General features: G+C 69.3%; 51 protein-coding genes and 3 pseudogenes (2 of these 54 running past the window's edge). 24 read left to right on the forward strand and 30 right to left on the reverse strand.

Annotated features, from left to right (window positions below):
* The 4 genes from AB0300_RS13035 to AB0300_RS13050 all read left to right on the forward strand — a co-directional run.
* Positions 1-393, forward strand: the 3' portion of a protein-coding gene (locus tag AB0300_RS13035; RefSeq protein WP_036331304.1) for a DUF3515 family protein. Its footprint begins 111 nt before the window's first position; only the last 393 of its 504 coding nucleotides appear in the window; the start codon falls outside the window, past its left edge; its stop codon occupies positions 391-393.
* Positions 390-2,294: a cytochrome c oxidase assembly protein gene (locus tag AB0300_RS13040; protein ID WP_062635481.1), complete on the forward strand. Its 1,905-nt coding sequence runs from the start codon at positions 390-392 to the stop codon at positions 2,292-2,294. The genes AB0300_RS13035 and AB0300_RS13040 overlap by 4 nt, the downstream gene beginning before the upstream one ends.
* Entirely contained in the window at positions 2,291-2,953 is a 663-nt protein-coding gene (locus tag AB0300_RS13045; RefSeq protein ID WP_051667920.1) for a copper resistance CopC family protein, read from the forward strand. Before AB0300_RS13040 ends, AB0300_RS13045 begins: the two co-directional genes overlap by 4 nt.
* Before the next feature lie 162 nt (positions 2,954-3,115).
* The gene (locus tag AB0300_RS13050; RefSeq protein ID WP_183152932.1) at positions 3,116-3,481 is read left to right on the forward strand and encodes a hypothetical protein; all 366 of its coding nucleotides are present in this window, start codon (positions 3,116-3,118) and stop codon (positions 3,479-3,481) included.
* Here the strand turns inward: AB0300_RS13050 and AB0300_RS13055 are convergent.
* From AB0300_RS13055 to AB0300_RS13080, 6 genes and pseudogenes are all read right to left on the reverse strand, one after another.
* Positions 3,455-3,922: a signal peptidase II gene (locus AB0300_RS13055; RefSeq protein ID WP_231868230.1), complete on the reverse strand. Its 468-nt coding sequence runs from the start codon at positions 3,920-3,922 to the stop codon at positions 3,455-3,457. The two genes, AB0300_RS13050 and AB0300_RS13055, sit on opposite strands and share 27 nt — an antisense overlap.
* Positions 3,919-4,527 (reverse strand): cadmium resistance transporter, encoded by a 609-nt coding sequence (locus AB0300_RS13060; protein WP_029266243.1) that lies wholly within the window; start codon positions 4,525-4,527, stop codon positions 3,919-3,921. Before AB0300_RS13060 ends, AB0300_RS13055 begins: the two co-directional genes overlap by 4 nt.
* A complete protein-coding gene (locus tag AB0300_RS13065; RefSeq protein WP_062635479.1) occupies positions 4,527-6,443 on the reverse strand; it encodes a cation-translocating P-type ATPase in 1,917 nt (638 codons plus the stop codon). The genes AB0300_RS13060 and AB0300_RS13065 overlap by 1 nt, the downstream gene beginning before the upstream one ends.
* Positions 6,440-6,633, reverse strand: a pseudogene (locus AB0300_RS13070) (transcriptional regulator); the annotation flags it as partial. The gene AB0300_RS13065 and the pseudogene AB0300_RS13070, both read right to left, overlap by 4 nt.
* A 138-nt stretch (positions 6,634-6,771) precedes the next feature.
* Positions 6,772-7,239 (reverse strand): annotated as a pseudogene (locus AB0300_RS13075) (alpha/beta fold hydrolase); the annotation flags it as partial.
* A gap of 35 nt (positions 7,240-7,274) precedes the next feature.
* Positions 7,275-8,018: a phosphotransferase gene (locus AB0300_RS13080; RefSeq protein WP_366216140.1), complete on the reverse strand. Its 744-nt coding sequence runs from the start codon at positions 8,016-8,018 to the stop codon at positions 7,275-7,277.
* 107 nt (positions 8,019-8,125) lie between these two features.
* Here AB0300_RS13080 and AB0300_RS13085 point away from each other — a divergent pair, with 107 nt between their 5' ends.
* Positions 8,126-8,563, forward strand: a complete 438-nt coding sequence (locus tag AB0300_RS13085) for a hypothetical protein (protein ID WP_366216141.1) — start codon at positions 8,126-8,128, stop codon at positions 8,561-8,563.
* A gap of 7 nt (positions 8,564-8,570) precedes the next feature.
* Here AB0300_RS13085 and AB0300_RS13090 read toward each other — a convergent pair whose 3' ends face one another.
* Both AB0300_RS13090 and AB0300_RS13095 read right to left on the reverse strand, forming a co-directional pair.
* Positions 8,571-9,416 carry a transposase gene (locus AB0300_RS13090; protein WP_366216142.1) on the reverse strand — a complete coding sequence of 282 codons (846 nt, stop codon included), beginning with the start codon at positions 9,414-9,416 and terminating at the stop codon, positions 8,571-8,573.
* Between the two features lie 41 nt (positions 9,417-9,457).
* A complete protein-coding gene (locus tag AB0300_RS13095) occupies positions 9,458-10,783 on the reverse strand; it encodes a VCBS repeat domain-containing M23 family metallopeptidase (RefSeq protein WP_366216143.1) in 1,326 nt (441 codons plus the stop codon).
* Between the two features lie 178 nt (positions 10,784-10,961).
* Here AB0300_RS13095 and AB0300_RS13100 point away from each other — a divergent pair, with 178 nt between their 5' ends.
* The 3 genes from AB0300_RS13100 to AB0300_RS13110 all read left to right on the forward strand — a co-directional run bounded on the left by AB0300_RS13100 (position 10,962) and on the right by AB0300_RS13110 (position 13,420).
* Positions 10,962-11,267 (forward strand): hypothetical protein, encoded by a 306-nt coding sequence (locus AB0300_RS13100; protein ID WP_025104600.1) that lies wholly within the window; start codon positions 10,962-10,964, stop codon positions 11,265-11,267.
* Between the two features lie 23 nt (positions 11,268-11,290).
* Positions 11,291-11,815 (forward strand): hypothetical protein, encoded by a 525-nt coding sequence (locus tag AB0300_RS13105; protein ID WP_366216144.1) that lies wholly within the window; start codon positions 11,291-11,293, stop codon positions 11,813-11,815.
* A gap of 201 nt (positions 11,816-12,016) precedes the next feature.
* Positions 12,017-13,420 (forward strand): cell division initiation protein, encoded by a 1,404-nt coding sequence (locus tag AB0300_RS13110; protein ID WP_366216145.1) that lies wholly within the window; start codon positions 12,017-12,019, stop codon positions 13,418-13,420.
* A gap of 64 nt (positions 13,421-13,484) precedes the next feature.
* Here AB0300_RS13110 and AB0300_RS13115 read toward each other — a convergent pair whose 3' ends face one another.
* From AB0300_RS13115 to AB0300_RS13125, 3 genes are all read right to left on the reverse strand, one after another.
* Positions 13,485-14,600, reverse strand: a complete 1,116-nt coding sequence (locus tag AB0300_RS13115; protein ID WP_366216237.1) for an acyl-CoA desaturase — start codon at positions 14,598-14,600, stop codon at positions 13,485-13,487.
* Positions 14,601-14,703: 103 nt separating this feature from the next.
* Positions 14,704-14,982: a hypothetical protein gene (locus tag AB0300_RS13120; RefSeq protein WP_126893555.1), complete on the reverse strand. Its 279-nt coding sequence runs from the start codon at positions 14,980-14,982 to the stop codon at positions 14,704-14,706.
* Between the two features lie 194 nt (positions 14,983-15,176).
* Complete coding sequence (locus tag AB0300_RS13125; RefSeq protein ID WP_366216146.1) at positions 15,177-16,127, reverse strand: intradiol ring-cleavage dioxygenase; 951 nt, start codon at positions 16,125-16,127, stop codon at positions 15,177-15,179.
* A gap of 367 nt (positions 16,128-16,494) precedes the next feature.
* Between AB0300_RS13125 and AB0300_RS13130 the strand changes: the two genes are divergently transcribed.
* Positions 16,495-17,109 (forward strand): TetR/AcrR family transcriptional regulator, encoded by a 615-nt coding sequence (locus AB0300_RS13130; protein WP_025104606.1) that lies wholly within the window; start codon positions 16,495-16,497, stop codon positions 17,107-17,109.
* 69 nt (positions 17,110-17,178) lie between these two features.
* On the opposite strand, the pseudogene AB0300_RS13135 reads toward AB0300_RS13130, so the two are convergent.
* Positions 17,179-18,264, reverse strand: a pseudogene (locus tag AB0300_RS13135) (low temperature requirement protein A); the annotation flags it as partial.
* 354 nt (positions 18,265-18,618) lie between these two features.
* On the opposite strand from AB0300_RS13135, the gene AB0300_RS13140 reads away from it, so the two are divergent.
* Positions 18,619-20,145: a sugar transferase gene (locus AB0300_RS13140; protein WP_025104608.1), complete on the forward strand. Its 1,527-nt coding sequence runs from the start codon at positions 18,619-18,621 to the stop codon at positions 20,143-20,145.
* A gap of 4 nt (positions 20,146-20,149) precedes the next feature.
* Positions 20,150-21,085, forward strand: a complete 936-nt coding sequence (locus tag AB0300_RS13145) for a glycosyltransferase (RefSeq protein ID WP_025104609.1) — start codon at positions 20,150-20,152, stop codon at positions 21,083-21,085.
* Between the two features lie 56 nt (positions 21,086-21,141).
* Here the strand turns inward: AB0300_RS13145 and AB0300_RS13150 are convergent, their stop codons facing one another.
* Positions 21,142-26,517, reverse strand: a complete 5,376-nt coding sequence (locus tag AB0300_RS13150; RefSeq protein ID WP_025104610.1) for a PKD domain-containing protein — start codon at positions 26,515-26,517, stop codon at positions 21,142-21,144.
* 187 nt (positions 26,518-26,704) lie between these two features.
* Positions 26,705-27,745, reverse strand: coding sequence for a glycosyltransferase family 4 protein (locus AB0300_RS13155; protein ID WP_029989670.1), 1,041 nt, complete (start codon positions 27,743-27,745; stop codon positions 26,705-26,707).
* Positions 27,746-27,798: 53 nt separating this feature from the next.
* Between AB0300_RS13155 and AB0300_RS13160 the strand changes: the two genes are divergently transcribed.
* Positions 27,799-28,986 carry a DUF1972 domain-containing protein gene (locus tag AB0300_RS13160; RefSeq protein ID WP_025104612.1) on the forward strand — a complete coding sequence of 396 codons (1,188 nt, stop codon included), beginning with the start codon at positions 27,799-27,801 and terminating at the stop codon, positions 28,984-28,986.
* On the opposite strand, the gene AB0300_RS13165 is transcribed toward AB0300_RS13160, so the two are convergent.
* Both AB0300_RS13165 and AB0300_RS13170 read right to left on the reverse strand, forming a co-directional pair.
* Positions 28,983-30,335, reverse strand: coding sequence for a lipopolysaccharide biosynthesis protein (locus tag AB0300_RS13165; protein ID WP_025104613.1), 1,353 nt, complete (start codon positions 30,333-30,335; stop codon positions 28,983-28,985). The two genes, AB0300_RS13160 and AB0300_RS13165, sit on opposite strands and share 4 nt — an antisense overlap.
* A 6-nt stretch (positions 30,336-30,341) precedes the next feature.
* Positions 30,342-31,727, reverse strand: coding sequence for a polysaccharide biosynthesis tyrosine autokinase (locus AB0300_RS13170; protein ID WP_025104614.1), 1,386 nt, complete (start codon positions 31,725-31,727; stop codon positions 30,342-30,344).
* A 69-nt stretch (positions 31,728-31,796) separates the two neighbouring features.
* On the opposite strand from AB0300_RS13170, the gene AB0300_RS13175 reads away from it, so the two are divergent.
* Entirely contained in the window at positions 31,797-32,492 is a 696-nt protein-coding gene (locus AB0300_RS13175; protein ID WP_102208732.1) for a hypothetical protein, read from the forward strand.
* Positions 32,493-32,502: 10 nt separating this feature from the next.
* On the opposite strand, the gene AB0300_RS13180 is transcribed toward AB0300_RS13175, so the two are convergent.
* The 5 genes from AB0300_RS13180 to AB0300_RS13200 all read right to left on the reverse strand — a co-directional run bounded on the left by AB0300_RS13180 (position 32,503) and on the right by AB0300_RS13200 (position 39,513).
* Positions 32,503-33,651, reverse strand: coding sequence for a glycosyltransferase (locus tag AB0300_RS13180; protein ID WP_025104616.1), 1,149 nt, complete (start codon positions 33,649-33,651; stop codon positions 32,503-32,505).
* Positions 33,652-33,719: 68 nt separating this feature from the next.
* Complete coding sequence (locus AB0300_RS13185; RefSeq protein WP_153244996.1) at positions 33,720-36,212, reverse strand: right-handed parallel beta-helix repeat-containing protein; 2,493 nt, start codon at positions 36,210-36,212, stop codon at positions 33,720-33,722.
* A gap of 163 nt (positions 36,213-36,375) precedes the next feature.
* Complete coding sequence (locus AB0300_RS13190; protein WP_366216147.1) at positions 36,376-37,722, reverse strand: hypothetical protein; 1,347 nt, start codon at positions 37,720-37,722, stop codon at positions 36,376-36,378.
* Complete coding sequence (locus AB0300_RS13195) at positions 37,719-38,777, reverse strand: glycosyl transferase (RefSeq protein ID WP_366216148.1); 1,059 nt, start codon at positions 38,775-38,777, stop codon at positions 37,719-37,721. Before AB0300_RS13195 ends, AB0300_RS13190 begins: the two co-directional genes overlap by 4 nt.
* The gene (locus tag AB0300_RS13200) at positions 38,770-39,513 is read right to left on the reverse strand and encodes a CDP-alcohol phosphatidyltransferase family protein (RefSeq protein ID WP_029989676.1); all 744 of its coding nucleotides are present in this window, start codon (positions 39,511-39,513) and stop codon (positions 38,770-38,772) included. Before AB0300_RS13200 ends, AB0300_RS13195 begins: the two co-directional genes overlap by 8 nt.
* Positions 39,514-39,605: 92 nt before the next feature.
* On the opposite strand from AB0300_RS13200, the gene AB0300_RS13205 reads away from it, so the two are divergent.
* The 3 genes from AB0300_RS13205 to AB0300_RS13215 are packed head-to-tail and all read left to right on the forward strand — an operon-like array spanning position 39,606 to position 42,526.
* Positions 39,606-40,532, forward strand: a complete 927-nt coding sequence (locus AB0300_RS13205; RefSeq protein ID WP_025104621.1) for a glycosyltransferase family 2 protein — start codon at positions 39,606-39,608, stop codon at positions 40,530-40,532.
* A gap of 51 nt (positions 40,533-40,583) precedes the next feature.
* Positions 40,584-41,225 (forward strand): hypothetical protein, encoded by a 642-nt coding sequence (locus AB0300_RS13210; protein WP_025104622.1) that lies wholly within the window; start codon positions 40,584-40,586, stop codon positions 41,223-41,225.
* 14 nt (positions 41,226-41,239) lie between these two features.
* On the forward strand, positions 41,240-42,526 hold the full coding sequence (locus AB0300_RS13215; RefSeq protein ID WP_366216149.1) for a hypothetical protein: 1,287 nt from the start codon (positions 41,240-41,242) through the stop codon (positions 42,524-42,526).
* Here the strand turns inward: AB0300_RS13215 and AB0300_RS13220 are convergent.
* On the reverse strand, positions 42,523-43,701 hold the full coding sequence (locus AB0300_RS13220) for a glycosyltransferase (protein ID WP_303708550.1): 1,179 nt from the start codon (positions 43,699-43,701) through the stop codon (positions 42,523-42,525). The genes AB0300_RS13215 and AB0300_RS13220 overlap by 4 nt on opposite strands.
* Positions 43,702-43,870: 169 nt before the next feature.
* On the opposite strand from AB0300_RS13220, the gene AB0300_RS13225 reads away from it, so the two are divergent.
* Entirely contained in the window at positions 43,871-44,326 is a 456-nt protein-coding gene (locus AB0300_RS13225) for an adenylyltransferase/cytidyltransferase family protein (RefSeq protein WP_060922253.1), read from the forward strand.
* A gap of 8 nt (positions 44,327-44,334) precedes the next feature.
* Here the strand turns inward: AB0300_RS13225 and AB0300_RS13230 are convergent, their stop codons facing one another.
* The gene (locus AB0300_RS13230) at positions 44,335-44,727 is read right to left on the reverse strand and encodes an SIP domain-containing protein (protein WP_060922252.1); all 393 of its coding nucleotides are present in this window, start codon (positions 44,725-44,727) and stop codon (positions 44,335-44,337) included.
* A gap of 107 nt (positions 44,728-44,834) precedes the next feature.
* On the opposite strand from AB0300_RS13230, the gene AB0300_RS13235 reads away from it, so the two are divergent.
* From AB0300_RS13235 to AB0300_RS13255, 5 genes are all read left to right on the forward strand, one after another.
* Positions 44,835-45,335, forward strand: a complete 501-nt coding sequence (locus AB0300_RS13235; RefSeq protein WP_231919569.1) for a hypothetical protein — start codon at positions 44,835-44,837, stop codon at positions 45,333-45,335.
* Complete coding sequence (locus AB0300_RS13240) at positions 45,332-46,309, forward strand: cation transporter (protein WP_366216150.1); 978 nt, start codon at positions 45,332-45,334, stop codon at positions 46,307-46,309. Before AB0300_RS13235 ends, AB0300_RS13240 begins: the two co-directional genes overlap by 4 nt.
* Positions 46,306-47,211 (forward strand): alpha/beta hydrolase, encoded by a 906-nt coding sequence (locus AB0300_RS13245; protein WP_366216151.1) that lies wholly within the window; start codon positions 46,306-46,308, stop codon positions 47,209-47,211. Before AB0300_RS13240 ends, AB0300_RS13245 begins: the two co-directional genes overlap by 4 nt.
* Positions 47,212-47,220: 9 nt before the next feature.
* The gene (locus AB0300_RS13250) at positions 47,221-47,484 is read left to right on the forward strand and encodes a glutaredoxin domain-containing protein (protein WP_025104627.1); all 264 of its coding nucleotides are present in this window, start codon (positions 47,221-47,223) and stop codon (positions 47,482-47,484) included.
* A 67-nt stretch (positions 47,485-47,551) separates the two neighbouring features.
* Positions 47,552-49,315 (forward strand): aldehyde dehydrogenase family protein, encoded by a 1,764-nt coding sequence (locus AB0300_RS13255; RefSeq protein WP_366216152.1) that lies wholly within the window; start codon positions 47,552-47,554, stop codon positions 49,313-49,315.
* A gap of 10 nt (positions 49,316-49,325) precedes the next feature.
* Here the strand turns inward: AB0300_RS13255 and pip are convergent, their stop codons facing one another.
* Both pip and AB0300_RS13265 read right to left on the reverse strand, forming a co-directional pair.
* Positions 49,326-50,297, reverse strand: coding sequence for a prolyl aminopeptidase (pip, locus tag AB0300_RS13260; RefSeq protein ID WP_085604949.1), 972 nt, complete (start codon positions 50,295-50,297; stop codon positions 49,326-49,328).
* 70 nt (positions 50,298-50,367) lie between these two features.
* A complete protein-coding gene (locus AB0300_RS13265) occupies positions 50,368-51,249 on the reverse strand; it encodes a neutral zinc metallopeptidase (protein ID WP_025104630.1) in 882 nt (293 codons plus the stop codon).
* Between the two features lie 51 nt (positions 51,250-51,300).
* Between AB0300_RS13265 and AB0300_RS13270 the strand changes: the two genes are divergently transcribed.
* Positions 51,301-52,290, forward strand: coding sequence for a malate dehydrogenase (locus AB0300_RS13270; protein WP_366216153.1), 990 nt, complete (start codon positions 51,301-51,303; stop codon positions 52,288-52,290).
* A gap of 53 nt (positions 52,291-52,343) precedes the next feature.
* Complete coding sequence (locus tag AB0300_RS13275; protein WP_366216154.1) at positions 52,344-52,820, forward strand: dehydrogenase; 477 nt, start codon at positions 52,344-52,346, stop codon at positions 52,818-52,820.
* A 9-nt stretch (positions 52,821-52,829) separates the two neighbouring features.
* Here the strand turns inward: AB0300_RS13275 and AB0300_RS13280 are convergent, their stop codons facing one another.
* The 5 genes in view from AB0300_RS13280 to AB0300_RS13300 are tightly spaced (at most 19 nt apart) and all read right to left on the reverse strand, a layout consistent with a single transcriptional unit that may run on beyond the window.
* Positions 52,830-53,591, reverse strand: a complete 762-nt coding sequence (locus AB0300_RS13280) for a hypothetical protein (protein WP_366216155.1) — start codon at positions 53,589-53,591, stop codon at positions 52,830-52,832.
* Positions 53,588-54,799 carry a hypothetical protein gene (locus AB0300_RS13285; protein WP_366216156.1) on the reverse strand — a complete coding sequence of 404 codons (1,212 nt, stop codon included), beginning with the start codon at positions 54,797-54,799 and terminating at the stop codon, positions 53,588-53,590. The genes AB0300_RS13280 and AB0300_RS13285 overlap by 4 nt, the downstream gene beginning before the upstream one ends.
* A complete protein-coding gene (locus tag AB0300_RS13290; protein ID WP_062635420.1) occupies positions 54,799-55,095 on the reverse strand; it encodes a hypothetical protein in 297 nt (98 codons plus the stop codon). The genes AB0300_RS13285 and AB0300_RS13290 overlap by 1 nt, the downstream gene beginning before the upstream one ends.
* Entirely contained in the window at positions 55,092-55,394 is a 303-nt protein-coding gene (locus AB0300_RS13295) for an SAV_915 family protein (RefSeq protein ID WP_085604937.1), read from the reverse strand. The genes AB0300_RS13290 and AB0300_RS13295 overlap by 4 nt, the downstream gene beginning before the upstream one ends.
* A 19-nt stretch (positions 55,395-55,413) precedes the next feature.
* A protein-coding gene (locus tag AB0300_RS13300) for a type VII secretion protein EccC (protein ID WP_025104637.1) crosses the window boundary here: on the reverse strand, positions 55,414-56,868 show its final stretch. Its footprint extends 2,520 nt past the window's final position; only the last 1,455 of its 3,975 coding nucleotides appear in the window; its start codon lies off the right edge, out of view; the stop codon is at positions 55,414-55,416.

Below are 56,868 nucleotides of genomic sequence, written 5' to 3' on the forward strand. Positions count from 1 at the left end.
TGCGCGGAGGTCACGGCCCGGCTACCCGACTCTATCGGTGATCAGGCGCGGGTGTGGACGGACGCGCAAGCCACTGGCGCATGGGGAAGTCCCACCAGCGTGCTGCTCACCTGCGGGCTGGACTCACCGGCTCCCACCACGCTGCAATGTGTGAGTTTGGGGGGCGTCGATTGGATCGTGGACGAAGCGGAGACACCAAATCTACGGTTGACGACCTACGGGCGGGAGCCCGCAGCGCAAGTGTATGTGGACACGACGACGTTGTCGGCCGACGCCGTTCTCCAAGCACTTGCCGGAGCGATTCAGCAGCTTCCGAAGAACGATGCGTGCACAGAACCGATCACGAAAGACCCTGACGAAGAAACCTCTTCGACGGAGGGAGCGACACCGTGACGCCTCCTATTCTCCGCGTCGCCGGGCTGACGATTTTCGTCGTCTCTGCAATCGTCGCCGTCGTCATCGGGCTGGTGATCGGCGGAGGAGCTGCACCGAGGCTGACCAGCGACCCCGGCGCGGTGGTTCGCTGGGGCCTCCCGGTCGCGAAACTACTCGTCAACCTCTCTGGCGCTGCAATGGTAGGACCACTCGTGTTCGCTCTGTTCGCTCTCGCATCCGGCACGAAGCCCTTCCTCACCGCGCTCAATCTTGCCTCGGCGGGTGCCGCAATTCTTACCGTCGCGAGCGGGACGGTCACCTTCCTCACCTTCCTGTCCTCGTTCAACCCGAAGGTGAGCCTGGAGGCAGAGTTCGGCGCACAACTGGGCCGTTTCCTCCTCGACACCGAGCTTGGAAGATCTTGGCTCATCACCGCCATCTTCGCGTCGGTCGTGACCGTGCTCGCATTCGCGGTGCGCGGCTACGGTGCCGTGCTCGTCACAACGATGCTCGCGATCATCAGCCTGATTCCGATGTCCACTCAGGGGCACTCCGGGGAACTGGCCAACCACGACGCGGCAGTCATGTCTCTCACCCTGCATATCGTTTCGGCGGCGGTGTGGCTCGGCGGGCTCACATTGCTCATCGTGATCCGTCCGGGCCTTCCATCGTCCACCCTCGAGGACATACTCCGACGGTACTCGACGTTGGCACTCATCGCCTTCGTCGTCGTCGCCGTATCGGGGTATGCCCGGGCGCTCACTGCCCTCGGACGATGGGACGACCTCGTCACGCCGTATGGGCTGATCCTGCTCGCAAAGATCCTCGCGCTGGTGGTGATGGGCATCCTCGGAGCCGCCTACCGCGGTCGACTCATCGCAAAAGCGGGCGAGGGCCGCAACACCTTCTGGATGTTCGTGTGCGTCGAGCTGGCATTCATGGGTATCGCAAGCGGCGCCGCCGCGGCCCTTGCCCGAACAGCCGCACCCGCGGACACGATCACGATTCCTCAGACCACGGCCGCGGAGATCCTCACCGACGCCCCAGTCCCGCCAGAATTCACGACGGAGCGATGGTTCACGGCGTGGAGCATTGATCTGCTGTGGGTGATTGTGGGAGGTTTCGCGGTGTTCTTCTACCTTGCCGGGGTGGAGCGCATGAGACGTCTCGGGCAGCCTTGGCCGATGCGGCGCACCATCGGCTGGGTGATCGGGATGGGCGCGCTCGTGTGGACCACCAGTGGCCCGCTCGCTGTGTACGACGAACCTCTGATCAGTATGCGTTTCCTCTCTTTCGCACTTCTCGGCCTCGTCATACCGGTACTTCTCGTTTCCGCTGCGCCCCTCGTGCTCGCACTCACCGTCATACATCCTCGGGACGACGACAGCCGCGGAGCTCTCGAATGGCTTCTGTGGGTTGCCGCCAGCCGAACAATTCGGCTGGCGCTCAACCCCATCATCACCGCCATACTGTTCACCGCCACGATGTGGCTGATCACATACTCGGACCTCTTCCGATGGTCGCTTTACGACCAACTCGGAAGCGAATGGATGATCACGCACCTCCTCGTTATCGGGTGCCTCTTCGTCAGTTCGCTCTTCCGGCGCAATGGCGCCGTGCCCGCTCCCGGGCGATCTCGGCGGTGGACCTTCACCGCACTCATCACTCTGACTCTGACGACGGTGTTCATCGGCATCGCCACCATCACCCGAACAGACCTCATCGTCGCCGAGTGGTTCGGCGCCATGGGACGGAGCTGGGGATCCACCCCGCTCCAGGACCAGCGCGTCGGAGGAATCATCATCGTCGGAATCGCGGCTTTGCTCGCGGCCCTGATCGCAGCCTCGGTGCTGCGCCCCCAGCGCACAAACTCAGTTACCCTCCCCACGCACACCTCCCGAAAGGACGCATCGCGGTGACCTCGACCCGACGCCCGACCTGGCTCGCCGGCAGCATCATGACCCTGATTGCCTTGAGCATCATCGTCGCCCCCGCACCCGCGGCCATGGCGCACGATAACCTCCTCGACGCGGTACCCGCGCCGGAAGAGACGGTGACACAGCTCGACGCCGTCGCCCTCACCTTCAGCGGAGAGCTCATCGACTTCAGCCAGGCCAGCTTCGCGCAGGTCCAAGGCCCCGATGGTCTGTACTACGAGAGCGCGTGCTCGACTATCGACCGCAACGTCCTCACCACTCCGGTGAGACTCGGAAAACCTGGTGTCTACACCGTCCTCTGGAACGCGGTCTCCAGCGATGGGCACCCCATCTCCGAGAGCTACACGTTCACCTACGCACCGACAGGCGTGGACCCCGAATTCGGGTGGGACAAACCAGCATGCGGAAATGAAGAGTCCCGCGCTCAACCCGGTAAGTCGACTCCGTCGCCTACCCCCACAACGAGCGGTGAAACGGAAAACTCAGAGCCGTCGTCGGCACCGACATCCCCACCCCAGGACGAAACCACAGCCATCGCGATTCCCCTCATCATCGCCGTAGGCGTGGTCGGAGTTGGCGTCATCGCCACAGCTCTCGTCGCACGACAGTTGCGCCGAAAGAAGGATCAGCGCCATGACTGATGTACGGACCCCGGCCATCGGGTCGCAGCGACGACGCAGTTACGCGCCGACCATACCCAGCGCGAATCAGTCACATGTGGCGAGGTGCCACGGAAGCGGCAGCCCCCCAGGAGACGATGGACGCGCGAACACGTTATCCATGCGACTGAAAGAAGGGAAAGCGTGAACGCCCACATCGCGAACGAAGCAGCTGCATCATCCGAGGACTGCGGGTGCGCGCCCACCCCCGCTGAACGCGACTCCTTCTGGAAGCTGCGCATCAGCCGGCGCGGGGCGCTCGGACATCGCGCCCTCAGCGCCGTTGCTCTCGCCAGCTTCGGCATCACCTCCGGCGTGTCCGCCCCGTACGCGGCGTCCTATCTCGGTTGGGACGATTTCCAACGAGTCAAAAGCAACGAAGCGGCCAAAGCCGCGGAGGTCACGCGCGTCGGAGGGCTGGTCCAGTCGCTGCCGCAGAAGGTCGCCGAGACTAGGAGTGCGCCGCGATCGCCGCTGCGAAGATCACGATGTCGGCGATGTTCCCGATGAACCAGTTCCCATAGGCGAGGAAGTCCACGACATGTCCGCGGGCGAATCCAGGCCCCGAAAGAGACGATCGCCTGCGTGTGATGCTGCAGCTCCGCCGAGCGCGCCGACGATGATCGCCCAACCTGGGCGCTGAACTCGGAGTGCGAATACGATCGCTGCGATGGTGGCGGCGACGGCGAGTAGCGCGAAGACCCAGGTGTAGCCCTCCCCGAAGGAGAATGCCGCTCCGGGGTTGTAAGCAAGTTGCAACCAGCCAGGCCGCCCGATCAGGGGGATGCGCTCGCGTTCGGTGAGGCTTGCTTCCGCCCACATTTTCGTTCCCTGATCGATCAGAACAACAACCGCGGCGATCAGCAGCGCTCCGCCAGTGAGTTGCCAGCGCTGTGCCGGCGACAATTTCCGCGGAGCGGACGGGCGAGCTTCTGCCTCGGGCGACGTCATGCGAGGACCTCAATCAGACGAACGATGACGCCGGATTCGATCAGGATGAACAGACCCAGACCGATGAACACGGCCGGGACGAGCCAGTGCTCGACGCGTTCCAGCCCCTCAGTGACAGCCTTGTTGGTGCCGATCAGCCGTCCAGCGGCGCACCAGACGGCGACGAGAACGAGGAACACGACGATCATGACGGCGACGTCGCCGGGTGCGGTGGTGCGGAAGATCGGCGTGTACAAAGAGATATTGTCCGCCCCATTGGCAATCGTGATCCCCGCAACACCCCACATTCCAACCGCGGTGATCTTGGCGTCGTCGTCATCGTCATCGCCGTTGCGGCGCAGGCCGGCGACAAGCGTCCAGATACCGATGCCGAGCGGGATCAGGCCGAGGAAACCGACCCATTCGTCCGGGACGATCGTGAGGCCGAGCGCGGCGATCACGCTGATCACGACGAGGGCGATGAACCCGAGGTACTGGCCAGCGACGATCTGCCAGGGCCGGGGCTTCCCCCGGCTTGAGGCGAGGAACAGCACGGTGAGCACGACGATGTCGTCGATGTTGGTCGCTGCGAACAAGCCGATCGCTGATCCGATGGTTGCGAGCATCAGCTTTCCAGCCGCGGAGTGTGTGCGCGGGCGGCTCGCAGCCCGTTGAGGATCACGATGACCTCCGCGACCTCGTGGACCAGGACGACGGCCGCGAGCCCCAGCACTCCGAAGAGTGCGAGCGGGAGCAGTGCCGTGATGATCAGCAGCGACAGGATGATGTTCTGGTTGATGATCCGTCGCCCTCGGCGGGCGTGATCGAACGCCCGTGGGATGAGGCGGAGATCATGGCCGGTGAACGCGACGTCCGCGGATTCGATCGCCGCGTCGGAGCCGGTCGCGCCCATCGCGATACCGATGTCCGCGCCAGCGAGGGCCGGAGCGTCGTTGATGCCGTCGCCGATCATCGCGACCGCCCCTGCCTTCGACAGCTCACCGATCGCGGCCGCCTTGTCTTCGGGGCGCATCTCGGCTCGCACGTCAGTGATGCCGGCCTGCGCAGCCAGTGCACGAGCGGTGCGGGTGTTGTCGCCGGTGAGCATCGTCACGCCGATGCCCTGTCTTGTCAGCGTCCGGACCACGTCGGGGACTTCGGGACGCAGCTCGTCGCGAACGCCGATCGCGGCGACCGGGGACCCGTCACGGTGCACGATCACGACGGTCATGCCCTGCTCCTCGAGCCCCGCCACCCGGTCCGTCAGGTCGTCGGCGTCCAGCCAGCGGGGGCTGCCGACGGTGATTCTCGATCCGTCAACGGTGCCGTCGATGCCGTGCCCGGGCTGCTCGGTCACATCGGCAGCCGCCAGAGTACCCGGGGCCGCTGCGGTGATCGCGGCAGCCAGAGGATGCGTGCTGTGCTGCTCTAACGCTGCCGCCCACGCCAGGGCCTGAGCCTCCGTCACGCCGTTCGCGGTGAGGACGGCGGTGACTGCCGGTTCGTTGCGGGTGAGTGTGCCGGTCTTGTCGACGGCAACGTGGCGGACCGTACCGAAGCGCTCGAAAACAGCACCGGACTTGATGATTACACCGAACTTGCTCGCCGCACCGATCGCGGCGACGACCGTCAGCGGTACCGAGATCGCGAGCGCACACGGAGACGCCGCAACGAGTACCACAAGCGCGCGGGTGATCCACACCTCAGGATCGCCCAGCACCGAACCGATGATCGCGACGAGCGCCGCGAGGATCAGAACGCCTGGCACCAGCGGTCGGGCGATCTTGTCGGCTAGACGAGCACGCTCACCCTTCTCCGTCTGCGCCTTCTCCACCAGCTCAACGATCGTGGTGAGCGAGTTGTCGCTGCCGGCCGCAGTTGTCTCGACCTCCAGTGCACCGACACTGTTGATCGCGCCGGCCGAGACCACATCGCCGGGCTCGACCTCGACCGGGATCGATTCGCCAGTGATAGCCGATGTGTCCAGGCTGGAGCGACCGGAGCGGACGATCCCGTCGGTCGCGATCCTCTCGCCCGGTCGGACAACCATGACCTGACCGACCATCAACTCTCTCGCCTGGACGTGCACGGCAGTGCCGCCCTGCAAGACGGTCGCTGTCTCCGGTACGAGCTTGAGCAGTGCACGCAGCCCGCCGCGGGCGCGGTCCATCGCCTTGTCCTCGAGTGCCTCAGCGATGGAGTACAAGAACGCCAGGGCCGCGGCCTCCTCCACGTAGCCGAGGACGACTGCTCCGATGGCGCTGATTGTCATCAGCAGCCCGATGCCGAGTTTGCCCTTGAAGAGCTTCCGAATCGCACCGGGCGTGAACGTCGACGCACCCAGCAGTAGGCCGATCCAGAACAGTACCAGCGCCGGGATCTCCTGACCCGACCACTCGAGAATCAGTCCGACCAGGAACGCTATGCCGGAGAAAACAGGCACCATGATCCCGCGGTCTCGCCACCAGGGCTGCTCGACCGCGTCGGATTCTTCGTCAGCAGTACTAGAGGGCTCGTGCTCGCAGCCGCACGCCGCGCTCACGCGTCCACTCCCGTCGCGCAGCAACCAACCACCATGCACGCTGAATCCACGCACGGCGCATGCGCGTCGACAGCCAGCGTCACATCGACGAGCGCGACGAGGGCCGCTGCAAGATGCGGGTCGGCGATCTCGTAGCGGGTCTGGCGACCTTCAGGCTCGGCGACCACTGCGCCCATCTCCGGCAGGTCACGATGCGTTCGACGGTCAGCGGCTCCTCGCCGGGATACTCCCCGAGCGCCCGCAGCTCGGAGATCGCCCGCTCGTTCCCGTCCGCGACAGCACTCCGCATCGCGTGGCGGAAGCTCTCCTCCTCGTTCTCGGGACCGGAGATGACCTGGCCGACGCCGACGTACGCCCACAGCAGGTCGGGACGCCGTCGGGCGAGGGTGAGCCCGAGGACCGTCCCCCAGCTGTGCCCGAGCACCCCGACCTTCTGCACGCCCAGCTCGCCCTGTAGCCACGCGATCAGGTCCACGAGATCGTCGACGTACCGGTCGACGCTGAGGTCCACGTCCTCGGACACGGACTCCGCGGACTTGCCGCTCGCGCGCTGGTCGTAGTTGACGACCGTGAAGTAGTCCTCCACGCCGCGTTGCCAGGCCCACGACGAGGGCAGCGACGGGAGGGCAGGACCGCCGTGACAGACGACGAGCACGGGGTTCCGTGTGCTGCGACCGCGGATGGAGACGAACTGGGAGACACCGCCGAGGTCGACGTACGTCGTCCTGTCGATCGACTCCGGGTTCGGGATCCGGCACAGATCTGCGATCACTGCGCGGCCGACGTCGTCACTCATGTCGATCACCCTAGGAGAAGCAGACCGGCGGAACCTCACCCCAGCGCGCGCTGCCACACACCCCGATGCGCGGTGACGTAGTCGAGCACCGCCGCCCAGTGCGCCCCGTGCCCGGTGCGGTACATGGTCCCCCACGGCTCGCGCCCCACCACCGCGGACGAGCGCAGCAGGTCGAGCATCGCCTGCGTGCGCCGGCGCATCATGTCCGGGAGCACCGCGCGCAGCTCCTCGTCGGCGCCGTATCCGTCGACGAACGCCGCGAGGTCGGCGGCGGAGCGCTGCGGGTCCCGAGTCGGATCCGGAAGCGCGAACGTCTGCGCGGAGAAGGCGAGGTCCCACGACCGGGTGCTCGGGGAGGCGCCGTCCCAGTCGATGAAGACCCAGCGGTCGCCGAGCATCAGGTTCCACGGCGCCAGATCGTTATGGCAGATGAGCTCCTGCGCGGGCGCCGAGAGGGGTGGCTCCCAGATCGCGTCGGCAGCAGGGACGTACCGCGCCGAGACGTCATGGATCCGGCGGACCATCCCGCCCACGCGGCCGAGCTCGGCGGCGGAGAGCGGTGCGGCGTCCATGGCGAGCGTCCCGGGGAGGAACTCGATGATCTGCCGCCCCTGCGCGTCTCTGCCGAGCGGTTCGGGCGCGTCGACGCCGCCATTCCGCAGCGCCCGCACATAGGCGATGACGTGCGGGGTCGCGGGTGTCCACGCCTTGCGGACGGTGTCCCCGACCCGCACGACGGGTCCGCTCGCATTGCCGCCCTCGAGGACTTCCTCCCGCATCCCCCGAGGCTATCGGAGGCGCCTTCGGCAGAGATCACTCCTCCGGGCGACGAGGGATACCTCCCCCGGCGGACGCCGCCCGCGAGCCGCGCCCGCAGAGTGGAGGTATGACACGACGACACCTCCTCCCCGCTGCCGCCCTGCTCCTCAGCGGCACCCTGCTGCTCGGCGGATGCGCCGCCGTGGAGGGTCTCGTGCACAAGCAGTCGACCACGACCTTCGACGACGCCGAGGCCTTCCGCGCGGACACGCCGGTCAACGCGGACTGGGTTCCGGACGACGCGACCGCTCTCACGCTCCGGACGTCGACCCTCGAGGATGCCGACGACGCCGTGCTCCTGCTGACGAGCACGACGGCGCTGCCGGACGAGTGCGTGGAGACGGAGCGGACCTCCGCCCCGACCTGGACTCTCGACGACGGCCCGTCCGCGTACAAGGCGAAGACCGTCTTCGTCTGCGGGGACTGGAGCGTCATCCCGTCCGACGACGGCTGGTTCGGTTGGACACCGAACTCCGACGAGGAGAAGGCCTCCGCCGGCAGCTGAGGCCCGCTCAGAGGTCGTCGAGGGCCTCGCGCGCCGACTCCACGGCCTCGGCAGCGGCGTCCTTCTTCTCCGCGGCCGCCGTGCGCCTCTGCTCCGCGGCAGGACGGTCGCGCTCGACGCGATCGGCCTCCTGACGCAGCTTCTCCAGCTGCGCCTCCACCTCGGCGATGCCGTCCGCAAGCTCCTCGGCGCGGTCGCTCAGTGCCCGCACCGCCTCGTCCTCCTTCGTGAGAGCCCGCTCCGCCTCGGCCAGGGCCTTCTCCGCCGCGGCCACCTGCCGCTCCGCGTCTCGCCGCTTCCGCCGCTCCTGCAGTTCGTCCCGCGGGCGCGGGGGTTGCGGCTGCAGGGTGGGGAGCGTGCCGGCCACCGCGTCGCGGATGTCGTCCGCGGTCCCCGACGGCTCCAGAGCCCTCACGAGTCGTCCGGATGCGACGGCCGCGGCGGCATCCTGATCGAAGAACGCCGCGGAGATCGTCTGCTCGACGGCGTCCCGCGTGGCCGCCGTGACGCGCTCGCCCCGCGACCCCGCGAGGTCCGCCGCACTCTCGGCGAGCCGTCGGGTCAGGGCACGGCGCTGCCTGCTGAGCGTGGACAGCGCGGCGGCATCCAGGTCTTCCTGCGCCTCGCGCAGCTCCCCGGCCAGCGCCAGGGCCTCCCCGAGCTGGGCGGCCCGCTCCTGCGCGAACACGTTGACCACCCAGGCCGCGACCGACGGCTTCCGCAACGCCTTCACCTCCGCGGCGAGCGCAGCGTCCTCGATCTCCTTCGCCCTGGCGTTCCGGCTGGCGGTGAACGCTTCCGGCGGCCCCGCGTACAGCGCCGCTGCGATGTCGTCGAACGTCCCCGCGGCCATGCGCCCACGATACGCGCCCCGGAGTGCTCGACTCCGGCCGGTCACTCGATCGCGAGGTAGTCCGCGGCGTCGGAGGCGACGAGCACTCGCGCGCCGAAGGCGCCGTTCCCGTTGCCCGGATAGAGGTAGAGCTGTCCGGCCGGGGTGCGCGCGAGCAGGTCGGCGCGCCCGTCGCCGTTGTAGTCCACGCCTCCGGTGACCTCGGTGAACTCCTGCCAGCCCACGCCCACCTGTCGCACCGTACGCAGGCCCGACGCCCCGGTGTAGAGGAGGAGCTGACCGTCGGCCGCGACTGCGACGATGTCGCCGCGTCCGTCCCCGTCGAAGTCGCCCGCGATGAGGTAGTGGACGCTCTCCCAGCCGCCGCCGATCATCGTCTGCGAGGAGGTCAGGCCGCCGCTGCCGTTGCCGTGGTAGACCCTCAGGTTGCCGGACCCGGAGACCCCGAGGATGTCCTGACGTCCGTCACCCGTGAAATCCGCACCCGAGGCGATGTGGCGCATGCTGTACCACCCCGAGCCCAGCCCGACCGCCGCGCGGAAGCCCCCGCGTCCGTTTCCGGCGTAGAACTCCAGGACCCCGTCGGAGCGTGCCACGAGGAGGTCGGCATTGCCGTCGCCGTTGAGATCGGTGTGCGTGATGTGTCGCCGCGAGTTCGCCCACCCGCTGCCGAACAGCGTGGTCGGGCCGGCGAGGCCGGCGCGCCCGTTGCCTGCGCGCAGCCGCAGGTCACCGTTCCCCGCGACCACGAGGAGGTCGACCTTGTCATCGCCGGTGAAGTCTCCGGCGCTGACGCCGGCGGGCGATCCGGCACCGAGACCGGGGAAGAACAGCGGGATGGTCCCCCCTCGTGTGACGTCGGAGAGACACGTGAAGCCCTGGTTGATCTGCGAGTAGACCTTGCCGTTCAGCCACACCTCGAAGTGCAGGTGGTACGCGGCCGAGTTGCCCGTATTGCCGACGACGCCGATCTGCTGCCCGCGGAGGACCTTGGTTCCCGGTGCGAACCACCCCGGAGCCGCCATGTGCGCATAGCGGGTCACGTATCCGCCCGCGTGCTGCACGTCCACGTAGTTGCCGTAGCCGCCGTTCGACGTACGACTCTTGATCACCCCGTCGTACGCGGCGAGGATGGGCGTGCCGCCGTTGCGGGAGATGTCGATGCCGTCGTGCGCGCGGTAATTGTTCCGGCAGCCGTCGCCGACCTTCGACTGGATGTTGCCGGACGCCGGGTAGACCATGTAGCCGTCGGACGCGGCGGTCGCGGTGCCAGCCGTGGAGACCGCGGGGACGAGCGCGCCGACCACGATCGCGAGCACGGCGACGATCCCGATCCGGCCCCGGCGCCAACGGGACGTGCGCGTCATCTCGAAGCTCTCTCTTGGTCTGCGGGCCCCAGGACAGGTTGTCTCCCGCGGTCACCGTACCAAGAGCGGGCCCTCCGCGACGCGAACGCCACTCCCCCGGTCCGCCGGGATGCCCTCCGCGACCGGCGCGGGCGCACAGGATCCGTACGCCCCCGCGCTCGGGTGTACCGTCAGCATCATGGGAAGACTCCGGTACGACGGGCACTCGGATCCGATCCTCATCGAGGACGAGACGCTCGCGCATCTGAAGATCGTCATCGGCACGAAGCTCCGCCGGCAGGAGAGCTTCATGATGACCTGGCGGCCCGTCGAGGGGGGCGTCGACCGGCGCGCGAGCGTGTGGATCCATCCCGCCATCCCGCTGCAGTTCGGGTTCGACGACGCCGAGCCGCCGACGGTGGACCCGCACCGCATCCAGGAGATCATGCAGGCCCTCAACGCCTCCGGCGAGCTGGTCCTCGATCACCTGTCCGGCCCGCGCTGACGCGCGGCCGGGAGGTCGCCTCCATGGACTCCGTCCTCACCGTCGTTCTCGTCGTCGTCATCATCGCTCTCCTCGTCGGCGCGGCCTTCCTCCCTCGATGGGTGCGACGCAGCTCCACCGCGGCCGGCGCCCGCGCGGGCGCGCGATTCACCGCCGAGCGGATGACGGAGCTCCTCACCGAGCTCGGCACGACGCTCCGGATCCAGGCGCCGCCGGAGGTCGCGGCCGCGCTCCTGCACGCGGCGGTCGCCGGGCATGAGAGGGCCTACGCCGTCCTCGACGACGGCACCGTCGGCATCCGCTTCGTCGCACCGGACGACACCGTCGTGCGGCTCGGTCCCGACGCCGAGGGGACTCTCCTGCGCGTGGAGACGTTCCGCGACTACCTCGGCTTCCCGCAGACCGCGCCGCTGTGGCGGGAGCTGCGGGAAAGGGTGACCGCAGAGGCGGCAGCGCGCCGGATCGAGGTGAGCGACGGACCCGTCTCCGTGTTCGAGCGCGGAGACCTGCTCGACGACCGCAACGCCCGCTGGTTCCGCCGCGCCTGATCGTGCCGCTGCCTGCCCGTGCAAATGGGGGTCACGATTCACAGGCGCCGCAATTAGGCTAGACGCGCGCCGCGCCCCGCAGGGACTCCGATGAGGACCCGGACGCGGTGCACGCCGGGGCCTCCTTCCCCGTGCTTGCGAACCCGTCCACGGAAACGAAGACCGCTTCGTGTCGCGGACACGCCAGAAAGGCTTGAACCCATGAGCGATTCCTCGGGCACCCCCCGCGACGACGACCGGTCGCCGGACTTCTTCGATCAGCTGATCGAGACCACTCCTCGCGAGTCGTCCTCCTCGTCCACCTCGGCGTTCACGATCGGCTTCCGGGGCTACGACAAGAACGAGGTCGACGCCGCGCTGGCGTCGATGCGCACGCAGCTCCAGCAGGCGGCCGACGAGCTGGCCGAGGCGAAGGCGCGCGAGGCCGAGTCCGTCGAGGCCATCAAGGCCGAAGAGCGCGAAGCCCGCGAAGCCCTGGAGGCGGAGCTCGCGGCCGCGAACGCCAAGGCCTCCGACGCCGAGCAGCAGGTGGCGACCCTGACCTCCGAGCTCGTCGACATGCCGCAGGCCGATGGCGAGGAGGCACCGTCGCGTCAGCAGTTCGAGGCGATCCTGCGCGTGGCCGAGGAGCAGGCGAACGTGCTCATCCAGAACGCCGCCGTGCAGGCCGACCGCCTGATGACCTCTGCCCGCGAGGAAGTGGCCGCGCAGCGTGCCGAAGCGGAGGCCGACGCCGAGCGCATCATCTCGCAGGCGCAGCGCGACGCCGACCAGGTGCGGCTGAAGATGGAGACCGAGTACACGGCCCACGAGGCGCGCATCGAGCGCGAGGCGGCGCACGCCGCGGAGAAGGTCAGCCAGGCCTCCCAGGAGGCCACCGCCATCCGCACCGAGGCCGAGAAGGGCGCCGCCGCGCTCCGCTCGCTGGTCACGCGCGAGACCACGCAGCTGCGTGCGGACGCCGAGCGCGAGGTCCGTGAGATGAACGCCCGCGTGCTGGAGTTCGAGGAGACCCTCACCCGTCGTCAGGACGACGCGCAGCAGGAGTTCCTCGTGCTGCACAACCAGGCCGTCGCCCACGCCGAGCGCATCACGACCGATGCGAACGAGCAGGTCACGGCCTCGCTGGAGCACGCGCAGCGCATCTCCGCGAAGGCGGACGGCTACGAGAAGCTCATGCGCTCGCAGGCGCAGGCGATCGAGGCCGACGCCCAGGTGCGCGCCAGGGAGATCCTCGAGCGTGCCCGCGTGAAGTCGCAGAAGATCGTCGACGCGGTCACCGGACACACCTCCACCGTCCTCCGCGACGCCGAGGACCGCGCCCGTCAGCTGCGGTGGCAGCAGCAGCAGCTCACGAGCTTCATGGCCGAAGTGCGCGAGCTCATCCGCCCCGACGGCATCTTCAGCGACGACGGCCTTCCCACCGAGATCGCGGTGACCGAGGCCACGATCGACGAGGACGACGACGACATCGAGGACGACGTCGTCGAGGCGTCGGTCGAGACCTTCCGCGGCGATGAGGTGCTCGACGACGAGTTCGACGACGACCGCCCCCTGGAGAAGATCACGATCGACGTGATCGAGACGGACGACTCGAAGCGCTGATCCCGCGCAGAGACGACGAAGGGGCGAGCAGGCGTCTGCTCGCCCCTTCGTCGTATCCGTGTGCTCAGGCGCGGCGGAGCTGTGCCGCCGCCGGGCAGTCGAACGGGTCGCGCGCCGCCAGGCCCACGCGGTTGAGGTAGGCGATGACGATCGCGTACGACTGCCCGAGGCTCGTCTCCGTGTACGGGATGCCGTTGGCGGCGCAGTAGTCGCGCACGATGCCGCGTGCCTTCGACAGGTGCAGCCGCGACATGTTCGGGAACAGGTGGTGCTCGACCTGGTGGTTGAGGCCGCCCATCAGCCCCGTCACCCACCATCCGCCGCGGATGTTGCGCGACGTGCGCACCTGCTTCGAGAAGAAGTCGAGCTTGGCGTCGGGGGCGATGACCGGCATGCCCTTGTGGTTGGGGGCGAAGGACGCGCCCATGTAGACGCCGAAGACCGCGAGCTGCACGCCCAGGAACGCGAACGCCATGCCGACGGGGAGCAGGAGGAACAGCGGCACGAGGAGGACGGCGAACCGGAGGACGATGAGACCGAGTTCGGTCCAGCGTCCCTTCACGTTCTTCCGCGTCATCAGGTGCTTCAGGCCGAGGTAGTGCAGGTTGAGCCCCTCGAGCGTCAGGAGGGGGAAGAAGAGCCACCCCTGCTTGCGCGTGATGAGCCGGACGATGCCACGCGACTGCGCCGCATCCTCCTCCAGGAAGGAGATGGTGTCGACCTGGATGTCGGGGTCCTTGCCGACCTGGTTCGGGTTGCCGTGGTGCCGGGTGTGCTTGGAGTCCCACCAGTGGTAGCTCATGCCGATGATGCCGGCGAGCACGCGGGCCAGGCGGAAGTTCGCCGGTCCCGTGGAGAGGATCTGACGGTGCGCCGCCTCATGGGCGAGGAAGGCGACCTGCGTGAAGACGATCCCGAGGGCGGCGGCGATGAGGAGCTGGAACCAGCTGTCCCCGAGGAGGAGGAAGCCCGCGACGCAGCCGGCGAACGCGACGACCAGCGCCGCGCCGACCAGCGTGTAGAACACGGGCGTGCGCTGCAGGAGCCCGGTTTCCTTCACGACCTGCTGCACGTCCCGGTACGCCTGGGTGAGAGGCGGGAACTCGGCGTTCCCGGCGTAGGTCTGACGCACCGGGCCGAGGGTGGCGGTGACGGACGGGGAGGATGTGCGGGAGATGATGCTCTCCTGTCGATCGGGAGCCCTTGAGCTGAAGAAGCCAAGGGCGGTTGCCGATCGCTGTGGCCACACTAACCGCGCTCGCATACGCGAGGCGGCATACGACTCAGGCCCGTGCTCGACGCGGCCGCCGACCGCGCGTCCGAGGGAGGGCCGGCGATGCCGCCGGTCGCGCGGGCTGCTGCGCGGCGGCGAGCGCACGGAAGGCGTCGTCGAGCGACGGGAACGACCCGAGGTCGGTGCCGCGCTCGTCGCGCAGCCGGTGCGCGGATCCGTCGAACTCGACGAATCCGGCGAACTCACCGTTGCGGGTGGCGACGTGCACGTCGACGTCGGCCTGTTTCCAGGTGAGAGGGATGGAGGAAGGGACGGTGGTGGTACTCATGCTCATGCTCATTGCTGTGGGGCGGGCGCGCTGTGGCGCTCCGCGCGTGAAGAGACCGAGGGCGGATTCCGCGCGCGTCGATGTGCGTGGTCCGTGGATGGCCCTGATCAGTGGCGACGAGGCGGCCGAGAGGGGGCGAAACGCACACGTTGCACGATCAGCTTAGCAGATCCACGAACCACGCGCCGAGAACCTCAGCTTCCGGGGGGACGACCACCGCCACCCGTCGGCGCGGCGCCGGCGCTCGGCGTGGTCGTCGTGTCGACGCCGACCACGAGGGTCGCGGTGTATCCGCCGGTGACGCTCCCCGTCGTCGTGGCGAGCTGCGACACCCCGCCGTCGTCGCCGAAGACGTTGTCGGAGGTCAGGGAGATCCGGGCGAGATTGTCCGCCGATCCGGAGTACGCCGTCTCCGCATAGACCGCACTGCAGGCGTCCTCGGGCAACGCGAGCTGGGACGTGGCGATCGCGTTCGATGCGTCGGTGATCGCGGTCGCATCCGGATAGACCTCAAAGTGGATGTGCGGCCAGCGCCCGGAGTAGCACCCGGGGAAGACGGAGGTGAAGGACACCTTGCCGTTGTCGTCGGCGACCTGCACCCCGCGCAGATAGGAGACGTCTTCGAGCCCGGACGAGTACAGCGAGTACTCCCCCTGCGCGTTGCAGTGCCATGCGTAGACCGCGACGCCGGCGAAGGGCACCCCGCCGTTCGCGAGGTCGAGGATCTGGAGCTCGAAGGAGAGCGGGACGCCGTCGGCCGTGGCCCCGCCGTCGATGGACGAGCGGATGTCCTGGCGGATGATCCCGGCCTCGTCGAGGACGTCCGGACCGTTCGAGCCGTCGCCCGGATAGGGGCCGGCGGTCTCGTCGGGGATCTCCGTGACCGTGTCCGACGCCGTGCCGGTGGCGCTGGGCGTGGGGGTGGCGGTCGTCGACGACGATCCGGTGGCGCCGGGAGCGCAGGCGGCGAGGACGACGGCACCGAGGCCGAGGCCGCCGCCGATCAGCAGCCCGCGACGGCTCATCAGCGTCCGGAGGTCGAAGGCGACGCCCTGGTCGACGACCTCTTCGTCCGCGCGGTCCAGCAGTCGTCCTTCGTACATGGGTCCCTGCGGCGTGGGGGTCGGTTCGGGGATGCGGCTCATGATGTGCTCCTCTCGAGCGTCGGCGGCGTTGCCCCCATGCTCGACGGGTGAACAATCAAGAAGCTATGCGTGATCCCTGGGGCTCCTGTGGAGTCAGGAGCAGAGCGGAGGATGCGGGGACATCGCTCCGCTCTGCAGCGCTGGCGCTCGAAGAACTCGGCGGACAACGCAGGGCCGGGGCGATGGGGGAATCGCGCGCGCGGCCACGAAGACGGCCGTCATGCAGGGGACATGCGCGGCCGTGGCGCATCCAGTGGAACATGCCACTTGGCACCTGTCAAGTTTTTCCCGGACACCTGTCCAGATCGGGCGAGATGCCATAGCATTGCCCGCACCGATTCCGAAGGGGACGAGACCGGGGGACAGCATGACGACAGCGGACAAGCGCGCGGAACGCGCAGGGGTGGACAAGTTCGCGCTGCGCCGGCGGGCGCTGGCCGAAGCGGCCTTGGAGGCGATCGCCGAGCGGGGGTTCGCGCGGACGGGACTCCGCGAGATCGCGCAGCACTCGGAGCTCTCCCACGGGTCGCTGCACTACTACTTCACCGACAAGAACGACCTCATCGCGGAGGCCGTGCGGATATCCAAGGGCGGGCTCGGCGACCGCTACCTCGCCGTGCTGGAGAGGGCCGAGACCGCGGAGGAGCTGGCGGCCGGGGCCGCCGAGGAGCTCGCCAGGAGCGTGCACGACGACGCCCGCCTGCACCGGCTCTGGTACGACCTCCGCAACCAGTCCCTGTTCGAGTCGGGCTTCGGCGACACGATCGCCGAAGTCGAGGCCGACCTGCAGGATGCCATCTGGCGCGTGGTCGAGCGCTACTCCGAGCTCTGCGGACGCCCGTGCCGCTTCACGCCGCTCTTCGCGTACGCGCTCACGGACGGCATGCTCCAGCACGCCCTCATCCGCCACCTGCGCGGCGACGGCGAGGCGATCGCGCGCCTGCGCCGCGAGTGCCGGGAGCTCTTCGCCGCCAGCGTGTGACGCCGCGGATCCCTCGTCCGTGACGACGGTTCCCCGAGCAACGGGCGGCCGGATCACCAGCACGATCACGATCGCCACCATGACCGTCGCCGTCAGCGCCACGGGCACCGGCACGAACGGATCGAGCAGGACGAGCAGCGCGCCGACGGGGATGACCGAGTTGACGACGCGGTCGGCGTTGTCGCGGATCGCGATCCACCAGATCCCCAGCAGGAAGACGGCGATCGGCACCGAGACGGTGAACGTGGCGATCACCGGGGCGAGGTGGCTCTCCCCCGTCATCACATCCAGCTCGACCTCGACACCGGCCGAGAACGCCGCCGCCGCGGCGAACACGAAGTAGTGCGTGTAGCCGTAGCGCAGGGAACGCCCCAGGGTCGTGATGGCCCGGTGGTGGGGCGGCCAGAAGTAGATCCACCACAGCGCGGCCGTGACGATGAAGGCCAGCGCCGAGATGGCGAGGAGCGGACCGAGCGCCTCCACCTCGTCGAGCGCGTCGATGATCGCATTCGCGGAGGCGAGGAGGCTCTCGCCCAGCACGATGAGGGTGAGGAGACCGTAGCGCTCGGTGATGTGGTGCGGGTGCCACGGCGTCTGTCCTCGGCGCTCCGCGAACACCGGGACGCCGACCTCGATGAGCGCGAACACGACGAACGCGACGAGCTGGACCGGCCCGGACGGGATGAGCAGGAACAGGATCCACAGCACCTGCACGACCGCGATCCCGAGCGCGTAGCGGAGCGCGACGCCCCGGAGCGGTTCCTCGGTCCGCGAGGCGCGCAGCCATTGGGCCACCATCGCGACGCGCATCACCACGTAGCCGACGACGGGGAGCGTGAAGTTCCCCTCGTCGAACGCCTGCGGGACTCCGGCGGCGAGGATGAGGACGCCCGCCATCTGGACGAACGTGGCGATCCGGTACGGCCAGTCGTCGGTGTCGAACGACGTCGCGAACCACGTGAAGTTCATCCACGCCCACCAGATCGCGAAGAAGAGCATGGCGTAGGAGGTGATGCCGTGGAGGAAGTCCCCGTGGCTCAGCGCGTGGTGCAGCTGGGCCGAGGCGATGCTCACGGCCACGACGAAGACGAGATCGAAGAAGAGCTCCAACGGGCTCGCTGTGCGGTGGGGCTGCCCCGGGTCCCGCGGTGCCATGGGACGCAGGTGGAAGCGCGCGCTCGGTGTCTGGTGCGTGGTCACCGCGAAAGAGAAGCCCCGCCCGCCCGGCGCTGTGCGGTATTCCGGAACGGATTTCACCGAGTCGGCGGAACGGCTTCCCTCCGACGAGCGGATCCGCTACAGTGTTGGACGTCTGCAGTGCCTGCTGCACGCCTCGTCGGTTGGGACGACGAGGACCTTCACGATGTGGGATCGCGAAGCATCAGCAGGACCCGAGGGGTCGGGACGCAGACGTGTCCGTGAACGTGGGGTTCACGGTCTGGGGAAAACTGGGGAAACGATGGCGCACTGGGGTTATCTGCGTACATTCACGGCTCAAGGGGCCTCGGCATGACTTCCGTCGAGGATGCTCTGAGCATCGCTCGTACGGGTTTCACGCCGATCACGGCACCGCGAGCGACCGCGTCGGTGACGCCTGCGGCGAGCACGCCGCGTGTGTCGGCGACGCTCGAACGACGCCGCCAGTGGGAGCGTCGCTATCGGATGCGGCTGCGGATCACGGATGCGGCTGTCATCCTGATCGCGGTCGCACTGACGGCGATGGTCCAGCTGGTCTCCGGCGTCGCGGTGATCGAGGCCGTGCGCAACGCCGCATTGCTGGGTCTCGCCTGGTACCTGATGCTGTCGGCGCTCAACAGCCGAGCCGCCGCCATCTTCGGGTCCGGGGCCACGGAGTACCGTCGCGTCGCGCACGCGGCGGGACTCGCCTTCGGCATCACCGCCATCGCGGGCGTGCTCCTGGAGTGGGAAGGACTGCAGCCGCTGTTCTTCATCGCCCTCCCGGTCGGCATGCTCGGTCTCCTCTTCGCCCGCTGGACCTGGCGCCGCTGGCTGCAGCGGCAGCGTCTGTCCGGTCGGTTCGCGTCGAGGACACTGGTGGTCGGCGCCACCGAGGACGTCGAGTATGTGATCGACTCCCTGCAGAAGGGCGGGGAGAACGGCTATCACGTCGTGGGGACGACGCTGCTGGATCGCAATGCCGGCGCGCTCAGGATCGGGGAGAGCATCTACCCGGTCGTGGGCGATCTGGACACCGTCGCCGCGGCGGCGGCACAGCTCGGGGCGGACACCATCATCGTGGCGAGCCGCCCCGAGGGGTCCCCCGACTTCGTCAAGCAGCTCAGCTGGCAGCTCGAGGGCACCGCCGCCGAGCTCGTGCTCTCCAGCCGTCTGACGGACGTCGCGGGGCCGCGCATCTCGCTGCGCCAGGTCGACGGCCTGCCGCTGATCCAGGTGAAGATCCCGACCTACGAGGGCGGGGTCCACCTTCTCAAGCGCGCGCTCGACATCGTCGTGGCCACCGTCGCGCTCATCCCGATCGCGCTGCTCACCCCCGTGCTCAGCGCGCTCATCAAGCTCGACTCGCCTGGCCCGGTGTTCTTCTTCCAGGAGCGCGTGGGACGGGACGGCCGCCGATTCAAGATGGTGAAGTTCCGCTCGATGCGCACCGACGCCGAGAAGCAGCTCGCGGCGCTCAAGGAGCAGAACGAGGGCGCCGGCCTGCTCTTCAAGATGAAGGACGACCCGCGCGTGACCCGCGTCGGGAAGGTGCTGCGCAAGCTGTCGCTGGACGAGCTCCCGCAGTTCTGGAACGTGCTCGTCGGCGACATGAGCGTCGTCGGCCCTCGTCCGCCGCTGCCCAGCGAGGTCACGGCCTATGACGGCACCGTGTTCCGCCGCCTCTACATCAAGCCGGGCATCACGGGTCTGTGGCAGGTCTCCGGACGCAGCGACCTCTCGTGGGACGAGAGCGTGCGGCTCGACCTGCGGTACGTGGAGAACTGGTCGGTCATGAACGATCTGCAGATCATGTGGCGCACCGCGAAGGTCATGGCGCAGCCGAGCGGGGCATACTGAGTCCATGAACCCCGCGCGACCCGAGGCCGAAGAACGACCTCTCCTCGTCGCCGTGACGACCTTTCGTCGCACCGAGCTCCTCGCTCCGCTCGTCATGGCGATCCGGGCGGGGGCCGGCGCCTCGGCGGAGCGCATGCGCATCGCGTTCGTGGACAACGATCCCGCCCGCTCGGCGGAGGAGGTCGCCGCAGAACTCGACGTCACCTACCTCCCTGAACCCACCCCGGGGATCGCGGCGGCGCGACAGGCCGCGCTCGACGCGGCGCGCCCGGGCGAGCTGGTCGCGATGGTCGACGATGACGTCGTACCGCTGGAGGGGTGGCTCGACGCCCTCGTGGAGACATGGTCGAGAAACGGGCGTCCCGCCGTCGTGATGGGGTACGTGGACTACGTCTGGCCCGAGGGCACCGACCCCTGGATCGTCGCCGGTGGGTTCATGCGGCGACGACGCCGACGGAACGGGCAGCGACTGGACGCCTTGGCGACCGGGAATGTCCTGATCGACGCTTCGCAGGTCGCGTCACTCGGAGTGCACTTCGACACAAGCCTCGGCCTGGCCGGCGGAGAGGACATGCTCTTCGGGCGATCGCTGCTCGCCGCCGGCGGGGCGATCATCGCATCCGCGGACTCGATCGTCCGCGACGAGGTCCCCGCGGAGCGCACGACCCGCGAGTTCGTGCGACGGCGGACCATCTCACAGGGTCAGATGCGTACCGAACTCCTCACCCGAGACGGCTCCCTCGCGCGGCGCATCATCCTTCGCGGCGCCCACCTCGTGGGCGGCGTGGCCCGCCTTGTGATCTTCTCCCTGCGAGAAGTCCTCGCCCGCGCGCGCGGCGACCGTGCCGCACAGGCCGTGCTGCGGCGGCGCATCTGGTTCGCCCAGGGGCGCACTCTCGGCGCCCTCGGCCGGATCACCCCGGCGTACGCCCGGAGCTGACGGGAACGGATGAGGGGCGGGGCCATCCGGCCTCGCCCCTCATCCGTTGTCCGATGCTACTGCGGGACGACCACGGCGAACCGCTCGAAGGAGAGCCGCGTGGTGGTGTTCGTCGAGGCCGAGCTGACAGACGTCTTTATCCCGATGCCACCGGCGACCTGCATCGCCGCCACCGCGTCCGTGCCCGTGAGCTGCCAATCCGCAGGCTCGGTCTGCCCCTCGACCCAGACCTTGGCCGCCAGGCTGGTCGGGGCGGTACCACTGACCGCGAGGCGGGCGTGGAGCACCTGTCCGGGCGCATAGGAGCCCGGCAGAACGTAGCTGTTCCCGATCGCCGTCTCATTCCGGAGGAGGTACAGCCGGATGACGCCGGCGGGCTCCAGTCGCACGCGCGCCGAGTATGTCGATGCCCCAACGGTCCGGCCGAGCAGCGTGATGCTCGCGGTGCCGCCGGTCGAGGCGACATCCGACGAGAAGAGGGCATCGAGCACCGTGCTCGTACCGGTCACCGCCAGTCGCGCCTCCCGCGTCTGCGACGGCGCGAGGGACACGACGCCCTTTCCGCCTGCCGTGCTGAATGCGGCGTTTCCTCCCGACAGCGTCCACGCGCCACCGAGGTCGGCGCTGCCCCAGCCTCCCGTCGTCGCCCGGTCGAACTCATCCGTCGCGAGGGGAGTCGGCCCTGTGGGGTCCGGCGGCGTGACCGGCGCGGTCACAGTGACCGGCTTCGTGACTGAGTGCGTTCCGCCGTCGTCGTCGGTCACCGTCAGGGTGACGTCGTACGTCCCCGATGCCGCATACGTGTGCGATGCCGTGACTCCCGTCGCGGTACCGCCATCCCCGAACGTCCACGCGTAGGACGCGATCGTCCCATCCGCGTCGCTCGATCCGCCAGCGTCGACAGCTGCACTGAGTGCGGAGGTCGAGGAGACGAAGGATGCTGTCGGGATCTGGTTGGGCGCAGCGACCACGGCCCCGGTGACGACCTTGTAGTCGTCCACCGAGAAGACCGAGGAGACGGAGGAGACCGAGCTGATCGCCATCTTCACGCCGACCGCACCCGCTGTCTGCAGAGCGGCAGTGGAGTCCGTCCCCTGCAGCTGCGGGTTCGCCGGCTCCGTCGTCCCCGTTCGCCAGACCTTCAGCGCGAGCGTGGTCGGCGACGTTCCGCGTACCGTGAGCACAGCCGACAACTTCTCGCCCGCCACGTACGTACCGGGGATCACGACGCTGTTGCCGATCGCCGTCTCGTTGCGCAGCAGGTAGAGACGGATCGCGCCACTCGCCTCGATCTTCACGCGTCCCGAGTAGACGTCGTTGCCGACCTGACGACCGTTCACCGTGAGGTTGAAGGCTCCGCCGTTGGTCGCGTTGCTCGAGGCGATGGTCAACGAGGTAATCGTCGACGTGCTCGAGACCCCGGCGAGGCGAGCCTCTCGCGTGGCGGCAGGAGACAGGGAGATCCGTCCCACGCCATCCCCCGCCGAGAACGCCGCCGCCCCTCCGGACACCGTCCAGGCGCCGCCGACGTCGGCGGAGCCCCACGAGGACGACGCCGTGCGCTCGAACGCGTCTCGGGCGATGACCTCTTCCGTGGCCGCCGGCGCGACGGCGACGGATGCGGTCGCCTGATGCGTTGCGCCGTCGTCGTCCGTGACCGTCAGCGTGACCGTGTAGGTTCCCGCTGTCGTGTAGGTGTGCGTCGCCGTCGCTCCCGTCGCGGTGGTGCTGTCACCGAAATCCCACGCGTGCGACACGATGCTGCCGTCGGTGTCGGTGGAGCCGCTTCCGTCGGCGGAGATCGACATACCATCCGCGGCGCGCACCACGTTGGCCACAGCCTTGGGCGGCACGTTCTGAGCTTCGACAGCGATCGTCTTCGTCTCGGTCGATGAGGCACCGCGGTCATCGGTCACGGTGAGCGACACCGTGTAGGTTCCGGAAGCCGCATAGTCATGCGTCGCCGTGGCCCCTGTCGCCGAGGCACCGTCGCCGAAATTCCACGCGTACGCCGTGATCGTGCCGTCCGTATCCGCGCTCGCGGATGCGTCGACCGCCACGGAGAGGAATTCCACCTTCTCGGTGAACGCGGCGGTGGGAGGCACGTTCGGGTTCCGCGTCGTCACGTCATGAGCGACGGTGGACGCGAGCCCGCCGGCATCGGTCACCGTGAGGGTGACCGTGTAGGTGCCGGCCGTGTCGTACTCGTGCGTAGGCGCGACACCGGTTCCGGTGTGGCCGTCGCCGAAGTCCCACGCATAGCCGGCGATCGGACCCTCAGGGTCGCTCGAGGCGGAGGCGTCGAAAGCCACCGACCGGTCCGAGGTCGCCGCGGTGAACTGCGCCGTCGGCAGCTGGTTCAGCTCCCCGGTGTCGCCGAGCTGATAGTGCTGCAACACCTGGCTGACCGTCAGGGGCGCTGAGTAGACCGCCGCCTCATCGATCGTGCCGACCCAGAAGGGATCCCCTTCCCAGGTGGTGTCGCCGCCCACGCGCCAGTAGCCGTTGTAGTTGTCGGCACCCGCTTGCGCGTTCGAAGCGACCTCCACGCCATCCACGAACAACTGCATCCCTGCCGCCGACTGCTGCGCGACGACATGGTGCCACTGCCCGTCACGGTAGGTGCCCGGCGCCGTGAGGACGTATGACCCCCCGTTGTAGACGCCGAACTTCAGCTGTCCCGATCCGTTCATGTAGATGTGCCGGTCGTAGTTCGAACTGGGATTGGCATTGTTGGAGTTGCTGTTCCCGAAGCCGATCAGCTTGCCGCCGCCCGTCGAGGTGGTCTTGAACCAGGTCTCGATCGAATAGGTGTTCGGCGACGGGTACTGCCGCGCGCTCACCACCGTCTGGCGGTTGTTCCAGCTGGAGAACAGCTTCGAGGACGTGAACCGGATGGCCTGGTCCGCGACGCCGGACAGCGCTCCGGTCTGGCCTCGTTGGATCGTGGCCGACCCACTGGTCTGGTACGTCCCGGTGCTTCCGTCGCGGCCCGAGTCTTTCGCGACCGTCCCGCTGGTCTCGCCGAGGCGCCAGTACAGTGTCGGGTCGAGGTCGTACACGGCTTTGCCGTAGGCGTCTGCGGGCGCAGCGGGGAGCGACGACGTGCGCCCAGAAGCCACCCAGTGCGCATCCACCGCGTCACGGGTCAACGCACTGCCGTACACGGCCACGTCCGCGATGCGGGCGTTGAGGTAGTTCGACGACCCCGCGGACGGCCAGCCGCTCTGGGAGTCCCCGCCGATGCGCCAGTAGCCTGAATAGCTCTGACCGGTCGTCGTGTCGGAGCGCGAGCTCACCCGCACGCCGTCGACGTACAGCACCATGCCCGAGCTGTTCATCGTGCCGACCACGTGGTGCCACTTGCCGTCGTTGAGACCGGCCCCGCTGGTGAGCGTCCGCGCAGTCCCGGGGTACACGCCGAACGTGACCTGCCCCGAATTGCTCAGGTAGAGGTGCCGGTCGTAGCTTCCGGACAGCCCCTTGGCGTTGTTGCCGAAGCCGACGATCTTCCCGCCGCTCGTGCTGGTCGTCTGGAACCATGCCTCGATCGAGAACTCGTCAGGACCGACCTCGGAGACCGAACTGGCAGAGGTGCCGTCGGTGCCGTTGAAGGCCGTGGAGGCCGAGGTCTCACCGACGACCTGGCCCGCCTGGCCACGGGTCGTCCCTCCGGACAGCGTGAGGTCGTTCCCGGAGATCCAGTCGGTCGCGGACGAACCGGACGCCTCGTTCATGGGCCAGTAATACCTCGGCGAGGACGAGAGCACGGCTTCGTTGTACGTGTTCGAGGTCCCGGCGGCCGCGATCGTCACCGGCGTCCAGTCGGACGTCGTGGTGTTCCCGTTGGGGTCGGTCACCTTGACCCGGTACTCGTATGTCTGGCCGGCGGTCACCGCCGTGTCGGAGTACGTGAGCCGCGGTCGCACCCAGTAGGTGGAGTCGGCAGTGGTCGTGTGGATCGGCTGCGCGAGGTCACGACGGAAGACCTCGTAGGTCAAGCGGGCGTTGTCGGCGTCGTAGTTCGCGGACCAGGCGACGCGTGCCTGCCCCGCGCGGAAAGACTGAGCGCTGATCTGGTAGGCGCCGCCCTTGATGGTCGGACCGATCTTGTTCGGCGCCGTCCCGGGCTTCGCGAAGCGCACGAGTCCCTGTTGTGCGCTACCGCTCACGGCCGTGAACTCACCGCCGTAGACGAGGTAGTCGCCACCGCCCGTGACCGACCATGCGGCCTGATTCATGCCGGACACCGTGCCGGGCTGCCACGTCGGGTACCAGTGCAGCAGACGGGCCGCCGGGTTGCCGGTGAAGCTGCGGTACCCGTAGATGTCAGGAGTGATGGTGCGGTCCGACGGGTTCTTGTCGAACGCGAGCGAGAAGTTGAAGCTCCACGGGTCGAGCTGCGGGAACTCTCCGATGTTGCCGCAGTAATGCGAGTGCGCCGCCGTGTAGAGCACACCCCCGGTCGGGTACACCGAATAGGTGTCGCCGTGGCAATCCTCCATCCACACCATCGAGCCGTCGCTCCAGCGCGCGCGGAACGCGCCTTCGAAGTCGTCCTCCGTCTTCGATCCTCCGAAGTCGTACCCACTGCCGTAGACGCTGTCCCCGTCGGAGGCGAGCGAATAGATGGAGGCGCCGGTGCCGGCGTTGCGGATGACACTGTTGATCGCCCAGGGGAGGCTGGCTCCGCTGGAGGCGTCGAGCGCGGCCATGCCGCGACCCGGGTTGGTCGACCCGTTGGTGGACGTGAACGAGCCGGCGATGACCACCTTCGAGGCATCGGGGGACACCACGACGGAGCGGACGCCGTACCCGCCGGCGAGGACCGGGTTGAAGTCGAGCACGGCACCGGTCGACGCGCTCACGGCCGCGACGCCGGTACGTGCGGTGTTGTTGATGTTCGAGAACTCCCCCGTGACGTACACGGTCGTATCGGTGGCGACGATGCCCTGCACGATCGTGTTGGTACCGGGGGTCCAATTGCCGATCAGCTGGCCGGTGGCCGTGTCGAAGGCCGCCAGACGGTAGCGGTTCTGACCGTTGACGGCGGTGAAGCCGCCGCCGATGTACAGCCGCGAGCCGTCGGGCGACACCGCCGCGGCGAGGATGCGGCCGTTGACCTGGGGGGCGAAGGATGTGTCGAGCACACCGGTTGCGAGATCGTAGGCGAGGAGGTTGGATCGCGGCGTCTCGTTGGTGCCGGCCGGCGCTCCCGCCGGGCGCGCGCTCGTGAACTGCCCGCCCGCGTACACCTTGGTGCCGCCCACCGCCTGAGCCCAGACGATGCCGTTGATCTGCGTCGTCGGCAGCGGGTCAGCGCTCACCGTCGCCGGCAGAGCGGGATCGGTCGGCACTGTATCCGCCTGCGCGGCCGGTGCGGTGATGGTCGCGCCGAGGAGCGCGGTCACCACGACGGCGACGACTCCCATCGCGAGACGACGGAATGGACGTGCGCGCGATTCTTCGTCGCGTTCGATTGCCTCGAGTCGCTGGACTCGCATGGCGCCTCCCCACAGGCACATGCCGAAATATCGGCGGATGATGGATCCCCTCGCGTCCCCCAAAGACGCATCCGCCGTTAGAATAGCGCAGCACTCGCCGCAGCGCTACCCGACCTCAGGACCCGATGGCCGTGCGATCCGCGGTGGGCACCAGGATCTCCGCGAGATGGGCGCACATGATCGCCGTAGTGAACGACGACTCGACCGCCGCGCGGCCGGCGAGCCCCATCCGTGCCGCCTCCGCCGGGTTCGAGAGGAGGGACAGGAGCCGATCGGCCAGCGCCTCGGCGTCTCCCACCGGAGCGAGGTGGCCCGTCACTCCCTCCTCGACGTACTGCGACATCCCCGGCGTGTCCGTGTTCACGACCGGTCGTGCGGTCGCGAGTGCCTCCAGAGTCACCGTCATCCCCGACACGTGAAGATTCGGTCGGGTTGCCGTCGCCACCACTGTCGCTGTCGCGTACAGGTCCCGGAGATCGCGATGGCTCATGCGCTCGACGACACGGACGCCGTCCGGCGCGCCGGTCGCCGATGTCTGCACGACGGCCTCCACGTCGGGCCGCTGCGCCCGGACGATCTCCAGCGCTCGGAAGAGCGTCTGCGGATCACGATCCCTGTCGTTGCCGATGCTCACGATGCGCGGCCGCTCCGGGTAGGGCCGCGGCGGGAAGAAGTCGGCGTCCACTCCGAACGGAACGGCGGTGATGCGTGGCCCTCCGGCCCCGATCACTGCCCGGAGCGGTTCGACCTGTCCCCGGCTCAGCACCCACAGATCGTCCGCGCTCTGCAGCACCTCGATCAGACGCTGCGGAACGTGGCCCCGCTCCACCATGTCGGTCAGCCAGATGACGCCTGACGCGAAGCTCCGCCGAGGACGCCGCACCTGCATCCGAAAGGCGGCGTTCTCGTCCCAGGTGAAGGCGCGGCCGTCGACCGGGCGCGGGCCGAGGCCGACGCGGCTCCGCATTCGCGCCACCCGTCCGGGCGCCGGCAGGTCGAGCACGTCGACGGGCGCGAACGCGCGCAGGCCGTCCAAGCCGTACTGCCAGGCGCTCGGCACCTCACCTGCCGCGTGACGGCGCTCCCACGCGCTCACCGACTGTTCGGCAGGAAAGCCCCAGGCGAGGGATGAGTCCGAGGAAGGTTCTGACGACACCGCCCCAGATTAGCCCCCGCACTCGGCGATCAAGGCTCGGGCATACTGTTCCGATGCACTCCGCCGCGACGTCCCCCTCTCCCTCGCTCCGCATCGCGCTGATCGGCACGCGCGGAATCCCCGCCGCATACGGAGGATTCGAGACGGCCGTCGAAGAGGTCGGGCGGCGGCTCGTCGCCCGGGGACACCGTGTGCTGGTGTACGGGCGGGATGCCGGCACCGCGGGCGACGTACACCTGGGCATGCGGAGGGTGACCCTGCCGGCGGTACGGCACAAAGCGCTCGAGACGCTCAGCCACACCGCGCTGTCGACCGCGCACGCGGTCACCAGGGCCCGTCCCGACGCAGCTTTCGTCTTCAACGCCGCCAACTCGCCGTTCCTCCCGTTGCTGCGCGCCCGGGGCATCCCCGTCGCGCTCCACATGGACGGACTCGAGTGGCGACGCTCGAAGTGGGGGCCCCGTGGAAAGGCCTACTATCGCTGGGCCGAGTCGTTCGGCGTGCGGACGGCCGATGCGATCATCGCCGACGCTCCCGGAATCGCCGAATACTACGATCACCAGTTCGGCGTGGCCAGCGAGATGATCCGCTACGGCGCCCCTCTCCTCGACGACGCACCGGTGGCCGGCATCCGCGCGCTCGGCCTCGAGCCCGGCGAGTACCACCTCGTGGTCGCGCGGTTCGAACCCGAGAACCATGTCCGTGAGATCGTCGAGGGGTACGCCGCGTCTGCGGCCGGGAAGCCCCTCGTGGTCGTGGGCTCCGCCCCCTATGCCGCCGACTACACCGCGGCCATCGACGACCTCGCGGCCGCGGACGACCGAATCCGCCTCCTCGGCGCGGTGTACGACCAAGACCTTCTCGACGCGCTCTACCACCACGCCTTCACCTACCTCCACGGTCATTCCGTCGGGGGGACGAACCCGTCGCTCCTGCGCGCCATGGGAGCCGGCACGGCCGTGATCGCGTACGACGTCGTCTTCAACCGTGAGGTCCTCGACGGCCATGGTTGGTACTTCTCGGACCCGGCCCAGGCGGCCACCGCGATCACCGCCGCCGAGGCCGACGCGGACGGCGTGGCCAGAGCCGGAGCTGCCGCCCGGACCCGCGCCGCCGATGATTTCACGTGGGACGCCGTCGCCGAAGACTACGAGGATCTGGCGCTGCGGATCGCGCGCGGGGAGTCGTTCCACGACTCGGCGAGGCGCGCGCATCGCCGAGCCGAGGAGTGGACCGGCTAACCCGGCTGGCCTGCGGAGGCCGGATCGTCTTCGGCCGCCGGATCGTGGGCGCGGTCGGAAGCGAGCAGGCGCCCACGGTGGCGGTGGATGTAGATGGCGTACGGGATGAGCTGGCAGACGGTCAGCGCGAACGCTACGCCGAGCAGCGGCCCGATGATGCCCAGCAGCGGTGTCAGCACGACCGACAGCACGATGCTCAGCGCCGCCATCGCCAACGTCGGAACGACCTGGAAGCGGATACCCGGTTTGTCCATGATGAACATGCCCAGGGGATAGACGGCGGCCGTCAGCATGATCATGGCGCCGAACGCGAGGATCGTCGAGGGGCGGACCTCCAATTCGCCGCGCGTGATGAAGTCGAACAGCCAGGGACCGATCACCCAGACGAGCGCCGTAGCCATGGCCACAGCACCGCCGAAGAGGAGGGACAGCAGATACGGCCCGCGCGTGAGCTCGCCGCGGTGCCGCCGCCGCGCGAACTGTGGCCAGAGCGCCACCCCTGCGGCCATGACCAACCCGTTGAGCGCGAAGAACACCTGGCCTGCGACACCGTACTCCGCGACGTCGGTCGGCGTGCCGTACTGGGCGAGCACGTACCGCTGCGAGCCGACGGCGATGGGATACGTGACCATCTGCGCCAGCATCGGCCACCCCACGTCCATCACCCGCACGCCGGGCACACGCCGCCATCGGAACAGGACGCGGAGGGCGTCGGGGATGAGAGGCGCGGTCGAACGCGTCACCAGGGTGAACCCGATGACGGCGGTGATCAGGGAGGCGCCGTACGAGGCGAGTGCGAGGAAGGAGTCGAAGGCCCGGCCTCCGACGGTGAGCAGGAGCCAGACGCCGCCGAGCGTGAGGGGGGAGATGAGGCCTTGCACGAGGATGACGAGGTGGTTGCGGCGCTGTCCCAGCAGGATCCGGAACCACACGCCGAGGGTCACCGTGAGGCTGAACAGCGTGATGCACAGGAAGGCGGCGAGGGGAGCCCCGGGGATGGCTCCCGCATCCCCGAACAGCACGCGCCATCCCCCGCTGACGAGCAGCACGGTGTTGATGATCATGAGGCCGGAGGCGAAGAGCAGCAGGATCCGTCCGACCGACGTCACCTGAAGGCGCAGCTTGCGGTCCGTGCGGACGTCTTCGCTGGTCGCCACCGCATTGACCAGCACCGCACCACTGCCGAGGTCCGTGAACGTCAGCAGCGATGGAATCGTGATGAGCAGTGTATAGAGCGCGTAGTGCTCGACGTCGGTCTCGCCCAGGATCATCCTGGTGGTGATCACACCGCAGACGAGGGAGACGACCATGGTGGCCGCGCGGGCGCCGAGCGCCAGGAGCGAGTTCACGGGGCCTCAGCCTCGGGCGCCGCGGCGGCTCAGCCGAGGACGCAGCCCGCGAGGGCGCTCGTCCGTATAGTACGGGCTCTTCGCCGCGCCGCGGATGCCGTTGAGGACGATGCCGAGGACCGGCGTCCGCGTGGACTCGAGCGACGAGAGCGCACGCGCGAGCTCGGTCCCCTTCGTGCGATGGGCGCGAACGACGAACAGGGTGCCGTCGGCCGTGGTCGAGAGCCAGAGAGCGTCACTCACGGAGAGAACCGGCGCGGTGTCGATGATGACGTAGTCGTACTTCTCCCGCGCGTCGTCGACGACCTTGTGCAGCTCTCCACTGGACAGCAGCTGCCCCGGGTTCGGAGGCTGCGCACCGGCCGTGAGGATGTCCAGCCCGGGGCGACCCCACTGCTGCACCGCATCATCCAGCTCGACGTCACCGATCAACACCGTGGTGAGACCCACCGCCCCTTCGAGCTGGGTGTAGCGCGCGGTACTGGGGCGCCGCAGGTCCGCCTCGATGAAGAGGACCGTCCGTCCCCCCTCGGCGAGCGTCAGCGCGAGCCCCAGACCGACGGAAGACTTGCCCTCCTGTGCCGAACACGAGGTCACCAGGATCACCCGTCGGCTCTTGTCGACGTCGACGAATCGCAGGCTCGCGGAGACCTGCCGCATCGCCTCCGCGATGCGTCCGTCGGGCTGCGAGCGAATGACCCGGGCGAGCGTCTGATTGTCCGCGGCCTCGGGGATCTCCCCGAGAACCGCGACGTCGGTGATCTCGCCGAGCGAGCTCGCGCTCACGATACGGGTCGCGAACCGTCGGCGCAGCACGGCGTACACGACACCAAGGAGGAGGCCGCCTGCCGCGCCGAGAGCGACATTGTTGCGGGTGTTGGGCGAGATGGGCACTGTCGGCGTCCGGGCGGGCGAGATGGTCTCGATCCGCACGGCGGGCTTCTCGTCAGCCCCCAGTGGGGAGATGTCCCGAACCGCGACAGCGAGCTCGCTCGCGATGGCGTTCGCGGTCTCCTGCGCGGTCTCGCCGTCGGCGTCGGTGACGCCGATCTCGATGACGACCGTGTTGAGCGGCACGTTGACGTCGACGCGGCGGGCGAGCCGGTTGGGCGTCTCGTTGAGGCCGACCTCCTCGATGACCGGACCGAGCACGGTGGGCGAGACCACGAGGAGCGTGTATGTCTGGACGAGACTCTGGACGTAGTTGGAGCCCTGCAGCAGTTCGCTGGTGCTCTCGCCGCGAGTCGGGATCACCATCACCTGGGCTTCCGCCCGGTACTCCGGGTCGACGAGCTGAGAGTACCCGTATGCCGCTCCGCCCCCCAGGAGCGTGAGCACGATGATCACCACCCAGTGACCCCTCAGCGCCTGGAAGTAATCCTGCAGTGTCATGTGTTCCCGTCCCCCTCGGCACGACGCCGTGCGATCTGTGCGCCGGTTCGCAGCACCTCATTATCGCCTATGTTGGAAAGCGGGTCGGCGGTTCCGACTCGGCACCGAGGGGAACACGTGGCACACAGGCTCATCTTCGTCTGCGAGGCGAACATCTGTCGGTCGCCCCTGATGGCACAGGTCCTTCGTGCCAGCGCTGAGGAACAGCTCTGGGACATCACCAGCGCCGGGATCCGCGTGGGCCCCGGGGACCGGCCGATGTGTGAGGCGGCGGTCGAGGTGGCGCGCGCGGTGGGCGCGGGTGCCGGCGCCGACGACCATCGCTCCTCCGCCGTCGACGCCGACCGGATCCGCACCGCCGATCTCATCCTCACGGCAAGCCGAGCGGAACGCTCTTTCATCTCTCAGCTGGTCCCGCAGGCGCGGTCCAAGGCGTTCACCCTGCGCGAGGCCCTCCATCTGGGTGCCGCGGTCTTCGGCGAGGAGAATGCGAGCGCCCTTCTGGATGACGGGCGCGCAGCGGACGGCCTCGCCGCATACGCGGCGGCCTTGCACGGGCGACGCGGGTTCGTCGCCCCACCGAAAGCCCGAAGGACCCTCCTCGGTCGTCGGCGCTCGAACCCGTTCGACATCCCGGACGCCCACCACGACGCCGCGCGGGCGCACCGGGCGATGCTGGAGCGCACCGCCCTGGAGGCATCGGCGCTCTACCGACAGGTCTCGGCGTTCCTCGTGCCGCCCACCCCGGATCTCCTCTCCCGCTGAAGGCGGACGGTCAGCGCGGCGCGACCGAGGTCAGGAACTCCGCCGTGGTCCGGCGGTAGGTCGCCGGAGCAAACCTGTGCAGCGCCGACGCGCGGGCGGAGAGCGCGTCGGCCCGCCGCTCCTCCCAGCCGTCCACCACGGACCGCAGTGCCGCGGCGAGCTCCTGGGATTCCCCCGGCGTCGTGAAGGCGACGCTCTGATAGCTGCCGACCGCCTCGCGAAGCCCGGGGATGTCCGATGCGACCACCGGCCGAGCGGCGAGCACGCCCTCGACGGCGGTGTTGCCGAAGGACTCGTCCTGCCGGGAAGGCACGACGAGCACATCGATGCCGGCGAGGAACGGCCAGACGTCGGACTGGAATCCGAGGAACGTCACGCGATCGCCGACGCCGAGCGCCTCCGCACGCTCGCGCAGCTCCCGCTCGTATCCCGCGTTCTCCACGAAGGCGGCACCCACCAGATGGAGATCGGCGTCGACGCCGGCGACGGCGAGCTCGGCCAAGGCCTCGACGGCGAGGTCGGGGCCCTTCCGGTGCGAGAGCCGACCGACGTAACCGATACGGAGGCGGTCCACGTACGGCCGCGGCTCGTCGACCTCGGAGGGGGCGGCCACACCGTTGGGGATAACCGCTGCGCGCCGAGCGAGGGCAGGAAGCGCCGCTTGAACGGTCTGCAACGTGAAGCGGCTGTTCGCGACGACCCGATGCGCCGCGAGATGCGGTGCGTAGAGTGCGAGGTTCACCCAGCGGGACGCGGAGGCCTCCGCCTCGTGGACATGGGTGACGGTCGGTATACGGCTCAGTCGACCCACGAGGGGCCAGGTGGGCAGGACGATGGTGCTCACGTAGATGCTCCGGGGACGCAGCCGCCGGACGATCGCGATGGAGGCAGCGAATCCCTGAACCGCGTCCCGCGCGGACCGCAGCCAGTTCCGGGGCCGCAGGTTCGACTTGCGCAGCACGAACATCGGGGGAAGGAGCACCTGCGCGCCGAGTGCCTGCAGTTCGTCCACGAGAGGGCCACGTCGCGGCAACACGACGACGACCGGCTCCCCTCGCTCCCGCAGCGCTGTCGCGGTCTCGAGGAGCATACGATCGGAGCCGAACAGCTCCCATCCCGGGTGCACGAGGAGATGCGGGGCACGAGAGTCGTGGGTCACACCTCCATTGTGCCCGGACGGAGCCGGGACGCGACCCGGTCCGCCCCGGAGGGCGGACCGGGAGATGCTCACCGGCCGCTGCCGAGCATCACTGTGCCCGTCGCGATGCCCAGCAGACTCGCGACCGCTGACGGGAGCGGCCGGGCGATGGCGGTGTTCGCGGCGATGTCGTCCCTCATGTCCGCGAAGGGTTGGGCAACGGCCGTCTGCGCGTTGCGCCAACCGGGGTTCTTCGCCGCGGCGAGCTGCGCGGGCGTCGAGAACGTCTCGTAGACGTCGCCAGACCCTCCCCAGGTGACCATCGACGGGCCACGAGTGGAGCTGCTGAACAGGTTGCCGTCGATCGTGACATTCCACGTGTTCACCGCGCGCCCCGTCGCCGTGTCGTGGGCGAAGATAGCGCGGGGTCCGCCCGCACCGAACACGTTGTTGCGGATGGTGATGTTGCGCGTGATCCACGTCACGGTCGGATCCACTCCGTCGACACGCGGGTCGCGGCCCACACGATGGGTGGCCTGGCGTCGTTCGTCCTGCATGAGATTGAGATCGTGGCGCGCATTGTTCCCGAGGTCGTTGTTCGTGATCAGTACGTTCTCGGTGTCGAAGATGCGAATCCCTTCGCGGTTGTCGAACGCCTGACTCCGCGCGATGGTGACCTGGGACGACAGTTCCGCGTGGATCCCGATCTCGGTGTTCCCGTTCGACGTCACGTCGAGGATCTTGACGTCGTAGCACGACTCGTCGAACCAGGTCCCGCTGCCCACGTTGCGGCTCGTGTCGACGTTGCTCATCACGATGCCGCGGGTGCGAGTGACCTTGACCCCGCCGGCGACGGGCGAGCCGTTGAACCGCTCGGTGTTGTTGTCGGTGATGAGAGAGTCCGTGAAGGTCGTGCCGTACGCCGTGGTTATAGACATCCCGAGCAGCCCGTTCCTGCGGACGGTCAGATCGTCGATCTTCGCCCGGTCGTTACCCACGAACAGCCCGATCGTCGCGTTGTCCTCGATGACGAGGTCGCGTACCGTGACGCCGACGTTGTGCATACGGACGGTGCCGAGCACGTCGTAGGAGGTTGCGTAGCGCCGGACACCGAAACCCTGCAGCACGGAATTCGCCGACTGTACGTTGAGCGCCTGTCCGAGGTCGCTCGCCCGCACCTCCTTACCGGAAGGGTCGGTCCCGAGGATCAACCGGTCGCGCGCGTCGTCGACGGCGAACGTCCCGGCAACGACCTCAGCGGCCGTGGCGACCTGACGCTGCGGGACACCGTCGATGTAGAGCTGGTCCGGGTGGTTCGCCATCGGGTACGCCGGGTCGACGAACCATCCGGCATTGCCGTTGAGCATGTCGTCGTCGAATTCCGCCGTCCATCCGGCACTGACCCATGCCGACCCCGACTTCGTCCAGTTCGCGACCCGTGTCGAGCCGTCGAACCAGACGGCCTCTCCCGGGTAGGCCTGGATGGTCAACGTCTTGCTGTACGGGACGTCGACGGACTGATGATAGACGCCAGCCCGAAGGACGACCGTGGATCCGGGGCGGGCGGCGTTCACGGCGGCTTGAACGGAACGGTACGGTGCGACCATTGTGCCTGTGGGGCTCTCCGCGGTGCTCCGCGCATCGACGAACAAGGCACCGGCGGGCACCGCGTACTGGGCGGTGCCGACAGGAGCCGCACCGCGTTCGGGGGTCCCGGGCTGCGGCTCGGGCTGCGGCTCCGGTTCCGGCTGCGGTTCCGGCTCCGGCTGCGGTTCCGGCTCCGGTTCGGGCTGCTCGGCACTCAAGGGCGCGTCGGCGACCGTGGCATCCAGCGAGTCGATCCGCAGGTCGACCGGCGCGGTCGCGCTGCTCGATGCATAGGCCCAGACGGCGAAGCCTCCCGCGCCGGAAAGCCGGGCGGCGGAGGAGTCGGTTGTCCGGAGCTGGGGCGCCCCAGGTGAGGAGCCGACCGGCGTGAGGCGCGCTTCGAAGTCGACGGCGTCGGCCCCGGTGACCGTGGCGTCGAACGTGACCCATCCGTCGCCGAGAACGCTCAAGGGAACGGCCACGCTTTTCAGCTCCGTCTCCATACCTCCCCGGGTCCGGATGACGGAGAGCTGCGCCTGCCCCTCGGCGTCGGTCAGCAGTCGGACTCGGTAGGCGGAGCCGTCGGCCTGGACGCGCGTCGTGTAGGCGTAGTAGCCCCGACCACCTGTTGCTTCGAGGCGGAGATCCGCCGAGACGCGGACGTCTCGCGCCCGGACGGCCTGCGGGGTGAGATAGGCGGACTCTCCGGGGTCGAGGGTGAGGGCCGCCGCGCCATCGGCCACACTGGCCACCTCGGCGCGGGACGACCACGACGAGTAGGCGAGGCCGTTGTCGGAAGCCCCCCATCCGGACGGTGCCGCGCGATCGAAGTCATCGCGCAGCAGCACGTCGGCGGAATCGCTGTCGGCGGCCGCCGCGGGGGAAGCACCGAAGAGGCCGGCCACGATCGTCGTGGCCGCGACGACCGACGCCAGGGCGGCCGAGGTTCGTGAAGGGGAGGGTCGGGTGAGGGTCGAGCGACGTCGCGAACGCAACTGAGTCTCCTAGGGGTCTAACCCGCGTACACCGCGCCCCTCCAACCAGCCCCCTCCGGGCGAGATGGTGTGCAGTATCGGTACGCACCGCCTACCCGGACGGGCGACGGCCACGGCACAGTTTACACACGCTCGGACGACGATCGTTGTGTAACCGAGATATTCACGACGGATCCCCGGACAGATCGGTGCCGACCGAACTGCGGATGAAGCGCATCTTCCCGCCGACCTGAGGAATGTGGTCGACGCGCTCGACACGAACGGGGACGAGGCCTCTGGTCGCATGACGCAGCTTCGCCTCCGCGCCGTCGATGCCGGCCTGTACGTCCTGCCCGTCCGCGGGTATGCACCGCAGCGTCACCGCGTAATCCGAGTCCTGGACGATCTCGAACTGACGGATGGACAGGGGCGCGTCGTCGAAGATGTGTCCGAGAGCGCCCGCGATCGTGGTCCCATCCGGCAGGCGCACGGCATCGGAGGAGCGGCCCGAGATCGCGCCCAGGCGAGGAAGCCCCCGCCCGCACGCGCACACCCCTGGTCGATAGCTGCTGATGTCGCCGAGACGATATCGGACGATCGGGAAGACCCGGTTCGTCAGATCCGAGACGATGACCTCTCCTTCCCGTCCCTCGGGCAGGACCCGATCCGCCTCATCGACGATCTCGATGCGTCGCACGTCGGAGAAGACGTGGAGTCCGCTCTGCTCGGCGCACTCACCCGCCATCCAGGGGATCTCGGCCGAGCGGTAGTGGTCGTAGCACGGCGCGCCGAAGGCGTCCTCGATCTCCGCCCTCGTACCAGGGGGCAGCGGAGCAGCCGTCACGGCCACGGCCGCCGGCGGAACGACCCGGAGCCCCAGTCGACGCATCCGTCGGACCGTGTCCAGGACGCCGCCGCCATAGCCGATCAGGAAACGGGGCTCCACCCGGTTCCAGCGCTCCACGAACGCTCGCACCGCATCGTCCGTGATCTGGAAGGCGTCGAGCTGCACCCGTCGCGAGGGGAGCCACCCGAGGTCGTGGCGCAGGCGGGCCGCCCCGGTGAGCACGTGGCGCGTCACGATCGCCCGGTCATCCCAGGGTTTCACCCCCCACCAGTCGAACAGGCGCCACTCGAGTGCGCGGGCAGGAAAACGGAGGTCTCGCAGCAGGTGCAGCGGCAGACCCGTACTCCCACCCGTCTTCGAGACGACGCTGGTGCGCGCATCGGCTTCATCCGTGCGAATGCTCTCGAAGTTCTCGCGGAGCATCGTCTTGTCGACGATGGGCAGCGAGGAGAACGACGCGGGGTCGCGCAGATCCTCGGCGGAGAAGCCGTGCGCGGAATACAGCTCGCGGTAGAACGCGCTGTGCTCGAACGCGAAGCGCGCGTGCGCGGCGGACCTCTGGGCGCTCAGCTCGATGGCCTCCTCCGGAGGCAGAGCATCCACGACGAGGAAGTCCCGATAAGCGGCCGTGCTGCTCCGTCCGCCCGCCGCAGTCTTGAGACGGAAAGCCGCTTCTCGCATCATGTCTCCTCCTTCGTGCGGCCACGGGGACGGACGCGGGAGTGCCGAGCTCGAAGCGCCGAACGGTACGCGTGTGCGTGGGCAGCGCCGGCGTCGTCCCACTCGCGCCGAGACAGGTCCGGTCTCTCCGTGGTGATCTGCCGCACCGCGGCCAGGGCGGTACGCAGCCGCTCACCATCCAGCTCGCCGTCGTACATCTGCACCCACTCCGGCCCCACCTCGGCGGCGAGCGCCTCATTGGGCGCATTGCGCGGCACGAGGACTGGCCGATCGAGCGACAGCGCTGCGAGCACGCTCCCAGAGTTGTGCATGAATCGATAGGCCAGCACGACCAGCTCGGAACCCGTGACGAGCTCGACCAGCTCGGCGTCGCTCAGAAACTCCAGACGGAGCGTGACCTGCGGCAGGTCCGCCACACGCTCGCGCAGATCGTCGGCCAGGTCCGCGCTCGACGCCTTCCCGCCGATGACGACACTCATCTCGGGATCGACGGCGACGGCAGCGGCGTAGGCATCGACGAAGCCGGACACTCCCTTGTACCGTCGGACCCCTCCGAACGTTCCCATTCGTCCGCGGATCCGCTCCGCTCGCGGCTGCGGCCGGTACCAATCCCGGTAATGGCCGTGCAGGATGAGCGACTGCGCCGTTCCGGCAGGGAGCGGAGTCGTCTCGTTCAACACGATGCGGTGATCGGCCTGGCGGTCGATCCGTCGCAGCAGCCACAGCCGGGCGGCGTTGTCGTCCGGCAGTTCCAAGTTGTGCACCGTGCGCACGACCGCGATCCGCCGTGACAGGGAATGCCGTAACGAGAGCAGCGCCGTCAGGACGTATTTGCCGACGGAAGAGACGGCCGATCCCCCGTGGAGTTTCACCTCAGGCCAGTGCCAGTGGAACACGTCGTATCGACCGAGAAGGGCCTCGCGCCAGGAGAACCGGAGATGCTCGATGCCTGGCGTCGCAGTGAGCGCCTCATCCAGCATGGTGATGTAGGGATTCGTGGTGACCCGAGGCGCACCGAAGGACTGCATGACGCGGATCGGACGCTGGCCCTCAGACATGGATCGCCAACCCTCGGATCGACCGGTACCAACGCATCGCGGCGAGAAGAAGCATGAGCACGTTGATCACGGCCAGCGCGGTATAGAGGACGACGAAGACCGGCTGCCACCACAGCACCGCGAACACCAGGCAGAGGAAGCCGTAGTCCGTCGGGATGACCGCCAAGGAGTACAACCCACCGGACCGCCAAGCCTCCCGAGGCGTCTCAGCGGGCGCTTGAGGGTGCCGCAGACGGTGCACGCGGCGGAGGAAGTCGGCGGCGATGATCCCGAAGAAGAACACGTTGGCCGAAGCCGCGAACACCAGCGGGACGAGCAGCCAGCCGTCCGGAAGGTCGAAGAACCGGAACCAGCAGACGAGCACCGCGAGATGGATGGTCGCGAGCTTGATCGCATCGAAGAAGTGGTCGAGCCACTCTCCCGCCAACGATCCGGAGCCTGTCAGCCGCGCGAGCTGGCCATCGGCGGAGTCGAGCGCGTAACCGAGGACGAGCAGGACGGATACGAGGATCGAAGACCAGATCTCGGGCGGCAAGGTGGCGATCAGGGCGACACCGGTCAGGGTGAACGCCGCGCTGACCAGTGTGACCTGCGTGGGGGTCATCCCCATCACGTACGCGAGCGCGGCCATCGGCCGACCGAGTGGTCGGTTGATGTAGCGGGAATAGGCCGCCGCCCCTTTGGACGACTTCTGCGCCTGCTGCAGGCGTCCCATCGCCGCTCGGATCTCTGACACGACAACTCCCCCAGGCGACGTCGAATGTAGCCTTCACTATATCCACAGGCTGCGCCCGGCTGATCTTCGCGTGCGGCCAGAGAGGAGCATGGATGAGCGCGCGGGTCCTCGCGGTGGTCGTCGTCAATTACGGCGCCGCCCGACTGCTCGAGTCGAACCTCGTCTCCACGGCCTCCGATGTTCCGGAGGCCCGGATCGTCGTCGTCGACAATCTGTCCACGCCGACGGAGCGGGAGACCGTGTCGGCGCTCTGCGCCGCGCGGGGCTGGGACCTCGTCCCGATGGCGACGAACGCCGGCTTCGGCGGCGGGGTGAACGCCGGCGCCGCGCACGCGTTCGACGTGCTCGGTGCCACCGACCTCCTGCTCCTCAACCCGGACGCCCGTATCGACGGCGGTTCCGTCGCCGCTCTGCTGGATGCCACGGCGGACGACCTGACCCTCGCCTCTCCCCGCGTGGTCGACGCGGACGGTCGCGTGTGGTTCGCCGGGATGGACGTCTATCTGGACGACGGTGCGATGGGCGGCCCGCGGAGGCGGCGGGAGCAACCCTCGGCACGGCGGCTGCCGTGGATCAGCGGCGCGTGCATGCTCATCCCGCGATCCGTGTGGGAACTGACGGGAGGCTTCCACGAGGAGTACTTCCTCTACTGGGAGGACGTCGACATCTCCGTGCGCGCCGCACGCGCGGGTGCGCGGCTGGTGGTGGTCGACGACGCGACGGCCATCCATGACGAAGGCAGCACTCATCGCGGTCGCGGGCAGCGAGCCGAGGCGAAATCCGAGCTCTACTACTACTACAACATCCGGAACCGCCTGCTCTTCGCGGCGCTGCATCTCGACGACGATGACGTCGCGGCATGGGAACGGTCGGCTCCGCGCAACGCCTGGCAGGTGCTGCTCCGGGGCGGCCGGCGACAGTTCCTCCGCCCCCTTCCGCCGCTGCGCGCAGCATGGCGCGGGGTCAGGGATGGAAGACGATTCCTGTCCCGGCACCGCTCGACAGGGGCGCCAGTCTAAACTCGGAGCACCGTCTCTCGCACCGCGAGGACACCGGGGAGTGGGGATCACATGAAGGACGTGCACGAGGACAACGCACCGGGACGCCGACGCGTCTGGCTTCCCCTGACGATCCTGGTCGTGGTGGTCGGTCTCGCCGTGGCCGCCGCGTTCCTCGTTCCCCCGATGCTGACTCCCGCCGGGCAGCCGGAACCGACGAGCACGCCGACCGTCCCGCCCCGTGACATCGTGTCCACCGACGCGCCGCGCCCGACGGAGACGCCGCGGCCCGCTCCGTCGGAGAGCGGCCTCCCGTTCGCCGAGCTCACGCCGGTGGAGCCCAACGCCACGATCGTCGCGGAGGGTGCGGACATCCTCCTCGCCCGCGTGGAAGCCGTGCAGGGCGAGGCGGCACTCGCCGGGGAGACTTCGGGTCCTGCCGTGCGCGCCACTGTCAGGATCGTCAACACCGGCTCCGAACCGCTCGACCTCGACTACGTCGCTGTGAACGCGTATTCCGGCGCCGACCGGGCACCCGCCGGCACGCTGACCCGGCCCGGTGGCGTGCCGTTCGAGGGGATGCTCTCCCCCGGAGACGCCGCGGAGGGCGTCTATCTGTTCACCATTCCGGAGGAGGACCGTGAGGACGTCACCCTCACGGTCGACTACCTCTTCGGCGCGGAGGTCGGTGTCTTCCGCGGCGACCTCCGCTGATCGGAGACCTCCGTATGCGCAGCGTGACGTCGTGGACGACCACCTCCATCGTCGCCGCGGCCGCAGCCGCAGCGTCGGCGGTGCGGTTCACGTTCGGCCCCGGTATCAGCATCTCCGTCGTCGTGGCCGTGGTCCTGCTGCCGGTCTGGTGGCCGGCGTTGCGCGGCTACCGTTTCGCTCGGCCGTTGCTCGCGCTCGCAGCCGGCGCGGCGGTCTGGGGAGCGGCGACCACCCTCCTCGAGACCACGCGGGCGACCTCGACGAGCCTCATGCTCGAACAGTCCCTCACGCTTCTGTCCCTCGCGGGAGGCATCGGCGTGCTCCTGTGGGCGCGGAGCGAGCTCGGCCTCGGCGCCACGGCCATCGCGTTCGGGGTGGGAGCACTGGCGAATGTGGCTCTCACGGGAGGCAACCCCGCCAACCTCTGGAAGTACTCCCTCGCTGTCCCGGTCATCATCGTCATCCTGGGCTTCACGTCGACCTCCCGGCGGCGGTCGTTGGATCTGCTGGCACTCGCCCTCCTCGCGGGCGTCTGCCTCTTCTCGGACTCGCGATCGATGACGTCCTTTCTCCTCCTTGCCGCCGTGATCGTGCTGTGGCAGATCTTCCTTCCGGCGGGAACCAGGCGTCCGCGCCCTGCACAGACCCTGGTGCTCCTGGGCGTGTTGAGCCTCGCCGCGTTCAGCATGCTGCAGGCTCTGATCCTTGAGGGAGTCCTCGGCGACGCCGCGCAGCAGCGCACGCAGGCCCAGATCGACACCTCCGGGTCGCTGATCGCCGGCGGGCGGCCAGAGTTGGGCGCCGCGACCGCCTTGATCTCCGCCCGCCCGCTGGGCTTCGGGAGCGGGACCCTGCCCACCTCACAGGACGTCTGGATCGCCAAGACCGGCATGAGCGAGCTCAACTACGATCCGGACAACGGGTACGTCGAGGGCTACATGTTCGGCGGGCAGTACGAAGTGCATTCGGTGCTCGGCGACCTGTGGCTGCGCTTCGGTCCGTTGGGCGCGGCGTTCGCGCTCGTCCTTCTCGGATGCGCAATCTACGCCGTAGCCCGCGCCGTCTCCCTCAAGGCCGCCCCCGGCATCGTCGTGTGGCTCACTCTGCTCGGAGCGTGGGACACGTTCTTCAGCCCTCTGCTCACCTCCTCCCGGACTCTCGCGCTGCTGTTCGCGCTGACCGCGATCCCCGCCGCCGTCGCCGTCCGTCGCGGGACCGCACCGGCCCCGAGATCTCGTCTGCCCTTCTCTGCGCCGCGCCGCGACCACGCCGCCCGCACCTCGCGGACGGTCGAGGACTAGAGCTCGCCCGGCTTCATGGCCTCGGCATCGATGGCGCGGATGATCCGCAGCGTCGCGGTGTCCGGCTCCGGCTCGCCCGCCGCCGCCCTCTCCTCACGCCGCCGACGGGGCGCGTAGACGACGAGGGAGTGGAACAGGAACCGGGCGAAGAAGGCCACGATGAGAGACAGCGCGGTCGCCAGGACGCTGGAGATGTGCCAGGTCTCGACCATGAGCGCCATCACCGGGATGCGCAGGGCCGCCTCGACGTTGTTGAACGTGAAGGACGCCGCGAAGCGCACCCCGGCGCTGCGGGCGTCGGTGCGCATGTCGGCGAAGACGAAGCGCTCCTGCAGCAGGAAGTTGCCGATAATCGTGACCTCGGCGCCGATGATGGCCGCCCAGACGTAGGGGACGCCCGCCGCCGTCAGCGCCCACATGATCGCGAGGTTGGCGATGGCGCCGAGCACGCCGATCGCCGCGAACAGCGACATCTTCCCGAACCGCAGCCGTGCGAGATGTGCGATGAACGTGGCACCCTGGCGCAGGCTCGCCTTCGAGGTGCCGTGTCGACGCTCGGCGAACTCCATCGGGATCTCCGCGATCCGCAGATCCGTCCGGGCGAGGATCTCCAGGAGGATCTTGAAGCCCTGCGGCTGCAGTGCATCCAGCCGCAGGCGACGCCGGTCGACGAGGAAGAACCCGGTCATCGGGTCGGTGCTCCGGGCGAGCCGCCGCGGGAACATCGCGCGGGTCAGCCACGTCGCGGCGCGGGACACGCCGAAGCGCACGGCCGTTCCCAGGCCGCTCGTGTCACCGCCGCCGACGTAGCGGGAGGCCGCGACCACGTCCGCGTCGCCGTCCGCGAAGCGGTCCAGCAGTGTCGGCAGCAGCTCGGGGGGATGCTGGAGGTCGCCGTCCATCACGATGCAGACATCGGCCGCCGCGGCGCCCAGGCCGACGACGACCGCCCCGCCGAGGCCTCCGACGTTGTCCGAGCGATGGATCACCCGCACCGGGATCGGGGCGTCGACCGCGACGCGCTCCACCTCGGCCGTGGTGTCGTCGCTGCTGTCGTCGACGAAGAGGATCTCGGCGTCCCTTCCCGCCAATGCCGCGGCCGTGCGCTCCACGAGCTCGGCGACGTTGTCGCGCTCGTTGTAGGTCGGCACGATGACCGTGACCCCTGCCCCCAACGTGGTCCCCTTCGTCGTTCCGCAGCCCCATCGGCTCCGACATCCATCGTTCCATGGGTTCCTATGGGCTGCAGGACACGTTCCTGCTAGAGTGTCGTCTGCGGCTGTGGGAGTCGCGCCGAACGGGTGGGGATCCGTTCGACTGGGGAATGATCGATCTGGGGAGATCATGGGGACGCGTATCGGCTATGCCGTCGGAGCTTTCGACCTGTTTCACGTCGGGCACCTCAATCTGCTGCGACACGCCAAACAGCACTGCGACATCCTGATCGCCGGTGTCGTGAGCGACGAGATGCTGCGTCAGGTCAAGGGGATCGAGCCGGTCATCCCGACCGCCGAGCGTGCCGAGATCGTCCGGCACATCTCCTTCGTCGACGACGTGTACGTCGAGACAACGCCGTCGAAGATGGACTCGTGGCGCGACGTGCGCTTCACGCACTTCTTCAAGGGCGACGACTGGCGCGGCACCGAGAAGGGCCTGCGGCTGGAGAGCGAGTTCGCGGAGGTGGGTGTCGAGGTCGTCTACTTCCCGTACACCGCGCACACGTCGAGCTCGGCGCTCCGCCGCGCGCTCGACGCGATCACCGCCAACGCCACGGCATCCGCCGTCGGCGCGACGCGCTGAGCCGGGACTCAGTTCGCGACGCCGAGGAGGCTGCGCGCCATCCGCGCCACGTGCGGCGGAGTGTGCGGGCCGAGCCACACCGTCCAGTGCTCCGGGGGCTCGCTGCACGTCCACTCCAGGCACCACGCATAGACGGCGTTCGCCAACCGCTCGCCCCGCGTGTGAGCGTGCGCGCCCTCCGCGCGAACCAGCCAGCGGACCGACACCCCCTGCGGCACGTCGATGTGGCGGAATTGGATGCGGGCGGCGGCCTCGATGAGAATGACGCCCTGTGCATCCCACGGGAGCCGGGACGCGACGCGAGCGATGGCTCCGACATCGGCCGCATCCCCGGCGATGAGCACCGCTCCTTCCATCGCTTCCCAGTCCGGATCCTCCAGGTGCTCACACGCGCTGCTCATGCCTCCACTATAGGTAAGGCTACCCTTACTCTCAAGGGTGGCTAGTCCTCTTCCGTAGCACCGTCAACGCCGTTGCCCGCGTCGCGGCTGTGCGCCATCCTGAGGCCGTGAGCAGTGACAGGATTCGACGGACATCCGCCGGACGACGCCTGATCGGCGCCCTGGCCGGCCTCCTCGTCGCCACGGCCCTCGGCGGATGCGGGATGACGGTCCCGGCGGACCCGGACGGCACCCTGGACCGGGTCACGGGCGGGGAGCTGCGGGTCGGCACCTCGCCCGAGCCCGGCCTCGTCGAGATCGACCGCGGCGAGCCGCGCGGGCCGGTCGTGGATCTCGTCGACGACTTCGCCGCGAGCATCGACGCGAACGTCACCTGGACGGTCGCGACCGAGGAGAGCCTGGTGGGCATGCTGGAGACGGGCGACCTCGACCTCGTGGCCGGCGGACTGACGCCGGACACCCCGTGGATCGACAAGGCGGGCGTGACCCGCGGCTATCCGGGGATCGAGGGCGCGGGCGATCGGGAACTCGTCATGCTCGTCCCCCTCGGAGAGAATGCCTTTCTCTCGGCCCTCGAGGCCTCCCTCGACGAGGAGGTCGCTCGATGACCGGGACGAAGCAGTTCGGGCGCACCGAGCTCCCCGACGAACAGCAGCGGGCCACGCGCAAGGCCGTGCGCTGGGAGATCTTCACGATCGTCTACACCTCGATCACGATCACCGTGATCGCCCTCGTCGTGGGCGAGTCCCAGGCGATGCGCACGGCGTGGATCGAGGACATGCTGTCGCTCATCCCGCAGTTCGCCTTCCTCCTCGCGCTCCTGTTCGTGCGGCGACGCCCCACCCGGAAGCACCCCTACGGCCTGCACCGGGCGATGGGCGTCGGCCACCTCGTCGCCGGTGTCGCGCTCCTCGCGGTCGGCCTGAACCTCGCCGCCGAGGCCGTGGCCGGGCTCATCCGCGGGGAGCATCCGACCATCGGCACCGTGCAGGTTTTCGGCCAGACGATCTGGCTCGGCTGGCTGATGGTCGCCGTCATGGCCGTCGTGATCGTCGGGCCGGTGTTCTTCTACGGTCCGGCCAAGGCCAAGCTCGCCCCCGTCCTGCACAACAAGCTGCTCTACGCCGACGCCGACATGGCGAAGGCGGACTGGCAGACGACGGTCGCCTCCATCGTCGGCGTACTGGGCGTGGGCGTCGGCGTCTGGTGGCTCGACGGTGCTGCGGCACTCTTCATCTCGCTCGGCATCATCTGGGACGGCTTCCGCAACACGAAGACCGCGATCGTCGACCTCATGGACCAGCGGGCACGCACCTTCGACAGCGCGGAGCCGCACCCGCTGGCCCGCGATGTCGTCTCGTACCTGCGCAGCCGCCCCTGGGTGGATCAGGCTGCCGTGCGCATGCGGGATCAGGGCCAGGTGTTCCACATCGAGGCGTTCGTGGTGCCGCATCATCGTGGCGTCCGTACGGCCGACCTGACCGCCGCGTCCGAGGGGATCGCCGACCTGGACTGGAAGGTGCAGGACGTGGTGATCGTGCCGGTCGAGAAGCTGCCGGACGAAGCGGACCCCGGTCGATGAGCAGCTCCGACGAGGCACTGTTCCCCGGCTTCACGACCGCGCGGATCCCGACCGACGAAGCCGACATCCTCGTGCGTCACGGGGGCTCGGGACCGCCCGTGGTGCTCCTGCACGGTCACCCCCGCACCTCGGCGACCTGGCATCGGGTGGCCCCGGTGCTCGTCGAGCGCGGCTTCACGGTGATCTGCCCCGACCTGCGCGGATACGGGCGTTCCCGGGGCCCGGCGCCCACCGCCGATCATGCGGCCCATTCCAAACGCGCCGTCGCCCGCGACATCCGCACCGTCGCCGAGCGACTCGGCCATGAGCGCTTCCGCCTGGTCGGGCACGACCGTGGCAGCTACGTCGCGCTCCGACTCGCCCTCGATCACCCGGAGGCCGTCGAACAGGTCGCCCTGCTGGACTGCCTGCCGATCTCGGAGCACCTCCGACGCTGCGACGCGACCTTCGCCGCGCACTGGTGGCACTGGTTCTTCTTCGCCCAGCCGGACATCCCGGAGCCCGTCATCGGCGCGGACCCGGGGGCCTGGTACGCCCCCAAGGCCGACCCGGCGACGATGGGCACGGCGAACCACGCCGAGTTCCTGCAGGCGGTGCGGCAGCCGTCGGTCGTCCGGGCGATGCTCGAGGACTACCGTGCCGGCCTCACGATCGACCGCGCGCACGAGGAGGCCGATCGCGCCGCCGGGCGTCGGCTCCGGATGCCGACCCTCGTGCTGTGGTCCGAACGCGACGATCTCGCGGAGCTCTCCGGCGACCCCCTCCGCATCTGGCGGGACTGGGCCGACGACGTCCGCGGCCACGGCATCGACAGCGGGCACCACATGGCGGAGGAGGCGCCCGAACCTCTCGCCGCCGCACTGGCGGGCTTCTTCGGAGCCACCCCTCCCCCACGGCCGTAGGCTGGAGGCATGACCAACCCCGCCTCCGACACCATCACGATGTTCGGCGCCGACTGGTGCCGCGACTGCATCCGCACGAAGAAGCAGCTCGACGAGCTCGGCGTCGCGTACACGTATGTCGACCTGGTCGCCGACCCCGCCGCCGCGGACATCGCGAAGGACATCTCGGGCCGCACGAACATCCCCGTCGTGGTCTACCCCGACGCCTCGCACCACGTCGAGCCGTCGAACGCCGACGTGGAGTCGAAGCTGCGCGAGCTCTCGATCATCTGATCGTCCTCGCACTCGGCGGATCTCCGCGCGGACGCCTAAGCTGAAAGCCCGTTCGAAGGAGACGCCGATGACTTCTGCGCCCACGACCGCGCCCGCCACCCCCGCCCTCGGCGAGGGCGAGAAGGAACGGCTCGATGCCGCCATCGCCGACCTGCAGACGGGGACGGCTGTGTGGACCGCACTCACCGTGGCGCAGCGCGCGACGCTGCTCCGGCAGGTGCGCACGAGCGTCGCCGCGACGGCCGAGGACTGGGCGACCATAGCCGCCGCCTCCAAGGGCCTGGACGCGCGGCATCCGCTCCGCGGCGAGGAGTGGCTGAGCGGTCCGTACAGCGTCCTCGGAGCACTCGATGCCTCGATCGCCACGCTCACCCGGATCGCGAACGGCGCGAATCCGCTCGACGGCATCCGGGTCGACCGCGCACCCGGCGGCCGTGCGCGCGTACATGCCTTCCCCCTCACCGGCATCGACCGGTTCCTGCTGTCCGGCTTCACCGGCGAGGTCTGGCTCGAACCGGGGACCACGCCGAACACCGCCCGCGCGACCGCCGGTCTGGCACAGCGCACGCCGACGGTGTCCGGGGGCGTCGGACTCGTGCTCGGCGCCGGGAACGTGACCTCCATCCCCGTGCTGGACGTGCTGTACGAACTGCTCGCCCACAACCGCACCGCCCTGCTGAAGGTGAACCCCACGCAGGATGCGCTGGTCCCCGTCTACAAGCGCGCGCTCGCCCCGCTCATCGAGCCGGGCCTGCTGCGGATCGTGCGCGGGGGCCCGGCCGCCGGCGCCTACCTCACCCAGCACCCCGGCCTCGCCCACGTGCACATCACCGGCTCGGCGGCGACCTTCGACACCATCGTCTGGGGACCGTCGACCGGCGAGGGGGCGGCCGCGACGAAGCGCCGCCGTCGCGAGAACCGCCCGCTGCTGAAGAAGCCCATCACCGCGGAACTCGGCGGGGTCTCCCCCATCATCGTCGTGCCGGGGAAGTGGACGGCCGCCGACCTCGCGTACCAGGCCGAGCACATCGCGACCATGCGCCTGCAGAACAGCGGCCACAACTGCATCGCGGGGCAGGTCGTCATCCTCTCCGCGGACTGGGACCAGGCCGACGACTTCCGCGCCGAACTGCGCCGCGCCTACGCCACCGCTCCGGAGCGCCCCATCTGGTACCCCGGCGCCCCCTCCCGCATGCAGTCCGCCGCGGACGACTACCCGGACGCCCTCGTGCTCGGCGACCGGCTCCTCGTCGAGATCGATGCCGACGACGACCCCTCAGCCCTGGAGAACACGGAGTACTTCGCGCCGGTCCTCGGCGTGGTGAGCCTGCCCGGCACGGGCCAGGAGTTCCTCGACGCCGCGGTCGCCCACGCGAACGAGAAGCTGCAGGGCACGCTCGGCGCGAACCTGCTCATCGACCCGGCGACCGAGAAGGCGCTCGGCAGCGGGTTCGAGCGCGCTCTCACCGCCTTGCACTACGGCTCGATCGCGATCAACGGCTGGACCGCCTTCGGGTTCATCACGCCGACGCTCACCTGGGGCGCGTTCCCCGGCGGCACGATCGATGACGTCGGCAGCGGCATCGGTGTCGTCCACAACGCCCTGCTCCTGGATCGGGTGGAGCGCTCCGTGCTGCGCGGCCCCTTCCGGCCGTTCCCGCGCTCGCTCCCCGTCGCGAACGGCGGAGGTCGGATGACCATCCTCCCCAAGCCGCCGTGGTTCGCCTCCTCCCGCACCGGTGCCGCCGTGAGCGAGGGCCTCACCCGCCATCGTGCGGACGGCGGCGCCCTCGGCCTCGTGAAGACACTGCTGCGCGCGCTCCGCGCCTGAGCGGAACGCGTCAGCCCTCGGGACGGAACCGATCGGTCGCGGCGCGGAGAGCCGCGCGGATGCCGGGTTCGGCGGCGGAGTGCCCCGCGTCATCGATCACCTGGAAGTCGGCTTCCGGCCAGGCACGGTGCAGGTCCCACGCCGTCATCATCGGCGTGACCACGTCGTGGCGGCCCTGCACGATCACGGTCGGGATGTGCCGGATGGCGTCGATCCCCGCGAGCAACTGCCCCTCGGCCCACCAGCCGCGGTGCACGAAGAAGTGGTTCTCGATGCGTGCGAAAGCGACGGCCCGGCGGGGATCGGCCATCGCCGCGATCTGCTCCGGGTCGGGGCGCAGCGTGACGGTCGCCGCCTCCCACGCCGCCCACGCGAGGGCCGCCGGTTCATGGACCGCCGGGTCCGGGTCGAACAGCCGCCGGTGGTACGCCTCGATCATCCGGGAGCGCTCCAGGACCGGGATCGGCGCGATGAAGTCCTCCCACAGGTCGGGGAAGAGCGCCGCCGCCCCGCCCTCGTAGAACCACTCGAGCTCGGCGCGACGGAGCGTGAAGATCCCGCGCAGAATCAGCTCGGAGACCACGTCGGGGTGGGCCTGGGCGTAGGCGAGCGCGAGGGCGCTGCCCCAGGACCCGCCGAACACCTGCCACGTCTCGATGCCGAGGTTCTTGCGCAGCAGTTCGAGGTCGGCGATGAGGTGCGCGGTGGTGATGTGCCGGAGATCGGCCTCCGGCTCCGCGGCGGACGGCGTGCTCCGACCGCATCCGCGCTGATCGAGAAGGACGATCCGGTAGACGTCGGGGTCGAAGAACTGGCGCTGCCACGGCGAGGTGCCGCTGCCGGGGCCGCCATGGAGGAACACGACGGGTTTACCCTCGGGGTTGCCGCTGATCTCCCAGGCCACGCGATGCCCGTCGCCGACGAGCAGCACTCCGGTCTCGTGCGGCTCGATGGGCGGATAGAGCCCCTCGGTGTTCGTCATGTTCGGTCCCCCAACCGGTCGTGCGGTCCTGCCGAGTCCACGTTATCTGACAACGGCGGGACCACCGGGCCTACGGGTCGAGCTGATCGGCGGGGAGGGTGAACACCTGCCCGCACGCATCGAGCCCGTTCTGGTATCCCTCCGCGAACCAGCGCTGACGCTGCTCGCTGGAGCCGTGGGTCCAGGTCTCCGGGTTCACCTGCCCGGACTGCTCCTGGATGTGATCGTCGCCGACGGTCGACGCCGCGTTCAGGGCGTCGCGGATCTGCTCCTCCGTCGGCTTCTCGAGGTACGGATCGCCGTCGGCGTCGGTCTGCTCGGTCGCGCGGCCGAGCCAGCCGCCGGCATAACAGTCGGCCTGCAGCTCCATGCGCACGCCGTTGCTGCCGGGACCCGTCCCGTTGTTCGGGTACCGCTCCATCGCCCCGAGGAGGTTCTGGATGTGGTGACCCCACTCGTGCCCGACGATGTAGAGCTGCGCGAGGTTCCCGGCCGAGGCCCCGAACTGCTGCTGCATGAGCTGGAAGAACGTGGGGTCGATGTAGACGGTCTCCTCCGGCGGGCAGTAGAACGGGCCGACCGCGTTGGAAGCGGTGCCGCACTGCGTGGAGGTCGCTCCGTCGACGACGATGAGCTGCGGAGCCTGATACCCCTCCACGTTGTCCTCCCAGAAGGCGTCGAGCGCGACCTGCGCCCCCGCCATGCGGCAGTCGACGTTCGCGTTCGCGTCGGCGCCGCTGTCGCAGTTCTCGATGGCCGAACCACCGGCGGGCTCGCTCCCACCCCCGGGCGCGCCCCCGACGAGTCCGCTCAGGTCGATGCCCAGCAGGGGGCCGGCGATGAGGGCGAGGAGGGCGAGCACGCCGACGCCGGAGCCGCCCGCGATCGCCGCCGTGCGTCCGCGGCGACGCGTGGTGTTGCGGGAGAGGTCGGCGTCGGGATTGAACGTCATGCGTCGAGGGTACTCCGCGCGCCGACACCGCGACGGACGTAGGCTCGTGACATGGCCACCACGATCACCATCACCGGCGCGGGCGGACAGATCGGCTACGCGCTCCTCTTCCGCATCGCCGCCGGCGACATGCTCGGTCCGGATGAGAAGGTGCGGCTGCGGCTGCTGGAGATCCCGCAGGGGTTCGGCGCAGCGGAGGGCGCGGCGCTGGAGCTCCAGGACGGCGCATTCGACCTGCTCGAGCACGTGGAAGTGACCGATGACGCCGCGGTCGGCTTCGACGGCTGCGACCTCGCCCTGCTCGTGGGCGCCCGCCCCCGCGGTCCCGGCATGGAGCGCGGGGACCTGCTGGCCGCGAACGGCGGCATCTTCGGGCCGCAGGGCGCCGCCATCGCCGCGAACGCCGCCCCCGGCGTCCGCGTGACCGTGGTAGGTAACCCCGCCAACACGAACGCCCTGATCGCCTCCGCGGCGGCCGACGGCGTGCCCGCCGACCGCTTCACCGCCCTCACGCGGCTGGACGAGAACCGCGCACGGGCCCAGCTCGCCCAGACGCTCGGCGCCCCCGTGCACACGGTGCGGCGGGTGCCCATCTGGGGCAATCACTCGGCCACGCAGTTCCCCGACGTGTCGCATGCGACCGTCGGTGGGAAGCCCGTGCAGGATGCCCTGGAGCGGATCGTCGGCGACGTCCCGGCGTGGCTGGACCAGACGTTCATCCCCCGGGTCGCCAAGCGCGGCGCGGAGATCATCGAGGTCCGCGGGTCGTCCTCCGTCGCCTCCGCCGCGAGCGCGACGATCGACCATGTGCGCGACTGGGTCCGCGGGACCGAGGACTGGACCTCCGCCGCCGTCGTCTCGCGCGGGGAGTACGGTGTCCCGGAGGGCCTCGTCTCGTCGTTCCCCGTGCAGTCCGTCGACGGCGAGTGGCACATCGTGGAAGGCCTGGAGATCGACGACTGGGCCCGCGCGCGCATCGACGCCTCGGTCGCGGAGCTCGTGGAGGAGCGGGACGCGGTCCGAGCCCTCGGACTGCTCTGATCCGGTCGCCGCGGGACACCTGGGCAGGGCAGAATAGAGGGCGGAGGTGCGGGATGAGTGACACGATTGACCCGGCGGGAACGACGCCGTCTCTCGACGATGCGCTGACGAGCCCGCTCCACCTCCCGCACGACGCAGCGAAGTGCCCGAAGTGCTTCACGGAGCTGCAGCAGAACCGCAACTTCTGGACCGCGCGTCCCGCCGGCTCCCGCCTGGTCGGCCTCGTCGTCGCCCGCGAGGGCATGCCGTCGGTCGTCGAGCAGCGCGCCGACCTCACCCGCTTCGGCGTGCCCATCGAGGGCTTCCGTCACCCGGCGCCGGACATCCTGGAGAGCTGGAACGACCGCCTCGCGCGGCTCATCTCGACGCTCCGGACCGGAGACGTGGTCGTGGTGGCGAACATCCGGGCTCTGGGGCTCGACGCCGAGGAGGGCGCGCGCACGGCCGCCGAGCTCCGGCGCCACGGGATCATCGTGAAGGTCCTCGGCCACGAGGCGCGTCATCTCGCCGACGCCGCCGGCGCCCGCTGAGAGGCGCCGCTAGAACTCCCCGGACCGCAGACGGGCGAGCGTGCCCGCGCCGATCTCGGCACGGACGTCGGGACGGTTCGCGTAGAAGGTGACCAGCTCGGCCAGGAGTACAGGGTCGCTGGCGAGGTCGGCCGCCGCCCACGAGGACGGCTGAGCGGTCGCCGTCCGCAGCACCACGCGGTTGCCTTCCAGGCCGGCGCCGACGACCTCCTCCCATGCCACGGCCACGTTGTTGCGCGGGATTCGAAGCTCCACCCCGTCCGGGCGCAGCGTCAGGCGATGGGCGGAGGGAGCCCGGAACCACGACCGGATGCCGGCGATCGTCATGATCAGCGCAACCACCGGGAGGAGGAGCAGGGTGAGGAGCGGCAGTCGGTCTGCGGGCACCGTGAAGATGCTCCATGCCCACGCCGCGAGGAGCAGGGCCCCCACGGGCGCGAGGGCGCGCAGCGGCCAGACGATTCCCGCGGCCCCGCCGAACGCGATCGCCGGACCGTCGACGACCGGCCGGACGACTCGGACCCGGGAGACGCGGGCATGGGCCACCATCAGCCAGACGCCCACGGCGACGGCCGCGAGCACACCGATCCCCAGAGCCTTCATCGCGGGAGCCGGATCGGCGAACAGGATCAGGCTGAACAACAGGACCACGATGGCGAACACGACGCCGAACACCGTGAGTGCCGTGGTCGCGCGCTGCTGCCCCTGCCACCCCGGATGACCGGGTACCCAGATCGTCTCCGGAGACATCGACTGCTGCTGCCCTGTCACCCGAACAGTCCCTTCCACGCCTTGCCGATGTTGTGCCCCGCGTCGCCCACGAAGTCGGTCGTGTTCTCCCAGGCGTCCTCCGCGAAGTCCGTCGTGGCGTCCCACGCATCCGCCATGCCGGCGTCGATCGACTCCCGGACGTCCTGCGGCACCCAGTTCTCGTACGCCCACACCGCACCGGCACCGACCGCCACCGCGGCCCCGCCGACGACGACCGCCGTGCCCCACACGGGGAGCGTGACGACACCGGCCGCTGCGAGCGCGGCGACCCCGGCAGCCGCAGCCGCGCCACCCGCCGCACCGCCGATGATCTCCACCGCGGTGGACGAGGGGTCGTCGCCCGACGACATCGCCGAGCCCAGGTTCCAGGCGTCGACGCCCCAGCCGATGAACGGCACCGCCCGACTCGCGCGAGAGAGTCCGCGGGCCAGATCCTCGGCCTCGTCCGCCGCCCACCGCATGCCGGTGGGGTTGGCGGCCTCGGCGGCGGCCTTGACGGCAGGGTTGCCGGAGCGCAGCTCGCGAACGAAGTCCGATGCTCCGAGACGCAGATCCTCCGCGTGAGAGGTGAGCTCGGCCGCCGTCTCCGCCCACGCCAGGCCCTGGCCCTCGAGGTAGATCTTCGGGACCTCGCCGCTCGCCTCCCGAAGACCGGACATGATCTTGTCCGCCGTGGACTGGCTCGGCATGGTCCCGAGGAAGCCGTCGAGGTTCTCGCTGATCCAGACCTCGAGCTCGCCCCACCAGGAGCCGACGTCGGCGGCGATCTCGTTGTACAGCTCGATGCGGTCGAGGTGCTCCTGCCACTCGTCCCAGTAGGGGTCGTCGCGCGAGGTGGGGCATACCGGGATCAGGGACACCGGCCGGCCGATGATCATCCCGTTGACCGGGAGCCCCGCCGCCCGCGCATTGTCGCGGTGCGTCGCGAAGTCCTCCTTCATGCGCCGCAGCTGCCCGGCGTACGACCGGAGCTTCTCGGCGGCGTCACGGGCGAGGTCCTTGATCTCCTTCGCGGCGTCGGTCGTGCGCGAGAGGATCGTGACGTAGTCGTCCGCCGACTCGCCGTACCAGTGCCCGCGCACGCCGGTCGGGATGAAGGTCGTGACGTTGGAGGAGACGTCTGCGGCGTCCTTCAGGTCGGGGTCGAGCCAGTCCGCGGCCGCCTGCACCTGGTCGGCGTCGCCGTACGTGGTCGTGTCGATCGTCATCAGAGGTCCTCGACGATGGCCGCGACCGGGTCGAGCTGGTCGATCACGTCCTGCTCGTTCGTCTCCGCGTCGTCGGCGATGGCGCGGACGATCTCTCCGAGGGTGCCGTTGATCCGGTACAGGGCGTCGACGCCCTCCCCCACCCGCTGCATGATCGCGGCGACCGTATCGGAGGCGAGCCCGCCGTCGACGGCCGTCGGAATGCCGGAGAGCTTCGTCTCGATGAGCTCGACCGCCTCCTCGTGCATGTCCGCATGGACGGCCATCACCTCCGGGTCCATCGCGATGCGGCTCATGCAATGGCTCCGTTCCGGCGGTAGGACGCGGGCACGTCGAGGTCGAAGATCACGACATCGTAGGGCTGCGCCTCCTTGATCTGACCGAGGTCCTCGGTGCGCACCAGCACCCAGGGCTGCCGCTCGCCGGCGAGCTCCAGTAGCCGGTCGAGGGCGGTGTAGGCGAGCAGTGCACGCCGCCCGTCCTTCAACTCCCGGATCTCGACGAGCTGCTCCTCGGGCGTCGACGTCACGCTCAGGGGCAGGTACAGCACGGGTGGGACCATCGGCGTTGCGGCCGGCATCGGTTCGAAGGTCATCTCGGTCTCTCCTCGGTTGTCACTCGTAGCTCGGCGGCACCCACAGCAGCTGCGCGGAGACGAGGCCCCGATCGCGGCTGACGATCTGCGCACGGCCCGGAATCGCGGGAACGGCCTTCACCTTGCCGATGAGCTGGCCCTCCTCGGGGCTGCCCGAGAGCAGGATGCCGGTCGCACCCAGGTCGGTCATGCGCTGGATGATCGGATCGTACGCGGCGCGGCTCGCCCCGCCGGTGCGGCGGGTGAGGATCACGTGGAGGCCGAGGTCGGCCGCCTGCGCGAGCAGCGGCGCGAGGACCGCGACCGGATTGCCCTGCGAGGTCGCCACGAGGTCGTAGTCGTCGATGAGGACGAAACCCTCCGCCCCCTTCCACCACGACCGGCTGCGGAGCTGGTCGGGCGTGACGTCGGGTCCGGGGATGCGGCTCCGGAAGAACTGCGCGAGCTCGTTCATCCCGCCCTCGGTCATCTCGTGCGACGTGAGGTAGGCGCCGAGGTATTCCTGCGGGATCTCGCCGAGCAGGGCACGACGGTAGTCGACGACGAAGATCTTCGCCTCGGTCGGCCCGTACAGACGCGTGATCTCGTGCACGACGCCGCGGAGCATCGACGACTTGCCGGAGTCCGCGTCGCCGTACAGATACAGCAGCGGCTCGGCGACCGGATCGATCGAGAACGGGGCGAGGTTCGCCTCGTCGATACCCAGCAGCAGTTCGCGGGGCTCCGCGCCGTCCGGCGACTGCGCGGCCGCGACGGCGCGCAGATCGGCATGGCTGATGCGCGAGGGCAGCAGGCGCAGCTTGGGTCCTGCCGGTCCGTGCCACGCCGCCGCGACGCGGGCCACGAGGTCGTCGATCCCGTCCGGCAGGCTCGACGCGTCGTCCACGCCGTCGACACGCGGCAGCGCCGTGAGCATCTGCAGACCGCGGTCGTTGAGGCCGCGGCCGGGGATGGCCGTGACGTTCTCCGCCGCCTTGCGGTTGACCTCGGAGTCCGTCGGGTCGCCCAGACGCAGCTCGATGCGTGTGCCGATGAGGTCCTTGATGTTGGCCCGGATCTCCATCCAGCGCGCCGCCGTGATCACGACGTGGACGCCGTAGGTGAGACCGCGGGCGGCGATCGCCTGGATCTGCGGCTCGAGCATCTCGAACTCGGCGCGGAGCGTGCCCCATCCGTCGACGATGAGGAAGATATCGCCGTAGCCGTCGTCGGCCAGTCCCTGCCCGCGGCGCTGCCGGTAGGCGTCGATCGAGTCGATGCCGTGCTGCCGGAAGTACACCTCGCGGGCGTTCAGCAGGCTGGTGACCTCAGCCACCGTGCGGCGGACGACGTCCGGCTCGGACCGCGTCGCGACGCCACTGATGTGCGTGAAGTCCTGCATGCCGGTGAAGCTGCCGCCGCCGAAGTCGATGACGAAGAACTGCACCTCCTGCGGCGTGTGCGTGAGCGCCAGGGCGGCGACCGTCGTCCGCGC

It is taken from the genome of Microbacterium sp. NPDC078814 (assembly GCF_040702645.1).
GTDB lineage: Bacteria > Actinomycetota > Actinomycetes > Actinomycetales > Microbacteriaceae > Microbacterium.

Excerpts from the sequence above, each read along its gene's own strand:
- AB0300_RS13055 (WP_231868230.1), bottom strand. The coding sequence starts at position 3,922 with ATGACGTCGCCCGAGGCAGAAGCTCGCCCGTCCGCTCCGCGGAAATTG.
- AB0300_RS13060 (WP_029266243.1), bottom strand. The coding sequence starts at position 4,527 with ATGCTCGCAACCATCGGATCAGCGATCGGCTTGTTCGCAGCGACCAAC.
- AB0300_RS13080 (WP_366216140.1), bottom strand. The coding sequence starts at position 8,018 with ATGCGGGAGGAAGTCCTCGAGGGCGGCAATGCGAGCGGACCCGTCGTG.
- AB0300_RS13085 (WP_366216141.1), top strand. The coding sequence starts at position 8,126 with ATGACACGACGACACCTCCTCCCCGCTGCCGCCCTGCTCCTCAGCGGC.
- AB0300_RS13090 (WP_366216142.1), bottom strand. The coding sequence starts at position 9,416 with ATGGCCGCGGGGACGTTCGACGACATCGCAGCGGCGCTGTACGCGGGG.
- AB0300_RS13095 (WP_366216143.1), bottom strand. The coding sequence starts at position 10,783 with ATGACGCGCACGTCCCGTTGGCGCCGGGGCCGGATCGGGATCGTCGCC.
- AB0300_RS13100 (WP_025104600.1), top strand. The coding sequence starts at position 10,962 with ATGGGAAGACTCCGGTACGACGGGCACTCGGATCCGATCCTCATCGAG.
- AB0300_RS13105 (WP_366216144.1), top strand. The coding sequence starts at position 11,291 with ATGGACTCCGTCCTCACCGTCGTTCTCGTCGTCGTCATCATCGCTCTC.
- AB0300_RS13110 (WP_366216145.1), top strand. The coding sequence starts at position 12,017 with ATGAGCGATTCCTCGGGCACCCCCCGCGACGACGACCGGTCGCCGGAC.
- AB0300_RS13120 (WP_126893555.1), bottom strand. The coding sequence starts at position 14,982 with ATGAGTACCACCACCGTCCCTTCCTCCATCCCTCTCACCTGGAAACAG.
- AB0300_RS13125 (WP_366216146.1), bottom strand. The coding sequence starts at position 16,127 with ATGAGCCGCATCCCCGAACCGACCCCCACGCCGCAGGGACCCATGTAC.
- AB0300_RS13130 (WP_025104606.1), top strand. The coding sequence starts at position 16,495 with ATGACGACAGCGGACAAGCGCGCGGAACGCGCAGGGGTGGACAAGTTC.
- AB0300_RS13140 (WP_025104608.1), top strand. The coding sequence starts at position 18,619 with ATGACTTCCGTCGAGGATGCTCTGAGCATCGCTCGTACGGGTTTCACG.
- AB0300_RS13145 (WP_025104609.1), top strand. The coding sequence starts at position 20,150 with ATGAACCCCGCGCGACCCGAGGCCGAAGAACGACCTCTCCTCGTCGCC.
- AB0300_RS13150 (WP_025104610.1), bottom strand. The coding sequence starts at position 26,517 with ATGGGAGTCGTCGCCGTCGTGGTGACCGCGCTCCTCGGCGCGACCATC.
- AB0300_RS13160 (WP_025104612.1), top strand. The coding sequence starts at position 27,799 with ATGCACTCCGCCGCGACGTCCCCCTCTCCCTCGCTCCGCATCGCGCTG.
- AB0300_RS13170 (WP_025104614.1), bottom strand. The coding sequence starts at position 31,727 with ATGACACTGCAGGATTACTTCCAGGCGCTGAGGGGTCACTGGGTGGTG.
- AB0300_RS13175 (WP_102208732.1), top strand. The coding sequence starts at position 31,797 with ATGTTGGAAAGCGGGTCGGCGGTTCCGACTCGGCACCGAGGGGAACAC.
- AB0300_RS13190 (WP_366216147.1), bottom strand. The coding sequence starts at position 37,722 with ATGATGCGAGAAGCGGCTTTCCGTCTCAAGACTGCGGCGGGCGGACGG.
- AB0300_RS13195 (WP_366216148.1), bottom strand. The coding sequence starts at position 38,777 with ATGTCTGAGGGCCAGCGTCCGATCCGCGTCATGCAGTCCTTCGGTGCG.
- AB0300_RS13205 (WP_025104621.1), top strand. The coding sequence starts at position 39,606 with ATGAGCGCGCGGGTCCTCGCGGTGGTCGTCGTCAATTACGGCGCCGCC.
- AB0300_RS13210 (WP_025104622.1), top strand. The coding sequence starts at position 40,584 with ATGAAGGACGTGCACGAGGACAACGCACCGGGACGCCGACGCGTCTGG.
- AB0300_RS13215 (WP_366216149.1), top strand. The coding sequence starts at position 41,240 with ATGCGCAGCGTGACGTCGTGGACGACCACCTCCATCGTCGCCGCGGCC.
- AB0300_RS13225 (WP_060922253.1), top strand. The coding sequence starts at position 43,871 with ATGGGGACGCGTATCGGCTATGCCGTCGGAGCTTTCGACCTGTTTCAC.
- AB0300_RS13230 (WP_060922252.1), bottom strand. The coding sequence starts at position 44,727 with ATGAGCAGCGCGTGTGAGCACCTGGAGGATCCGGACTGGGAAGCGATG.
- AB0300_RS13240 (WP_366216150.1), top strand. The coding sequence starts at position 45,332 with ATGACCGGGACGAAGCAGTTCGGGCGCACCGAGCTCCCCGACGAACAG.
- AB0300_RS13245 (WP_366216151.1), top strand. The coding sequence starts at position 46,306 with ATGAGCAGCTCCGACGAGGCACTGTTCCCCGGCTTCACGACCGCGCGG.
- AB0300_RS13250 (WP_025104627.1), top strand. The coding sequence starts at position 47,221 with ATGACCAACCCCGCCTCCGACACCATCACGATGTTCGGCGCCGACTGG.
- AB0300_RS13255 (WP_366216152.1), top strand. The coding sequence starts at position 47,552 with ATGACTTCTGCGCCCACGACCGCGCCCGCCACCCCCGCCCTCGGCGAG.
- pip (WP_085604949.1), bottom strand. The coding sequence starts at position 50,297 with ATGACGAACACCGAGGGGCTCTATCCGCCCATCGAGCCGCACGAGACC.
- AB0300_RS13265 (WP_025104630.1), bottom strand. The coding sequence starts at position 51,249 with ATGACGTTCAATCCCGACGCCGACCTCTCCCGCAACACCACGCGTCGC.
- AB0300_RS13270 (WP_366216153.1), top strand. The coding sequence starts at position 51,301 with ATGGCCACCACGATCACCATCACCGGCGCGGGCGGACAGATCGGCTAC.
- AB0300_RS13275 (WP_366216154.1), top strand. The coding sequence starts at position 52,344 with ATGAGTGACACGATTGACCCGGCGGGAACGACGCCGTCTCTCGACGAT.
- AB0300_RS13285 (WP_366216156.1), bottom strand. The coding sequence starts at position 54,799 with ATGACGATCGACACGACCACGTACGGCGACGCCGACCAGGTGCAGGCG.
- AB0300_RS13290 (WP_062635420.1), bottom strand. The coding sequence starts at position 55,095 with ATGAGCCGCATCGCGATGGACCCGGAGGTGATGGCCGTCCATGCGGAC.
- AB0300_RS13295 (WP_085604937.1), bottom strand. The coding sequence starts at position 55,394 with ATGACCTTCGAACCGATGCCGGCCGCAACGCCGATGGTCCCACCCGTG.